General features: G+C 63.5%; 57 protein-coding genes and 1 tRNA gene (2 of these 58 cut by a window edge). 27 read left to right on the forward strand and 31 right to left on the reverse strand.

Annotated features, from left to right (window positions below):
* Positions 1–891 carry the 3' portion of a class I adenylate-forming enzyme family protein gene (locus AWH62_RS15325; protein ID WP_075191371.1) on the forward strand. 873 nt of this gene lie to the left of the window's left edge, so only the last 891 of its 1764 coding nucleotides appear in the window; its start codon lies beyond the left edge, outside the window; its stop codon occupies positions 889–891.
* A gap of 40 nt (positions 892–931) precedes the next feature.
* Entirely contained in the window at positions 932–2068 is a 1137-nt protein-coding gene (locus tag AWH62_RS15330) for a DUF3089 domain-containing protein (protein ID WP_075191372.1), read from the forward strand.
* Between the two features lie 80 nt (positions 2069–2148).
* Here the strand turns inward: AWH62_RS15330 and AWH62_RS15335 are convergent, their stop codons facing one another.
* From AWH62_RS15335 to AWH62_RS15345, 3 genes are all read right to left on the reverse strand, one after another.
* Complete coding sequence (locus tag AWH62_RS15335) at positions 2149–2925, reverse strand: thioesterase family protein (RefSeq protein WP_075191373.1); 777 nt, start codon at positions 2923–2925, stop codon at positions 2149–2151.
* Positions 2925–3749, reverse strand: a complete 825-nt coding sequence (locus AWH62_RS15340; RefSeq protein ID WP_075191475.1) for an SDR family NAD(P)-dependent oxidoreductase — start codon at positions 3747–3749, stop codon at positions 2925–2927. Before AWH62_RS15340 ends, AWH62_RS15335 begins: the two co-directional genes overlap by 1 nt.
* Positions 3750–3810: 61 nt before the next feature.
* On the reverse strand, positions 3811–4857 hold the full coding sequence (locus tag AWH62_RS15345; RefSeq protein ID WP_075191374.1) for a phosphotransferase family protein: 1047 nt from the start codon (positions 4855–4857) through the stop codon (positions 3811–3813).
* Positions 4858–5120: 263 nt separating this feature from the next.
* On the opposite strand from AWH62_RS15345, the gene AWH62_RS15350 reads away from it, so the two are divergent.
* A complete protein-coding gene (locus AWH62_RS15350; RefSeq protein WP_075191375.1) occupies positions 5121–6377 on the forward strand; it encodes a TetR/AcrR family transcriptional regulator in 1257 nt (418 codons plus the stop codon).
* 56 nt (positions 6378–6433) lie between these two features.
* Here the strand turns inward: AWH62_RS15350 and AWH62_RS15355 are convergent, their stop codons facing one another.
* Genes AWH62_RS15355 through AWH62_RS15365 form a run of 3 tightly spaced genes read right to left on the reverse strand, consistent with a single transcriptional unit; the run spans position 6434 to position 9290 of the window.
* A complete protein-coding gene (locus AWH62_RS15355) occupies positions 6434–7765 on the reverse strand; it encodes an APC family permease (protein ID WP_075191376.1) in 1332 nt (443 codons plus the stop codon).
* A gap of 30 nt (positions 7766–7795) precedes the next feature.
* Entirely contained in the window at positions 7796–8872 is a 1077-nt protein-coding gene (locus AWH62_RS15360; protein WP_083635249.1) for an SRPBCC family protein, read from the reverse strand.
* Between the two features lie 52 nt (positions 8873–8924).
* Positions 8925–9290, reverse strand: coding sequence for a VOC family protein (locus tag AWH62_RS15365; protein ID WP_075191378.1), 366 nt, complete (start codon positions 9288–9290; stop codon positions 8925–8927).
* Positions 9291–9388: 98 nt separating this feature from the next.
* On the opposite strand from AWH62_RS15365, the gene soxR reads away from it, so the two are divergent.
* The gene (gene soxR, locus AWH62_RS15370; protein WP_075191476.1) at positions 9389–9847 is read left to right on the forward strand and encodes a redox-sensitive transcriptional activator SoxR; all 459 of its coding nucleotides are present in this window, start codon (positions 9389–9391) and stop codon (positions 9845–9847) included.
* A gap of 62 nt (positions 9848–9909) precedes the next feature.
* On the opposite strand, the gene AWH62_RS15375 is transcribed toward soxR, so the two are convergent.
* A complete protein-coding gene (locus tag AWH62_RS15375; RefSeq protein WP_075191379.1) occupies positions 9910–12117 on the reverse strand; it encodes a M3 family metallopeptidase in 2208 nt (735 codons plus the stop codon).
* 99 nt (positions 12118–12216) lie between these two features.
* Entirely contained in the window at positions 12217–13365 is a 1149-nt protein-coding gene (locus AWH62_RS15380) for a peptidase family C69 (protein WP_143743097.1), read from the reverse strand.
* Between the two features lie 198 nt (positions 13366–13563).
* On the opposite strand from AWH62_RS15380, the gene AWH62_RS15385 reads away from it, so the two are divergent.
* The gene (locus AWH62_RS15385) at positions 13564–14166 is read left to right on the forward strand and encodes a DUF1134 domain-containing protein (RefSeq protein WP_075191381.1); all 603 of its coding nucleotides are present in this window, start codon (positions 13564–13566) and stop codon (positions 14164–14166) included.
* Positions 14166–14684 (forward strand): GNAT family N-acetyltransferase, encoded by a 519-nt coding sequence (locus AWH62_RS15390; RefSeq protein WP_075191382.1) that lies wholly within the window; start codon positions 14166–14168, stop codon positions 14682–14684. The genes AWH62_RS15385 and AWH62_RS15390 overlap by 1 nt, the downstream gene beginning before the upstream one ends.
* On the opposite strand, the gene AWH62_RS15395 is transcribed toward AWH62_RS15390, so the two are convergent.
* Positions 14660–15112 carry a helix-turn-helix domain-containing protein gene (locus tag AWH62_RS15395; protein WP_075191383.1) on the reverse strand — a complete coding sequence of 151 codons (453 nt, stop codon included), beginning with the start codon at positions 15110–15112 and terminating at the stop codon, positions 14660–14662. The genes AWH62_RS15390 and AWH62_RS15395 overlap by 25 nt on opposite strands.
* Positions 15113–15184: 72 nt before the next feature.
* Here AWH62_RS15395 and AWH62_RS15400 point away from each other — a divergent pair, with 72 nt between their 5' ends.
* Complete coding sequence (locus AWH62_RS15400; RefSeq protein ID WP_075191384.1) at positions 15185–15877, forward strand: cation transporter; 693 nt, start codon at positions 15185–15187, stop codon at positions 15875–15877.
* On the opposite strand, the gene AWH62_RS15405 is transcribed toward AWH62_RS15400, so the two are convergent.
* From AWH62_RS15405 to AWH62_RS15460, 12 genes are all read right to left on the reverse strand, one after another.
* Positions 15829–16452, reverse strand: a complete 624-nt coding sequence (locus AWH62_RS15405) for a hypothetical protein (RefSeq protein WP_143743098.1) — start codon at positions 16450–16452, stop codon at positions 15829–15831. The two genes, AWH62_RS15400 and AWH62_RS15405, sit on opposite strands and share 49 nt — an antisense overlap.
* A gap of 24 nt (positions 16453–16476) precedes the next feature.
* Positions 16477–17850, reverse strand: coding sequence for a peptidoglycan-binding protein (locus AWH62_RS15410; protein WP_075191386.1), 1374 nt, complete (start codon positions 17848–17850; stop codon positions 16477–16479).
* Positions 17851–18035: 185 nt separating this feature from the next.
* Entirely contained in the window at positions 18036–18650 is a 615-nt protein-coding gene (locus AWH62_RS15415; RefSeq protein WP_075191387.1) for a nucleotidyltransferase family protein, read from the reverse strand.
* A 2-nt stretch (positions 18651–18652) separates the two neighbouring features.
* Positions 18653–21052, reverse strand: a complete 2400-nt coding sequence (pheT, locus tag AWH62_RS15420) for a phenylalanine--tRNA ligase subunit beta (protein ID WP_075191388.1) — start codon at positions 21050–21052, stop codon at positions 18653–18655.
* Between the two features lie 19 nt (positions 21053–21071).
* A complete protein-coding gene (locus AWH62_RS15425; protein WP_075191389.1) occupies positions 21072–21653 on the reverse strand; it encodes a hypothetical protein in 582 nt (193 codons plus the stop codon).
* Positions 21650–22282, reverse strand: coding sequence for a hypothetical protein (locus tag AWH62_RS15430; RefSeq protein ID WP_075191390.1), 633 nt, complete (start codon positions 22280–22282; stop codon positions 21650–21652). The genes AWH62_RS15425 and AWH62_RS15430 overlap by 4 nt, the downstream gene beginning before the upstream one ends.
* 7 nt (positions 22283–22289) lie before the next feature.
* Positions 22290–23372, reverse strand: coding sequence for a phenylalanine--tRNA ligase subunit alpha (gene pheS / locus AWH62_RS15435; RefSeq protein WP_075191391.1), 1083 nt, complete (start codon positions 23370–23372; stop codon positions 22290–22292).
* A gap of 279 nt (positions 23373–23651) precedes the next feature.
* The gene (rplT, locus tag AWH62_RS15440) at positions 23652–24008 is read right to left on the reverse strand and encodes a 50S ribosomal protein L20 (protein ID WP_075191392.1); all 357 of its coding nucleotides are present in this window, start codon (positions 24006–24008) and stop codon (positions 23652–23654) included.
* Between the two features lie 30 nt (positions 24009–24038).
* A complete protein-coding gene (gene rpmI, locus AWH62_RS15445; RefSeq protein WP_075191477.1) occupies positions 24039–24239 on the reverse strand; it encodes a 50S ribosomal protein L35 in 201 nt (66 codons plus the stop codon).
* A gap of 188 nt (positions 24240–24427) precedes the next feature.
* Positions 24428–24880, reverse strand: a complete 453-nt coding sequence (locus AWH62_RS17045; RefSeq protein ID WP_075191393.1) for a MerC domain-containing protein — start codon at positions 24878–24880, stop codon at positions 24428–24430.
* Positions 24881–25028: 148 nt separating this feature from the next.
* Positions 25029–26792: a hypothetical protein gene (locus AWH62_RS17050; RefSeq protein ID WP_075191394.1), complete on the reverse strand. Its 1764-nt coding sequence runs from the start codon at positions 26790–26792 to the stop codon at positions 25029–25031.
* A 25-nt stretch (positions 26793–26817) separates the two neighbouring features.
* Complete coding sequence (locus AWH62_RS15460) at positions 26818–27294, reverse strand: hypothetical protein (RefSeq protein ID WP_075191478.1); 477 nt, start codon at positions 27292–27294, stop codon at positions 26818–26820.
* 144 nt (positions 27295–27438) lie between these two features.
* On the opposite strand from AWH62_RS15460, the gene AWH62_RS15465 reads away from it, so the two are divergent.
* Positions 27439–28812, forward strand: a complete 1374-nt coding sequence (locus AWH62_RS15465; RefSeq protein ID WP_233128351.1) for an MFS transporter — start codon at positions 27439–27441, stop codon at positions 28810–28812.
* A gap of 63 nt (positions 28813–28875) precedes the next feature.
* Here the strand turns inward: AWH62_RS15465 and infC are convergent, their stop codons facing one another.
* From infC to AWH62_RS15480, 3 genes are all read right to left on the reverse strand, one after another.
* Positions 28876–29415 carry a translation initiation factor IF-3 gene (gene infC, locus AWH62_RS15470; RefSeq protein ID WP_075191395.1) on the reverse strand — a complete coding sequence of 180 codons (540 nt, stop codon included), beginning with the start codon at positions 29413–29415 and terminating at the stop codon, positions 28876–28878.
* A gap of 153 nt (positions 29416–29568) precedes the next feature.
* The gene (locus AWH62_RS15475; RefSeq protein WP_075191396.1) at positions 29569–30552 is read right to left on the reverse strand and encodes a glycosyltransferase family 9 protein; all 984 of its coding nucleotides are present in this window, start codon (positions 30550–30552) and stop codon (positions 29569–29571) included.
* Positions 30549–31691, reverse strand: a complete 1143-nt coding sequence (locus AWH62_RS15480) for a glycosyltransferase family 4 protein (protein ID WP_075191480.1) — start codon at positions 31689–31691, stop codon at positions 30549–30551. Before AWH62_RS15480 ends, AWH62_RS15475 begins: the two co-directional genes overlap by 4 nt.
* A 224-nt stretch (positions 31692–31915) precedes the next feature.
* Here AWH62_RS15480 and AWH62_RS15485 point away from each other — a divergent pair, with 224 nt between their 5' ends.
* The gene (locus AWH62_RS15485; RefSeq protein ID WP_075191397.1) at positions 31916–32581 is read left to right on the forward strand and encodes a hypothetical protein; all 666 of its coding nucleotides are present in this window, start codon (positions 31916–31918) and stop codon (positions 32579–32581) included.
* On the opposite strand, the gene AWH62_RS15490 is transcribed toward AWH62_RS15485, so the two are convergent.
* The 5 genes from AWH62_RS15490 to AWH62_RS15510 all read right to left on the reverse strand — a co-directional run bounded on the left by AWH62_RS15490 (position 32578) and on the right by AWH62_RS15510 (position 37525).
* On the reverse strand, positions 32578–33552 hold the full coding sequence (locus AWH62_RS15490; RefSeq protein ID WP_083635253.1) for a diguanylate cyclase: 975 nt from the start codon (positions 33550–33552) through the stop codon (positions 32578–32580). The two genes, AWH62_RS15485 and AWH62_RS15490, sit on opposite strands and share 4 nt — an antisense overlap.
* Before the next feature lie 101 nt (positions 33553–33653).
* A complete protein-coding gene (queG, locus tag AWH62_RS15495) occupies positions 33654–34787 on the reverse strand; it encodes a tRNA epoxyqueuosine(34) reductase QueG (RefSeq protein ID WP_075191398.1) in 1134 nt (377 codons plus the stop codon).
* On the reverse strand, positions 34784–35845 hold the full coding sequence (locus AWH62_RS15500; protein WP_075191399.1) for a hypothetical protein: 1062 nt from the start codon (positions 35843–35845) through the stop codon (positions 34784–34786). The genes queG and AWH62_RS15500 overlap by 4 nt, the downstream gene beginning before the upstream one ends.
* Positions 35845–36522: a glutathione S-transferase family protein gene (locus tag AWH62_RS15505; protein WP_075191400.1), complete on the reverse strand. Its 678-nt coding sequence runs from the start codon at positions 36520–36522 to the stop codon at positions 35845–35847. The genes AWH62_RS15500 and AWH62_RS15505 overlap by 1 nt, the downstream gene beginning before the upstream one ends.
* Positions 36523–36553: 31 nt before the next feature.
* Complete coding sequence (locus AWH62_RS15510) at positions 36554–37525, reverse strand: cation diffusion facilitator family transporter (protein ID WP_075191401.1); 972 nt, start codon at positions 37523–37525, stop codon at positions 36554–36556.
* Between the two features lie 149 nt (positions 37526–37674).
* Here AWH62_RS15510 and AWH62_RS15515 point away from each other — a divergent pair, with 149 nt between their 5' ends.
* Positions 37675–38481 (forward strand): undecaprenyl-diphosphate phosphatase, encoded by an 807-nt coding sequence (locus tag AWH62_RS15515; protein ID WP_075191402.1) that lies wholly within the window; start codon positions 37675–37677, stop codon positions 38479–38481.
* Between the two features lie 63 nt (positions 38482–38544).
* The gene (locus tag AWH62_RS15520; protein ID WP_075191403.1) at positions 38545–39411 is read left to right on the forward strand and encodes a CPBP family intramembrane glutamic endopeptidase; all 867 of its coding nucleotides are present in this window, start codon (positions 38545–38547) and stop codon (positions 39409–39411) included.
* Positions 39412–39466: 55 nt separating this feature from the next.
* On the opposite strand, the gene AWH62_RS15525 is transcribed toward AWH62_RS15520, so the two are convergent.
* Positions 39467–40432: a complex I NDUFA9 subunit family protein gene (locus AWH62_RS15525; protein ID WP_075191404.1), complete on the reverse strand. Its 966-nt coding sequence runs from the start codon at positions 40430–40432 to the stop codon at positions 39467–39469.
* A gap of 164 nt (positions 40433–40596) precedes the next feature.
* On the opposite strand from AWH62_RS15525, the gene AWH62_RS15530 reads away from it, so the two are divergent.
* The 4 genes from AWH62_RS15530 (at position 40597) to AWH62_RS15545 (ending at position 43311) form a co-directional block, all read left to right on the forward strand.
* Positions 40597–40683: transfer RNA gene (locus AWH62_RS15530), tRNA-Leu, on the forward strand.
* A 195-nt stretch (positions 40684–40878) separates the two neighbouring features.
* Complete coding sequence (locus AWH62_RS15535; RefSeq protein WP_075191405.1) at positions 40879–41550, forward strand: hypothetical protein; 672 nt, start codon at positions 40879–40881, stop codon at positions 41548–41550.
* A gap of 10 nt (positions 41551–41560) precedes the next feature.
* Positions 41561–42739, forward strand: a complete 1179-nt coding sequence (locus AWH62_RS15540) for a M48 family metallopeptidase (RefSeq protein WP_075191406.1) — start codon at positions 41561–41563, stop codon at positions 42737–42739.
* On the forward strand, positions 42736–43311 hold the full coding sequence (locus AWH62_RS15545) for a hypothetical protein (protein ID WP_075191407.1): 576 nt from the start codon (positions 42736–42738) through the stop codon (positions 43309–43311). The genes AWH62_RS15540 and AWH62_RS15545 overlap by 4 nt, the downstream gene beginning before the upstream one ends.
* A gap of 123 nt (positions 43312–43434) precedes the next feature.
* Here AWH62_RS15545 and AWH62_RS15550 read toward each other — a convergent pair whose 3' ends face one another.
* Positions 43435–43857: a hypothetical protein gene (locus AWH62_RS15550; RefSeq protein WP_075191408.1), complete on the reverse strand. Its 423-nt coding sequence runs from the start codon at positions 43855–43857 to the stop codon at positions 43435–43437.
* Between the two features lie 313 nt (positions 43858–44170).
* On the opposite strand from AWH62_RS15550, the gene AWH62_RS15555 reads away from it, so the two are divergent.
* The 12 genes from AWH62_RS15555 to AWH62_RS15610 all read left to right on the forward strand — a co-directional run.
* Positions 44171–45691 carry an MBOAT family protein gene (locus AWH62_RS15555; protein WP_075191409.1) on the forward strand — a complete coding sequence of 507 codons (1521 nt, stop codon included), beginning with the start codon at positions 44171–44173 and terminating at the stop codon, positions 45689–45691.
* Positions 45692–45703: 12 nt separating this feature from the next.
* Complete coding sequence (locus AWH62_RS15560; protein ID WP_075191410.1) at positions 45704–46963, forward strand: hypothetical protein; 1260 nt, start codon at positions 45704–45706, stop codon at positions 46961–46963.
* A gap of 26 nt (positions 46964–46989) precedes the next feature.
* Entirely contained in the window at positions 46990–47604 is a 615-nt protein-coding gene (locus tag AWH62_RS15565; protein WP_075191411.1) for a ribonuclease D, read from the forward strand.
* 96 nt (positions 47605–47700) lie between these two features.
* On the forward strand, positions 47701–48405 hold the full coding sequence (gene lptC, locus AWH62_RS15570) for an LPS export ABC transporter periplasmic protein LptC (RefSeq protein ID WP_075191482.1): 705 nt from the start codon (positions 47701–47703) through the stop codon (positions 48403–48405).
* Entirely contained in the window at positions 48405–48944 is a 540-nt protein-coding gene (locus tag AWH62_RS15575; protein ID WP_158025648.1) for an LptA/OstA family protein, read from the forward strand. Before lptC ends, AWH62_RS15575 begins: the two co-directional genes overlap by 1 nt.
* Positions 48945–48976: 32 nt before the next feature.
* The gene (lptB, locus tag AWH62_RS15580) at positions 48977–49738 is read left to right on the forward strand and encodes an LPS export ABC transporter ATP-binding protein (RefSeq protein WP_083635255.1); all 762 of its coding nucleotides are present in this window, start codon (positions 48977–48979) and stop codon (positions 49736–49738) included.
* 37 nt (positions 49739–49775) lie between these two features.
* Entirely contained in the window at positions 49776–51290 is a 1515-nt protein-coding gene (gene rpoN / locus AWH62_RS15585) for an RNA polymerase factor sigma-54 (RefSeq protein WP_075191413.1), read from the forward strand.
* A 180-nt stretch (positions 51291–51470) separates the two neighbouring features.
* Entirely contained in the window at positions 51471–52103 is a 633-nt protein-coding gene (gene hpf / locus AWH62_RS15590) for a ribosome hibernation-promoting factor, HPF/YfiA family (protein WP_075191484.1), read from the forward strand.
* Positions 52104–52120: 17 nt separating this feature from the next.
* The gene (ptsN, locus tag AWH62_RS15595) at positions 52121–52585 is read left to right on the forward strand and encodes a PTS IIA-like nitrogen regulatory protein PtsN (RefSeq protein ID WP_075191414.1); all 465 of its coding nucleotides are present in this window, start codon (positions 52121–52123) and stop codon (positions 52583–52585) included.
* A 78-nt stretch (positions 52586–52663) separates the two neighbouring features.
* Positions 52664–53560, forward strand: coding sequence for a tetratricopeptide repeat protein (locus AWH62_RS15600; protein ID WP_143743100.1), 897 nt, complete (start codon positions 52664–52666; stop codon positions 53558–53560).
* 191 nt (positions 53561–53751) lie between these two features.
* Entirely contained in the window at positions 53752–54165 is a 414-nt protein-coding gene (locus AWH62_RS15605; RefSeq protein ID WP_075191416.1) for a hypothetical protein, read from the forward strand.
* 6 nt (positions 54166–54171) lie between these two features.
* Positions 54172–55403 carry the 5' portion of a relaxase gene (locus tag AWH62_RS15610; protein ID WP_075191417.1) on the forward strand. The gene runs 76 nt beyond the window's last position, so 1232 of the gene's 1308 nt are visible here — the first part of the coding sequence; its start codon is at positions 54172–54174; the stop codon falls past the right edge of the window.

A 55403-nucleotide genomic window follows, 5' to 3' on the forward strand; every position in this document is an offset into this window, starting at 1 on the left:
AATGCCGGGCTGATGGGCGCAGTCTTCGCCGGACACACAATGGTCTTCATGCCGAAATGGGATGTGGTGAAGGCCTTCCAGATTATTGAGCGTGAGAAGGTCAACACGACCGGCGGCGTGCCGACAATTGCCTGGCAGCTGATCGAACACCCCGATCGCGACAAGTATGACCTGTCCTCGCTTGAGGCGATCACCTATGGAGGCGCGCCCTCGGCACCGGAACTGGTGCGAAAGATCAAGGGTGTCTTCGGCGCCCTGCCCGGCAATGGCTGGGGCATGACCGAGACCTCGGCGACGGTGACCAGCCACTCCTCGGAGGACTATCTCAACCGTCCCGACAGCTGCGGGCCGCCGGTGGCGGTGTCGGACATCCGCGTCATGGCACCTGATGGCAGCCGCGAATTACCGGTCGGCGAGGTTGGAGAGCTGTGGGCGCGCGGGCCGCAGATCGTGGCCGGATACTGGAATAATCCAGAGGCGACGGCGGAGACCTTCATTGATGGCTGGATCCGGACCGGCGACCTGGCCCGGATCGACGAGGAAGGCTTCTGCTTCATTGTCGACCGCGCCAAGGACATGATCATCCGCGGCGGCGAAAACATCTATTCGAGCGAGGTCGAGAATGCCCTCTACGAACACCCGGCCGTGACCGATGCCGCGCTGGTCGGCATCCCCCACCGCACGCTCGGCGAGGAGCCGGCCGCCGTGGTCCACCTCGCGCCGGGCCTCAGCGCCAGCGAAGACGAGCTCAAATCCTGGGTGCGCGAGCGCCTCGCCATTTTCAAGACGCCGGTGCGCATCCTGTTTTCCGGGAAGACCCTGCCGCGCAATGCCAATGGCAAGATCGTCAAGAGTGAATTGAAACCCCTGTTCGAGACCGAACAGGCCTGAACCGAACCGGACAACCGGTCATTTCGAGGGGAGAGACGCGATGCTGATCGCAACACTGATGATGGCAGGCACGACCCTGCTGGCCCAACCGCCGGCTTACGCACCGCCGGATTATGACGCCGCCGAAAACTGGCTGTGCCGACCCGGCCGGGAGGACGCCTGCACGATCGATCTCGACACCACGATCGTCGAGGCGGACGGATCGATGCATGTCGAGCCATTTGTCGCGGCCGAAGATCCGGGGGTCGACTGTTTCTATGTCTATCCAACGGTCTCCAACGATTTGACGCCAAATTCCGACATGGTCGCCAATGACGAGGAAAACCGCGTGATCGCGGCCCAGTTCGCCCGCTTCGGCGAGGTCTGCCGGACCTTTGCGCCGATGTACCGGCAGGTCACGCTGACCGCCCTGCGCTCGATGATGGCCGGCCAGCCGGTTGCCGCCGATGGCGTCACCGCCTATCTCGACGTCCAGACTGCCTTCGCCCACTATATGGAGCACGACAATAACGGTCGCCCCTATGTGCTGATCGGTCACTCCCAGGGCGCGCGCATGTTGGAACAACTGGTCGCCCGTGTCGTCGATGGCGAGGCAATCCAGAACAACATGCTGTCGGCCATGCTGATCGGCTACAATATCGCCGTGCCCCCGGGCCAGCCGGTCGGCGGCTCATTCCAGGCCGTTCCGCCCTGTCGCGCGGACGAGGAAACCGGCTGTTTCATCGGCTATGTTTCCTTCCGCAGCGACGCCCCGCCGCCGGAGGCCTCGCGCTTTGGCAAACTGCCGGATCCAGCGGTCGAGGTGGCCTGCACCAATCCCGGCGATCTGGCCGGCAATTCCGACGCCCCTCTGGTAGCCTACCTGGCCACGAATGGTGTCTTCACCTCATCTGTGGAAGCCGGACCCTGGGTCGAGGGTGGCGCACCGATCTCGACGGATTTCGTACGCGTTCCCGGCATGATCACAGGGCAATGCCAGAACAATGAACATGGCAGCTATTATGCCATCACCGTGCATGGCGACCCGTCCGATCCACGCACCGACGACATTGTCGGCGACGTTGTGGCCAATGGCGTCATCCTGGCTGATTGGGGCCTGCACCTGCTCGATGTCGGTATCGCGCAAGGCGATCTGATCGACCTGGTCAGCAGCCAGGCGGCCGCACACGGTCGATAGGACAAACCATACCGCCCCGGGGCCGGGGCGACGGACGGGAACAGGGCGGACCAGGCGGTTCGCCCTGTTTTCATCGCAGGTCAGACGAAGATTGCGACGCTCTGCATGCCGGTGATGACCGGCTCGCGGTCGGCATTCCAGAGCAGCATGAGCTGGCTGGACGAGCCATGGCGGGCAAGGTCGGCGGTGGAACGACTGAGCCACCAGCCATCCGTGGTCACCGGTTCGGCGGTCAAGAGATTGATCTGCCAGGTCATCGAGCTGATCGGACCCGGCTTTTCGAACAGGGCCATGGCGGCCGGCGGCAAGGCGTCACCGATCGCCATCAGCTCGACCATCGGATGCAGGCCGTCACGCTCCCTCAGACGTACCCAGCGCATGAAGTCCGGCGTGTGGCGCTCATCGATCGCCAGGCCATGGCGGTATTCCAGATGACCGGTGAAGAATTTCGGATCCGGATTGGCCATGGCCGGGGCGGCGTCAGCAAAGTCGGGAACTTCCGGCCGCGCATCTTCAGCATAGTCGATACTCGACTCCAGACCGATCATGAAGACGAAGAGCGCCTTCAGCCCCAGCTTGCCGTCACCATAGACATTGGCCTCGATGAAGGCTGCCGTCCGGCCGCGGCGCAGAAGTTCGGTCTTCACCACAACTTCACCGGCCAACGGCCCGACAAAGGCGATCTGCGCCGAGCGCAGCGGCGGCAGATCCGGTTGCGACCGCAGCGCGGCGTCAAGCGCGATCGCCGCCGTCAGCCCGCCATAGGCGGTCCGGCCCTGCATCCAGGTGTCCGGTAACTGCGCGGTGAGCGTGTTGTCGGAGACTTGGGCGGCATCGAGGATTTGCGGCAGCGACATCAGTCATCCTTGAATTTGTCGAGGGCGGCGCGGGCGGCGAGCTGGGTCGACGGCGCCACCGGGTGGGAGGTCGACAATCCGCCATCAACCGCGATCGCCTGTCCATTGACATAGCTGGATGCCGGCGATGCGAGAAAGAGGGCCATTGCCGCAATCTCGTCGGGCTGACCACCTCGCTGGAGCGGGTTGAGCTGACCGATCCGGTCGCCTTTGCCAGCCGCGCGGGCATGGTCGAAAAGGGGCTGCGTCATCCCGGTCTCGGTCAAGCCGGGGCAAACCCCATTGACCCGGATTCCGGTACCGACCAAGCTTTGGCAGGCGTGCTGGACCAGATTGATTACACCCGCCTTCGAGGCTGAATAGGCCACCGGCCCGGCGCCATAGCGCAGCCCGGCGACCGAGGCGGTGCAGATGATCGAGCCGCCACCCGATTTCATCAAGGCCGGGGCGGCGTGCTTGATGGCCAGGAAGGGTCCGATCAGGTTGACGCGCAACACCTCGGCAAAGGTGTCGGCCGTGGTGTCGAGAAAGTCGGGAAGACCGCCCGTGATGCCGGCATTGGCATAGACCACGTCCAGACGACCGAATGTCTCCACCGCCATTGCAACGGCACCGATCACATCAGGCTCGGACCCGGCATCCATTTCCAGCGCTTTCGCTTCACCGCCGGCGGCCTCAATGGCGGCAACCGTGGCCGCCACATCCGGCGAGCGGTCACAGGCCAGGATTTTGGCGCCGGCCTCGGCAAACAAGAGGGCCGAAGCACGACCGATACCGGATGCGGCCCCGGTGATAATGGCGACCTTGCCCGCCAGGCTGAACATGGACATGTGACTTTCCCCGATCGTGTGTCGTTACGGATTTGACGCCGGCAGCAGGCCCGGCTCAGGCACCAGCACGGCGGGCGAAATCCCAGGCACTGACTGCCAACGGCACCAGGCGCGCGACGGTCGCCTCGGCCTTGTCGCTGGAGGCATTGCCGTCGATGATCCGCTTCTTGATGCCCTGGACGATGCCGACCAAGCGGAACAGGTTATAGGCGAAATACCAGTCCATCGCCGGCACGCTGTCGCGCCCGGTGAGATCGCAATAAAGCGCCACGGTCTCATCCAGGGTCGGAATGCCGGAGGCCTGGAAATCGATCCCGTCGAGCCCGGCCCCGCCTGCCTCCGCCGGCATCGCCCACTGCATGGCGTAGTAGGTGAAGTCAGCCAGCGGATCGCCGAGCGTTGAAAGTTCCCAGTCGAGGACCGCCTTGATGCGGGTTCCCTCCGGTTCGAACAGGGCATTATCGATGCGGTAGTCGCCATGGATGATCGAGGTGCGGGTCTGTTCCGGCACGGTGCGCGGCAGATAGTCGATCAGCCCTTCCACCTCGGGGATGTCGTCGGTCTGAGAGGCCCGGTACTGCTTGGTCCAGCGACCGACTTGGCGTTCGAAATAATTGCCCGGCCGACCATAATCGCCCAAACCCGCCGCCACCGGGTCGATATTGTGAAGATCGGCCAGCGCGGTGGTCAGCCCGCGATACATCTCCCCGCGGGCCTGCGGTGTTTCATTGGGCAGCGAGCCATCGGCAAGCGAGCGCCCATCGACCAATTCCATCACATAGAAGATCGACCCGATCACCGTGTCGTCCTCACACAGGGCAACCGGCCGGGCAACCGGGAAGCCGGTCGGGTGAAGGGCGGCGATCAGGCGATGCTCGCGATCAACCGCGTGCGCCGATGGCAGGGTCGGACCGAACGGTTTCCGGCGCAACACATAGGACCGGTCGCCCGCATCAAGACGATAGGTCGGGTTGGACTGGCCGCCGGGAAACTTGGCGAGCCGAACCGGCCCCGCGAAGCCGTCGATCCGGCCAGCCAGCCAAGTCTCAAGGCGTTGCAAATCCATCTCGTCGCGCGGCGGCGTCGCTGTCGCTGCAGTCATGGTCTGTCCCGATTGTGATAATCCGTGCGCGCGATCTCGCGCTGCAGCAAAGTTAGACCATACCGTTTCCTCGGTAAATGGTTAGAATGCGGCGACGCAAGTTGGCAGATGACGCATGAAGTCGTTTTTTCATAACCACTTCATAAAGCTCACCCGGACTGGAGAAATCCATACCGATTTTGCTATCGTGCCAGAAGGGAGATCAAGGCAGCGCGCGCGCCCGATCGCGTGACGATATCAACAAACTCTGCTAAGCGAATGATATGAATGCGACTCCGAAAACCATCGACTCGGCGAAGACCCGCCGCTTCCACCAGAAGCGCGAGCTGATCCTCGACGCCGCCGCCACGCTGATCAACCGGCATGGCGTGCGCGGCATGACATTTGTTGACGTCGCCCAGCTGGTTCAACTCAACACAACCAGCATCACCTATTATTTCAAACGCAAGGAATTGCTGGCGGCCGCCGTGCTCGAACGCGCGCTTGAACGCATCGAAGCCCTGGTCGCGGAAGCCGCCGCCGAGCCGACGCCGCAAGCGCGGGTCGAGCGGTATGTCCGTCTCAATTTCGACCTGCAGGCCCGCATCAATGCCGAGATCGAGCGGCCGATTGCGGTGATCTCCGACATCCGCGCCCTCAACGAGCCCTTCGGCAGCGAATTGACCGCGCGCTATGTGCAGGTCTTCCGCAAGCTGCGGACGTTTTTCGACGCGCCCAGGACTCCGGAAGAGAAAATCCTCGGGACGATCCGCGCCCATGTCCTGGTCCAGAACATGTTCTGGCTGCCAGCCTGGCTGTCGCAGTATTCCACCGGCGATTATGACCGCGTCATCCACCGCATGGTCGAGATCTTCGAGCATGGCATCGCTCGTGACGGTGCCAAGTGGGCGCCCGAACTCCTGCCAATCGATGAGTCGGAGCTGAAGGTCGGGATCGAGGGCATGCCGGGCAATTTCGCCCGCGCCGCCACCTTCCTGATCAATGAGCGCGGCTATCGCGGCGCCTCGGTCGAACAGATTGCCTCGGAACTCAATGTCACCAAGGGCAGTTTCTACCACCATCTGGAAGCCAAGGACGAGCTGGTGCTGGAATGCTTCCGCCGCTCCTATGGCCGCGTGTCGCTGGTCCAGCGCGCCGCCACCAAGGCTGGCGGAAATCAGTGGCAGCAATTGTCCTCCTCCATCGCGACACTGCTCAATGTGCAGCTGTTCAGTGAATTCCCGCTGCTGCGAACGACTGCCTTGCAGGCCCTGCCGAATGATTTGCGCAATGATGTGCTCGACCGTTCCAACCGGATGGCGCGCCGCTTCGCCGGCATGATGATCGACGGCATCACCGAAGGCTCGGTCCGGCCGGTCGACCCGCTGGTCGCCAGCCAGGCGATCATGGGCGCCCTCAACTCGGCCTATGACCTGCGCGACTGGGTCCGGGGTGTCGATCCCGATACCGCCTTCGCCTATTACGCCTCGACGCTGGCCTATGGTCTGTTTTCGGCGCCGCCCAAGCCGTTCACGGGCTGACGGCAACGGGCCTCATCGTCCCCAATGCCGCCCGGCGGCTGCCCTGGCCCGTCAAGTCAGGGGACGCCTGCCTCGCGCCCTGGCTTGCCCAGCCAGTAGGCCGGCAAGCCGGCCAGGATCAGAACACCACCCCAGGCGAGCACTTCGAGACCGGAACCCAGGACGGCGAAGGCCGCATAGGCGCCAGCGGCGAGGGCGATGATGGCCCAGCCTCTGGCGGATCGCCAGGAATGGCGCAGCTCGGCCACCGCGCTGACCAGCAGCGGCAGCAGGAGACAGACCGTGCTCATCATCGCCAGGAAGGTGAAGGCGCCGACCAGGCCGCGCGAGTAATTGGCGACCAGCAGGACCGAGCCCAACCCCAGCGACAGGAGGAGGGAGAGTTGTGGCGCGCCGCCCTTGTTGCGTCGACCCAGGGCAGCGGGTGCCAGCCGGTCCAGCGCCAGAGCCATCGGCATCTGGCCGGACAGGAAAATGATGCCGTTGAGCGCCCCGGCCGTGGACACCATCGCCCCGATGGCAATCAGCCCCGGCCCCCAACTGCCCAGGACACGGGCCGCATCGGAGAAGGGCGAGGTGGAGCTGGCCAGGTCGGCAGCCGGCACAACCAGCATGACCGCAGCGGTCGCGGCGATGTAGATGAGGGCGACCGTGATTGTGCCGACCACCGTGGCGCGCGGAACGGTGCGGGCGGCATCGCGGACATCACCGGCCGGCACGGTTCCCGCTTCGAGGCCGGCAAAGGCCCACATGGTCAAGAGCGCGGTCGCGGCCAGCACCGGGAAGAAACCGCCACCGGACGGATTGATCTCGGGCAGGTTGGCGACATCGCCGGTGAAGAAACCGACGCCGATCACCACGAAGATCGGCACCAGTTTCAGGATCGTCGTCAATAATTGCACGATGCTGGCATCGCGGATGCCGTGCAGCGAGATCAGGCCCAACCCCCAGATCAGCGCCAGCCCGCAGCCCATCTGGGCCATCGGCGAGGCGCTCAGGCCCGGAATGAAAACAGTCAGATAACCGACAAAGGCAATCGCGACGGCGGGGATGGAGATCCAGTAGGAGGCCCAATAGCCCCAGGCGACAAGAAAGCCGGTGAGGTCGCCGAAAGCGTCATGGGCAAAGGCGATCGGACCACCGGTCCTTGTCGTGCGATGGGCGAGCCGGCCCAGCACCAGCGCCAACAGGATCGAGCCGCCAGCCGTCACCAGCCAGCCGGAAAACCCCATCAAGCCGTAGGGTGCGAGGACGGCGGGCAGCATGAAAATGCCGGATCCGATCATGATCCCCACCACCAGGGACCAACAGCCCCAAAAGCCGATCGTCTTGTGCGCCGGCTTGGCGAGCGATGCAGCGTCCTGCGCTGTCGTCTTGTGGTCTGTCATGGTCGTCTGTCCCCCCGGACGCAGAACCCGTCAGCCACAAGCGGCGTAGGCATCCCGTAGCAGATTGTGCCAATGCCAGACGCCGGCCTCCTGGTCGGGCGAGAGCCGACCGGGCTGGTAGGCGCCGGAGGCGAGGCCTTTCTGGACGTGTTCGCAGATCATGCGATCCTCGTCCTGGACGCTGTCGGAAAAAGCATCATCGGCCTCGGCCCGGCCGGCTTCGCCGTCGGCATAATAGAAATCAAACTCGACCCGGCAGGCATCCGGCCCGTTGGCCACCACGCGATTGGTTTGCATGCGGCCCGGCAGGATGTTGAGCATGGTATTGGGATAAATGAAGAAATAGAGCGCCTCACCGGCCGCATAGGCCTCGGTCTCGGCGTCGACCGGCGAGCGTTGCAGGGACCAGAAGCGCGCCAGCTCGGTCTTGTAGTCGGGATAGGAAACGACCTGGGTCAGGTCGGGATGGACGAAGGGCAGGTGATAGCCTTCGAGATAATTGTCGACATAGACCTTCCAGTTGCAGGCCACGTCATAAATCCGGCTGTGATGGTGGTTGAGCCCGTCCAGCGCGCCGGTCGGCACAATATCGTCGATCCCGGCCATGATGTCGGCAAAACCCGGCCCGAGGCGCGTGCGGGCGAAAACCAGTCCGTTCCAGACTTCAGTCTCGATGCGCTCCAGCGCGATGTCCCGATGATCAAACCCGTCGGCGGCCTGCATCTCCGGCGCCGTGCGCAGGTGTCCATCGAGGTCATAGGCCCAGCCGTGATAGGCGCAGCGCAGACGCTTGGCGCCCTTGCCATCGCACAGGGCGAGCGGTCCGGCGCGGTGACGGCAGATGTTCAAAAACCCGTTGAGCCGGCCCTCGCCATTGCGCACCAGCAGGATCGGCACGCCGCCGATCTCGCGCACGATATGATCCCCGGGTTCGGACAGCGCACTGGCCGGCGCCACGACCTGCCAGCCGCGCGACAGGATTTCGCGCTGATCAAGGGCCAGCGCTTCCGCCCCGACATAGCGCGTCGGGTCGAGCGCCCGGGCCGCGGCCAAGGGGCGTTTCGGATCCGTTCTGTCAGTGGAAGGCGGGGCGTAAAGATCGTCCATGCCGGGACGCTAACGGCAACGGCCCCGCCTGCCAATGAAATCCGTCGCCGGATCAGGCGTAGCTGATCACTTCGAACTCGATCCCGTCCGGATCGTCAAAATAGAAACGCCGGCCCGGTTCATAGTCGGCATGGGAGTGGGTGTGGATGCCACTGGCCTTGATCCGCGCCTCGGCGGCGTCGAGATCATCGACCAGAACGCCAATATGGTTGAGCCGCCCGGTCGGCATATCGGTCGGCTCGGGATAGGCGTAGACGGCGACATAACTGGCCTCGCCGCCAACATGGTAGGCGGTACCACCATTCTTGGCCGGGCCATGCCAGCGCACCTGCCAGCCAAACCATTCGGTCAGGCGGCGGGCGGTGGCTTGAGGGTCGGTGACCGTCACATTGACGTGTTCGAGCATCGCATTTGTCATGGAAATCTCCTGTACCGCGACCGGCTTGGCCGCTTGAACAGGCTGTGAGATAGTTCCTCAACCTAAGTTGAGGTCAAGCTTTGGATCCGGAACAATTCATATCCCCCACGGCCGCAGACCCCCTGTCCATCGGGCAGCTGGCCGAACGCACTGGTGTCGCCGTGTCGGCAATCCGTTTTTATGAGGACAAGGGGCTGGTCCAGCCGACCCGCAATACGGGCGGACAACGCCGTTTCAAGCGCGCCGATGTCCGGCGCATTTCCTTCATCCTGATCGCCCAGAAACTGGGGCTGTCCATTCGCGAGATCGGCGATGCGCTGACCTCCCTGCCCGACCGGCGCACGCCAACCCAATCCGATTGGGCGCGAATCAGTGCCAGCCTCAAGGATCGCCTCGACCAGCAGATTGATGCGCTGACGCAAATGCGTGGACGGCTGGACAGTTGTATCGGCTGCGGCTGCCTCTCCCTGAAAGCCTGCCAGCTCTACAATCCCCGCGACCGTCTCGCCGGCCTGGGCGCCGGCCCGCATTTCGGGGTGACCGACCCGCCAGACTGATCACCCATGAAAAAGGCCGGCGGATTGCCCCGCCGGCCCTGTTCATCAGGATGACCTGTCGCCTATTCGGTGACCGGGAAACCGCGGTCCCGCATCAGCGCCGAGACGTCGGCATCGCGGCCGCGGAAAAGGCGGTAAGCCTCTGCCGGGTCCATCGAATTGCGCGGCGCGAAGAGATATTCAACCAGGCGGGCCGAAACCTCCGGGTCATAGAAACCACCCGGTGCTTCCTGGAAGGCTTCGGCAGCGTCGGCGGTGAGGACATCCGCCCACATGTATCCGTAATAGCCGGCCGAATAGCCCTCGCCCGAGAAGATATGCCCGAAATGCGGCGAACGGTGACGCATCACAATCTCATCCGGCATGCCGAGACGCGCCAGGGTCTCCCGCTCAAACGTGTCCGGATCGCTCATCTCGGCCGGGTCGGTGGTGTGATAGACCATGTCCATCAGGGCCGAGGCGAGATACTCGCCGGTCGAGAAACCCTGGTTGAAATTGGCGGCCGCACGGATGCGCTCGATCAGGGCTTGCGGCATCGGCTCGCCGGTTTCGACATGGGTCAGGTAATTGTTGACTACCGGATCGGTGAGCACCCAGCGCTCGAGCAATTGCGACTGGAATTCGGTGTAGTCGCGCACACCGCCATTCAGGGTCGGATAATCGACATTCGACGACAGGTAATGAAGCGCATGACCGAATTCGTGGAAGAAGGTCGTCGCATCGTCGAAGGAGACGAGCACCGGCTCGCCCGGGGCGCCCTCAACAAAGTTCGAGTTATTGGTGGCCAGCACATTGGTCTCGCCATCAATCGTGGTGTGCGAACGGAAGGAATTGGCCCAGGCGCCGGACCGCTTGCCCTGACGGGCGAAGGGATCGAGATACCACAGGCCGACATTGGCGCCGGTATCGCGATTGGTCACTTCCCACACGCGCACGGATGGGTGCCAGACCGACACCTCGCCCTCCGGCAGTTCACGGAAGGCAAAGCCAAACAGTTCGCCAGCGACGTAGAACATGCCTTCGCGCAGATTATCGAGCTGCAGGTATTGCTTCACCTCTTCACTGTCGAGGTCGTAGCGGGCCGAGCGGACCTGCTCGGCATAATAGCGATAGTCCCAGGGCTGGATGGCGATGTCGTCGCCATTGGCATCGGCAAGCGCCTGCATGTCGGCGACTTCTTCCTCGATGCGCGCGACGGCGGCTGTCCAGACGCCTTCCATCAACTCCATGGCCCGCTCGGGCGTGCCGGCCATGCGGTTCTCCAGACGCCAGGAGGCGTAATTGTCATAGCCCAAAAGGCCGACACGCTCGTCGCGCAGCTGCAGGATCTCGGTGATGATGGCGTTATTGTCGAACTCGCCGCCATTGTCGCCACGCGAATAATAATTGGTCCACACCTGCTCGCGCAGATCGCGTTCGTCGGAAAGGGTCAGGAAAGGATCCATCGAGGAGCGGGTGTTGGTGATGGCGTATTCGCCCTCACGCCCGCGCGTGGCAGCGGCGGCAGCTGACGCGGCCACGAAGTCGGCCGGAAGGCCGGAAAGCTGATCCGCCGTCAGATAGGTGACGTAATCACCCTCATCATTGAGCACGTTATTGGCAAAATCAGTGTGCAGCTCGGCCAGACGGGCATTGATCGCGGCATAACGTTCGGCGGCTTCGCCTTCCAGCGTTGCGCCATTGCGGGCGAACCCGTCATAGGTCAGCACCACGACGCGCTGTTGCTCCGGCGTCAACGTCTGCATCTCGGCGCCATCATGGACCGCACGGACCCGGGCAAAAAGCGCTTCATTCTGGGTGATCTGCGAGCTGAAGGCCGACAGTTCGGAGGACATTTCACGCTGGATATCGCGGAATTCCGGCGACGACATGTTCGACGACCAGATGCCCCAATAGGAGAAGACCCGGCCCAGCGGCGCACCGGCCCGCTCGAGTTCGAGGATCGTATTTTCGAAATTCGCCGGCTCGGGATTGGCGACGATGGCATCGATCTCGGCCAGGTTAAGCGCCATGCCTTCACGCAGCGCGTCGCGCAGATCGTCGAGGCTGGCATTGTCGAAGTCCGGCGTGCCGCCATAGGGGCCGGTCCATTCCGCCAGAAGCGGGTTGTCGAAACTCGCGACTTCAGCGGCTTCGGTCTCGTTCGCCTCGGTCATTGCCGCCGCGGTCATCGCGCTGGTCTCATCCGTCTCGACGGTCTCGTCAGCGGGCGTGCAGGCGGCGGCAAAAAGTGCGGCCGTGCTCGCGGTGATCATCATTAGTTTGCGCATGTGAAATGCTCCCCGAAAAATTATTGCCGCACACTAACGGTCCGCGGGCCGTTGCAAAAATGAAGATTTCACCATCTGCACCCTGAAACGATCCGCCCATCAGTCGGCAGCAACAGTTGGCGCATCGGGCTCGCGCCCCCCGACCGCAAGATCATGCTCGTCCCAAGCCGCGACCAAGGTGTCGGCAATATCGGCCCGGCCGGCTTCGAGGGCGGTCAGGATATGAGCCTCGGCGGCGGCGATCCGGTTGCGCATTTGCTCGCGGGCCGCCGGATCACGCGCCAGAGCGTCGTGCCGCGCCGCGCCCTGGGCCCACAGGGCGGGGTCGAGCGGACTGGCGGACGCGTCGAAAGTGATCGGCCGGAAGAGCGAGATGCATGGCGTCTTGGTTCCGGTGATCGCGATCGCCGGTGGCGCATCGGGCGCAAGGCGAGCAAGCATCGCGTTGACAGCATGATCCTGACGAAGAAACCCACCATGATGCTGACAAAGATCCCGCTTGGACCCCGGGGTGAAACCATCACCGCGATCATGATGCCGCAGAATTGCAGCAAGCCCCTGAAAGCCGGGCGTTTCCAACCCCTCGAGCCGGGTCAGTGCAGCCGCCCGGCGCGCGGTTGCCCGCCCGAAATGCCGCCGCAGCCAGGCTTCATCATCGGCACCAAAACCGTCAGTGGGTGCACCCTCTGATGCCATGGTCACCGGGCCTTCCAGTGAATAGGCATTCGAGATCGCGGCATGATTTCTGACCCGGTCCAAGCGCCACTCGCGGCCGCATGTCTCCAGAACCAGTATCTCGGCGGCGTCGGCGATCAGGAAATTGCTGTCATGACGATGACCCCGGCCGCGCCAGCCGGCAGGCCCGCCTTGCCCATGTGTTTCAAGCAGGTGGATGATGATCGCGGCGGCCTCATGCGCCGAACTGCTGCGTTCCAACCCGAGCCGGACCAGATCCATCCCGAGAAGCGCCGCCCCCTTTTTCATCACCCGCCGCGAGTGCACAGCCTTGTTGCTGACCACGACGCCGTCCGCATTGACGCCCATTTCCGCGCCCCATACGCCATCCGGGCGGGACAGGATGACCGCTTGGCGGTCTGCAACTTGGTCGATCCCGATATGGGTACAGGCGAGGCGCTCGGTGCTGTCACCGGTCACCGCCTCATGCCGCTCTACATGCTGGATCTCGCCGGGATGGCGCACCGAATTGCTGGCAAACCAGACCGCACCGGCGCCGCGTATGGCGAGCATCTCACCCATCCGCCAGCCTCGCGGCCATCACACCATGTTCCTGTTTCGCCATGCCGTATGCCTGCCCTTGCTTCACCCGCGACGCTTCATCATGTCACGGTCGTCCGGCGACGTTAACGAAGCCATAACCCTTTCGCCGCTCTGTCGCCGTATTCGCCTGTCAGAAGCAACAGGTCCTAATTGCCAGTGGAGTTTTCCATGCGTGCCCTCATGACTGTCATCGCTGCGCTTGCCCTCGGCGTACCCGCGCCGGTCATGGCGCAGGACCGCCAGACCACCGATTACGGCCAGCCGAGCGAGTATTCCGAACCGGTTGACGCCTATTCCCAGGACGAGATCGTCGATGCGGTGTCCGACTTTTTCGGCGTCACCGCCGAGGCGGCTGCCAGTGCCCTGGAACGCGTGTTTTCCGATCTTGGACGACCGGTCGGCTATATCGCGGGCGAGGAAGTCGCCGGCGCTGCGGGCATCGGCCTGCGCTATGGCGAAGGTTATCTGACCCTGCGCGGCCTCTCCGAGCGGCAGAAAGTCTATTGGCGCGGCCCGTCAATCGGTTTTGACGCCGGCGGCAATGCCAGCCGGGTCTTCGTGCTGGTCTATAATCTCGACGATGTGGATCGTCTCTATCAACGCTTCCCGGGTGTTGAGGGCACGGCCTATTTCGTTGCCGGTCTCGGCGTAAACTACCAGCGCGCCGACGACATTACCCTGGCCCCGATCCGCTCGGGTGTCGGCCTGCGGGCGGGTGCGAATATCGGCTACCTCGCCTATTCCCGCCGCCGCGCCTGGCTGCCGTTCTGATGCAGATTCGGACCTTTTCACCCGATGATGAAACCGGCGTCGACACCCTGCTGAAAGCCGCTTTCCCGGGTCCGGGCGAAGCGCGCCTCGTCACGGCTTTGCGGGCTGCCGACGCCGACACGCTTGAACTGGTGGCGGAAGATCACGGCCAAGTCGTGGGCTGCGTCATGTTCTCACCGGTCACGGCGCGCTGCGATGATGGCAGCGAGCGGCACGGCGTCGGCCTTGGCCCGGTTGCGGTCATCCCGGAGCATCAGGCTCGCGGCATCGGCGTGGCGCTGATCGAGGCCGGCATCAGTTATCTGACCACGTTGGGCGTGCCCTGGTGTGTCGTGTTGGGTGAACCGGATTACTACCAGCGCTTCGGTTTCACGGCGGCGGCCAGTTGGAACTGGTCCTGGGCCGGTGATCCGGACGGGCAGTTCGCGGCGGCCTTCCAGGTCCGCGCACTGAACGGTCCACCGCCGCGGTCAGGTGTCGCCAGCCTGCATTATCACCCGGCCTTCCTCGGCGTCTGACCATCGGGTGAGTGCTCGACATCGCACAGGCCGTGATCGGACAGGGTCTGAATGACCCGGCAATCATCCATCACCCCGTGTGAGCATTGGGCAATCATGCCCTCCAGCGCCTGCTTGACGGCGACCAGACCGGCCAACCGCCGCTCGACATCGGCCAATTGCTGACGCGCGATCCGGTCCGCCGCCTCACAGGACCGCTCGGGCTGACGTGACAGGTCCTGCAGGGCCCGCAGATCATCCAGCCCGAAGCCGAGATCGCGGCCATGGCGGATGAAGCGCAATTGTTCCAGATGGGCGCCGTCATAGCGCCGCTGACCTCCCGGCGACCGCCCGGGCTCGTCCAGCATGCCAATCGATTCATAGTACCGGATGGTGGGAATTTTCACGCCGGTCTTGCGCGAAAGCGTGCCTATGGAAAAATCTGACATCGCCCCTTGAACCTCCAATCACTAGAGGGATTAGGGTTGAACCTAGTTGAGAAGATAGGACGAGGACAAGCCATGTCGGCGGGGTGTGGACACGCAGAGGCATTCGATGGCAGTTCGCCGGGCTTCCGGCGCGCGCTGTGGGCGGTGATCGCCATCAATGCGATCATGTTCGTGGTTGAGATGCTGGCCGGCGCGGCCGCCCAATCGCAGGCACTCAAGGCCGACGCCCTCGATTTCGCCGCCGATGCGGCGACCTATGGCCTGTCACTCTATGTGATCGGGAAACCCGCCGCGTGGCGGGCCAATGCGGCGCTGATCAAGGCGGCCAGCCTGCTGCTGATCGGCGTCTCCATTCTCGGCCTGGCCATCTGGCGGACCGTGTTCACGGTGCAGCCCGAAGCCGGCTTGATGGGATCGATCGCCGTGCTGGCACTGATTGCCAACCTCGCCAGCGTGCTGATCCTGATGCGCTGGCGCGATGGCGACGCCAATGTCCGCTCGGTCTGGCTGTGCTCGCGCAATGACGCGATCGGCAATCTCGCCGTTCTCGCCTCAGCCGGCCTCGTGGCCTGGACGGCCACGCCCTGGCCCGACCTTGCCGTGGCCGCGATCATGGCCGGCCTGTTTACCAGCTCGGCCATCCAGATCATGCGCCAAGCCATCGCCGAGCGTGCCGGCCGTGACGCCCATCAACACGGGGAGGCCGGCTGCGGAAATCAATGTCCGTCGGTCGAGAAAACAGACCCGATCGTCTCGTCCGAATGACGGCGGCGCGGTGCGTGGTCGCGATGGTGACGACCGTCACGCCCATGTGTACGCGGCGGGGCGCAATCGGAGCAACCTGAGGCAATGCGCTCGCGAACCGCGGCCAGGCTTTCCGACAGGTCGTGGAAGCGATCCTGGCCATCATGCCAGAGCGCTGCCGTGTCCTGACAGGCGGCCTCATCGAAACGGTTCTCTTCCAGGCAACGGTTATAGGTGCGGCAGGATGAGGTCGCGAAACGGTAGGAAGCGTCGAGATCGGTCTCGAAGGCGGCGATGATTTCCTGCGTCCGGCTGTCGGCGACATTGGCGCTGGTGTGGGCATCGGCCCGGATCTCCTCGCGATAGGCGTGGACCTCTTCCAGCATGGCCAAGCGTTGTTCCGCGAGCGTGTCGACCAAGCACATCGCGATCGCCGGGCCGACCGTGTCGACCATTACCGGCGGGCGATGGTGAACGACCGGGGGCTGGGTCGGGCCAGCGGGCGGAAGGTTGGCCCGGCCATGGCCTGAACAGGCGCCGAGCGCGGTCGCCGAGACCAGCATCACCATCAGCGTCTTCATCGGGGTCTTGGTCATCATCATCCTCCCAAATCCGTCCACCTATTCGGCGGCGGGTTGGCCTCCGTCCATCGCTGCCTGGTAGCAGCCGGGCTGTTGCAGTTCACTGCCGTTGGCGCGGCGCATCTCGTCAACACGGCGCTGCCAGGCGAGATAGAAACGGTCATCATTGGCGACGGCGTCATTGATCAGCGCTTCGGAGATCCGCGACCAGCGCACCGCCGGTTCTCCGGACACGCCGACCACGCTGCGCAGGCGTCGCGCCCGGTCATGACCAAGATCGGCCGCGCGGCGCAGATAGCTGTCTGCCCGTTCAGGGCTTTCGACAATGCCGCACAGGCGATAACTGCCCTGGACAGTGCCGGTGCCATAAATCACCGCGAGATTGAAATTGGCGCCGGCATGGCCGCGCTCGGCTGCGGTCTCCAGCCATTCCAGCGAGGTGTCGATATTCTGTTCCAGGCCGAGCCCGGTCGCAAACATGATGCCGAGCAGGTTCTGGGCATGAGCATCACGCGCCGTGAGGGCGGCATGGCAGACCAGTGTCACGGTTTCCGCCGGGGTCAGGACGCCGGTCAGATCGAAACCGAGATCACCCTGGAAGTCCCGCACCGATCGACGCGTCATCGGCCCATAACTGCCGTCGATCTCGCCATTGTAATAGCCGAGCGCCGCGAGTGCGCGCTGGCGCAGGACGAGCTCGATGATGTCGCCATCATCTTCGGTCTGGTCGAAACCATAGGCGATACGGGCCAGGCTCTGCGGTGTGGCGGGGCAGGAGCGTTCCAGCACAGCGGCCTGCAGGCGCTGATGCGCCACCAGGGAGGCTTGCGCACCGCCAACAGAGGAGCCAATCAGCAGCGCCTCATCCCAGGCGGCACGGGCCTCGTCGATCCGGTCGACGGCCTGATAGGCATCGCCGACGCGCAACCAGCAGCGGGCAATGGCCGCATCATCAACGCCGTAATGATCGGGCGAACAGATGCGTTCGCCCGGGTCGCGCGTGAAGACCGGTGGGCGGGAAATCGGACGGCCCTGAACCGAGGACCCCGGTCCGGCAATGCCAGTGGAGAGGCTCAACCCGCTGCCGGAGCCTGTCGTCGCCCCGTTCGAGCCGGACGAGGTGCCGCGGACATCGGGTGGCGGATCTGGATAGAGCGTGTCGCTGCCGGGATAGCTGGTCCCCGGCGACCCATGCGTGATCACACTGCCAGGCGGTGCACTCCCCGACTGGGTCTGGGGGCGCCGCGACTGGCCGAAGGGCCACCAACCGGCCTCGTCATCAGCGCAGTATTGGCCAGAGCAATAACCGGCGTCATAGGCCCGGGCGTGGGTAAAACCGAGCACCACGACCAACCCGATCAGAACGAGAATGGTTGCGGCAGCCTGGGCCAGCAGGGCGGTCACTCGCTCCATGTCGGGAACACACTCCTCCGGGCCGGGCCCGACGCTGCCATTAGCTTTCTGTTAACCACCCTAACGGTTGTACCGAAACTCCGCCATACGCCTCACGCGCGATAGCGCAAAAAAATTCCGGCCGCCGGGACGAGAGTCGCCGCCATTTTCTCGTATAAATAGAATTATATAGACCAAAATTCTCGTCAGACGGGAATCTTGACGAATTCGAGTTCCGGCCAGATGCGGGCCTGTCCGGCAACCTTGCGGTTCCAGCCTTCCGGATGCGCCACCCCCGCCATCGGACGGATTGTGCGGCTGAACACGGCGTCCAGTCCGAACGGTGCCAACACCTCCGGTTGGCCCTGCTGATCAAGCCGAATGGCGACGGAGTGCGTCTTGGAGGCAAAATGGCGCAGCGCGTCAGTCGTGTCGCGCAGCGGCGTGCGCTGCGTGCCGTATTGCGCATTGAACCAGATATGGACGCGGGCCTGATTGCAGACCTCGACCGGCACCGGCAAATCGGCGAAGCGGGCTTCGGCGGGTCCCACAATCGCGGCTTCCGCCTCGGCGCTCAGATCGCTGGCGTCGAAATAGGCGAGATCATAATCATTGATCCCGTGACCGGGCGCCCGACCGGTCAACGCATTCCACACGGCCTTGTAGACAGCCCCCGCCATCAACGCCCAATCCGGCAGTCCGAGCCCATGCGCCCGCACCAAGACCTCGCGCGCCAACGGATCGGTCATGACCGCCGCGATCACATAATCGGCCCGCTCCGCCTCGGGCGGTACCGCCCAGTCGCTTGCGGCGGGCACCATGATCAGCTGCGCAGGCTGGCGCCGGTGGCCTTTTCGACCTTGGCAATGATGCCGGCACCGATGGCCTCGATCTCTTTTTCGGTCAATGTCTTGTCGCGCGGCTGCAGCGTGACCTCGATGGCCAGTGAGACCTGCCCCTCCGGCACGCCCTTGCCGTCATAGACGTCGAAGATGGAGACGTCGGAAATCATCTGCTTGTCGGCGCCCTTGGCGGCGCGGACCAGCGTGTCGGCGGCCACGGACTTGTCGACCAGGAAGGCAAAATCTCGGGTGACAGGCGTCAGGTCGGCCCGCTCCAGCGGCGTGCGGGCCTTGAGGCCGGACGCCTTCTTGGGCTGCGGGATCGCGTCGAGCACGATTTCAAACGCCAGGACACGACCATCAATATCGAGCGTCTTGAGCACGGCAGGATGGACCTCGCCGAACTCGGCCATCACATTCTTGGGACCCAGGCGCAGCACACCGGATCGACCCGGATGCCACCAATCACGCGCCTCGGCGACGACCTGAAGATTGTCGACGGGGGCGCCGGCCGCAGCCAGCGCCGCAAGGGCATCGGCCTTGGCGTCGAAAATGTCGGGCTGGCGCGTGCCGGCCCAATGTCGACCAGCCTCGACGCGACGCACGCCGGTCGCGACCAGTTTCTGGCCCTTGTCGCTGTCGTCGAGATAGATCGGTCCGACCTCGAACAGGCGCGCATCGTCCTGGCCCCGGTCCGCATTGGCCTGCAGCGCGGTGAGCAGGTGGATCAGTGCCGTCGGACGCATCACGTCCAGTTCCGACGAAATCGGGTTCTCCAGTTCCAGCCCCTCACCATGACCGCCAAACAGCTTGGCCTGTTCGGTGTTGCAGAAGGACCAGGTCACGGATTCGCTATAGCCCCGGCCGGCAAGCGCGCGACGGGCATGACGGGCGCGCAGCTGCATCACCGTGGCCGGCGCCTCGCGGCGTACCGGCGGGCGCGGCAGGGAGACGGCGTCGAGCTTGTCGAAGCCGTGGATGCGGGCGACTTCTTCAACGAGATCAGCCTTCTGGGTACAATCCATGCGCCAGCTCGGAACGCCGACAGTCAGGACATCGCCCTCACCTGCCGGGGCAAAGCCCAGGGTTTCCAGGATGCGGATGATCTCGGCGCGCGACAGGTCGAGCCCGGTCAGGCGCTTGACCTCCGCGATCGGGAATTCAATGTCGGCCGGTGCTGCCGGCGTTTCACCGGCGACAATCACCTCGGAGGCTTCGCCGCCACAGTATTTCAGCACCAGCTCGGTCGCCTGCTCGATGCCAGCCTGTGGCGAGGCGGGATCCACACCGCGCTCGAAGCGGTATTTGGCATCGCTATCGATCCCCGTCGCCTTGGCCGTGGCGCGAACCTGCAGCGGCTCGAACCAGGCGCTTTCAACGAAGACATCGGTCGTCGAAGCCGAGACACCGGAATAGGTACCGCCCATGACACCGCCAAAGCCATGGCAACGGGCGTCGTCGGCAATCACGCACTGGTCCTCGGTGGGCACATGTTCCTTGTTGTCGAGCGCCTCGAACCGATCCACCTCGCCGCGACCGCGACGAGCCCGGATCGGGCCTTCCAGCTTGGCCAGGTCATAGACATGCAGCGGACGGCAGCGATCAACCGAGATCATGTTGGTGATGTCGGCGAGGAAACTGATCGGACGCAGGCCGATCGCCTTGATCGCCTTTTTCAGCCAGTCCGGGCTCTCGCCATTCTTGACGCCGCGGATCACCCGACCGGCATAGACCGGGCAGGCTTCCGGCCAGTCCAGCTCGACCTGGACCGGGCAAGGGAAGTTGCCGGGGATGGCGTCGATATCATGGGTCTTCAGCGTGCCGATACCGGTGGCGGCGAGATCACGGGCAATGCCGCGCACGCCGAGCCAGTCGGGGCGGTTGGGCGTCACCTCGAAATCGATGACCGGGTCGGCCATGCCGAGCGCGACCACTGCCGGCGTCCCGACCTCGAAAGGCTCGGGCAGGTCGATGATGCCATCATGATCCTCGCCGAGCTCGAGTTCCTTGGCCGAGCACATCATGCCATGGCTCTCGACGCCACGGATCTTGCGCGGCTTCTTGTCGAGCGCGAAGTCGAGACCGGGAATATACGTCCCCAGCGGCGCATAGACGGCATACATGCCGGTGCGCGCATTCGGAGCGCCGCAGACGATCTGCTTGGTGCCGTCGATGGTCTCGACCGTGCACACTTTCAGCTTGTCGGCGTCGGGATGCTTTTCCGCATGGGTGACATGGCAGACCGTGAAGGCCGCGAACTTCTCCAGCGGATTGTCGATATCCTCAATCTCGAGACCGGCCATGGTCATCGCCTCGGCGATCTGGTCGAGCGTGGCCTCGGTCTCGAGGTGGTATTTCAGCCAGGAAAGCGGGAATTTCATCGTCGGCTCCTGCCGTCACTTACAAGTTGGAATCCGGATCGACCGCGGGACAGGCGTCGATCGGCTCGGGATGATTGGTCCGGCCATCACGAAGGGCCGTCCAGCACCGCCCATAGACGGAGCAGTAACAGGCCTCGACCGTGACAGCGAAGAAGTCGGCCTGATACTCACCTATGAGCGGCCAGCGCTCCTCGCTCACTGGCCAGGTGATCTGCGCCAAGATGACGGTTTCACCCGGCGCGAGGATCGCGCCCTGGCTGCCGCCGGTCCACATGTCAGGGCGTGGCAGACCTTCCGGCCGACGCGTCCCCATCTCTTCCCAGTGGCGCAGTGGCTGACCGGCAAAGACCGCGTCGATCCGGTTTATCAGGGCCGGACCAATGCCGTCATTGGTCATGCCGACGAGAAAGATGTGCTGGCCATCCTCGGTCGACATCTGGGTCTCAACCTGCACCGCCGGCCAGACATCGGCATGCTGCTGCGCCCGCATCACCCGCGACTGGTCCCAGGCCACGAACAGCGCAATGGCCGAAATCAGGATCGCTGCCAGCGAGGTGATGGCGGTGTGATTGGATTTGAGCCAGGCGATGATCGATTTCATGGGACTGGCACCTCCGCCCCGGTGGCGATGCGTGAAGCCTGCCCGCCGTTCGGTCCGCCGGTCACACCGATGCGCTCAAACGGATCAACATCGACCGCAGGACAGCTGCGCACAGGGGACCGACCCGCATTGCCGGACGAGGAGGTCCAGCATCGATTGAAGACTGAGCAGTAACAGGCCTCGACAGACCAGTGTTGCCATTCTGCGAGAAGCGCACCCAGCTCATCCTCGCTGAGCGAACCACGCTCCCACATGAACATGACCGGTTCGACTTCGCCGCCCGGCGCCAACGCCCGGCCATTTACGCTCGACCAGGATCGATCGAACCCAATCGGCAAGAGCGCAATCAGCGCGTCGAAGTTATCGGACACCACACCACGACGTCTCAGGCTGACACTTTCGATCATCGCCGGACCGACGCCATTATTGACGACACGCAGACCAACACTGCGCAGGTCGGGGGTGGAGCTCACAAAGCCGTCAAGCTGCAGCACCGGCACCACCGCCCCATGCTGCTGCGCCCGCATAACCCGGCCCTGATCCCAGGCGACGAACAGCGCTGCGATACCCACAAGCATCGCGCCAACGCCTGTCAGCGTCTGGTGGTTATTTGTGAGCCAGCGCCACATGATCGGTTCAGCTCAAACCCGTCGCCAGATTGGCCTGCAGCAGCGGGCTGAACCCGTAATGCGCCATCCAGCGAACGTCGGAATTGAAGAAGTCGCGCAGGTCCGGGGCGCCGTATTTCAGCATGGCGAGACGGTCGACACCCATGCCGAAGGCGAAGCCCTGATATTCGTCCGGGTCGAGGCCGCAATTACGGATCACATTCGGGTGGACCATGCCGCAGCCGAGGATTTCCATCCATTTGTCGCCGGAGCCGACCTTCACGGCATCACCGACCCGCTCATAGCGCACATCCATCTCCGCCGACGGCTCGGTGAAGGGGAAGTGGTGCGGGCGGAATTGCGCTTCCACCTGGTCGGTCTCGAAGAAGGCGGCGATGAAATCCATCAGCGTGCCCTTGAGGTGACCCATATGGGTTTCCTTGTCGATCACCAGGCCCTCGACCTGATGGAACATGGGCGTGTGGGTCTGGTCCCAGTCACAACGATAGACCCGACCCGGCGCGATGATGCGGATCGGCGTCTTGCCTTCCAGCATGGTGCGGATCTGCACCGGTGAGGTGTGCGTACGTAGAACCTTGCGCAGGCCGTCCGCGTCCGGCTTCATGAAGAAGGTGTCCTGGGTGTCGCGGGCCGGATGACCTTCGGGGAAGTTCAGGGCGGTGAAATTGTGGAAGTCGGTTTCCACATCCGGCCCTTCAGCGACGGCAAACCCCATATCGGCGAAGATCACCGCCAGCTCTTCCATCACCTGGGTGATCGGATGCAGCGAGCCTTGCGGCTCGGGCCGCACCGGCAGGGTGACATCAACCGTCTCCGACGCCAGCGCCGCATTCAGGGCCGCCGCTTCCAGATCCGCCTTGCGCGCCTCGATGGCGTCATTGAGCCGGGTCTTGAGACCATTGAGCGCCGGGCCCATCACCTGACGCTCTTCCGGGCTCATCTTGCCCAGCTCGCGCATCATCAGCGACACCGAACCCTTCTTGCCGAGCGCCGCAACGCGCACCGCGTCCAGCCCGGCCTCATCGGTCGCGCCATCAATCTGGCTGCGGACCCCGGCCTCAAGCGTGTCGAGATTGGAAGTGTCGGTCATGTCGTGTCGTCCCATACGGTCGGGATTGGATTTAGCGGCTGGGGTTTTGTGTGTCGACTGCCGGGCGCGGCTGGAAGCAAGAATGCCCCCTCATCCCCCCTTCGGGGACCTTCTCCCACGAGGGGAGAAGGCGTGTGAGTGCGCCGCTAACAAGAACGCCCTCTCCCCTCGCGGGAGAGGGTGGCCCGAAGGGTCGGGTGAGGGAGTTTCTGCCGCAAACAAAAAGGGCCCGCCAACGATGCGCTGGCGGGCCTTTTCGACATTCGATGTTCCGGGGGCTTAGCCCAGAGCCGCGCGCGCCTGGTCGACCAGGGCCTTGAAGGCATCCGGCTCGTGCATGGCGATGTCGGCGAGGACCTTGCGGTCGACTTCGATGCCGGCCTTGGTCAGGCCGTTCATGAAGACCGAATAATTCATGTCATACTGGCGAGCGCCGGCATTGATGCGCTGGATCCACAATGAGCGGAAATTGCGCTTCTTGGCGCGACGGTCGCGATAGGCGTACTGGCCGGCCTTTTCCACGGCCTGGACGGCAACGCGGAACGTATTCTTGCGGCGGCCGTAATAGCCCTTGGCTTTCTTGATGACTGACTTGTGGCGTTTAGCGGTCGCCGGTCCGGATGTAACTCGAGACATATCTAAGTGCTCCTACTCGGTGCCAGCGGCTTAAAGGCCGTTCGGGATGTATTTCTTGACGATCTTGGCGTCCTGGGGTGACAGGGTCACCTGGCCGCGCTTGTTGCGGATCTGCTTGGGCGTCCGCTTGATCATCCCGTGGCGCTTGCCGGTCTGGCCCGCCTTGATTTTACCCGTGGCGGTGAGCTTGAAGCGCTTTTTCGCGCCGCTCTTCGTCTTCATCTTCGACATTTTCATCTCCTTTGCAGGACGCGGCGCGCGCATCCGATGGATGGTTCAGCCAGCGGGCATGTCGATTTGGCCCGGTTGGCTGGTGTTGGAAGCGGGGGTTTATACGCACAATCCGCCTGATTGCAAGCGGTGATGCGAGTCGGCGAGCGCTGCGGCGTCAGGACTGTCGGTCGTCAAACCGCGTGGCGTCACACGGCGTGGTCGTCACACAGGCCGCAATCGCGCTCATGCACATGGCCGGCTTTCGCCCGGGAGCGCCAATTCGCGAAATGGGCGCCGGCGAGGATGGTCACCCCGGTCAGGGTCAGGGCGGTTTCGGCCAATGGCGAGAACAGGTGCGAGGCCCCCGTTGCCATGACCGCAAGCCCGACCAGGCCCACCAGGAAAATCGGCCAGCCGGCCCGTGTTGTCCTGACGCTCCAGCCCAGCCCGATCAGCGAGACCGGCGCGGCCAGCGCCAACAGCGCCAAGTGCCAATCATGGCTGAGGCCGAACAGGGCGCCTGCTTCCGGCACCAGCATCGGTGTCGCGGCGGCGGCGGCGGGCAGCAGCAGGCAGTGTGCGATACAAAGGACCGAGAGGCCGACGCCGGTGGCGTCGAACTTGCCCTGATTGGTGGAGATATGACGATGAAGGGGCATGGTCGATCCGGCTGCAATGTGTCGATGATATAGTATAACATCCAGACTTTGCAAACCGTCTAACTGCGCCACCAGAAATTTTCCCGGCACCACGAGAAAGGGCGACCCCTTTGGGGCCGCCCTTCCGATCCCCGCGCGCTGCGCGGCTTTAGTCTTCGTGGAAACCGAGTTCGGAAATCGCCAACACGGCGTCAGCCGCCGGACCCGACGAGTAGGTGCCGACCCAGATGTCGTAGACACCGGCTTGCGGCTCGATGAAGCGGACACCCGGATTGAAATTTCCGGCGCCGTCATCATTGCAATACCACTCGCCGTCCGGCCCGTTGATCACCAGCGTGGTGTCGCGGTCGGAGACGGCCGAAATGTAGAGATCCAGGCCACCCGGCTCGAAGGTCAGCTCGACATCCGGGGCCAGGGTCACGAAACCCCGGCAGGAACGGTCCGCCGCCGACTCGGCTTCAACATCACCGCCAGCCATCAGTTCGACCAGATATGGGTCGGGCACGAAACCGCCGGACAGTTCGACATCGGCATAATTGGCCGGCAGCGAATAATCGAGCGGGGTCTCGGGCAGGAAGCCACCGCCAAAACCGAGTTCGGAAATGTGCAGGGTCGCGGGACCGGCATCATATTCGCCATAGGTTCCGACCCAGATGTCGTAGCGACCGGACATCGGCTCATCGAACACGAGACCCGGATTGAGCTCACCGGCACTGTCATCGTCACAATGCCAGCTGCCATCGGGCGCATTGACGATCAACGTCGCGTCACTGTCCGACGTCGCCGAAAGGTAGAGATCGAAATCGCCGGCCTGGTAGTTCAGGTCGAAGTCCGGAGCGCTGTCGGCCCAGCCACGGCAAGACTCGCCGACAGCCTCGTAGACATCGGTATCGCCGCCAGCCATGACATCGACATTATACGGATCCGGGACAAATCCGGCATCAAGCGAAACCGATCCGGACTGCGACGGCAGCGAATAGTCGAGCACGGCTGGCTCATCGACCATGCCGAGAAAGCCGAGTTCGGACACATAAACCGTCGCCGGCACGCGCTGGTTGGACGAGTAGCGGGCCGTCCAGACGGCGTAGCGGCCGGGCAGCGGGTCGCGGATCTGGACACCCGGGTTCAGGTTCTCCGCGCTGTCATCATCACAATGCCAAGCCCCGTCAGGCGCTTGTACCGCCAGCGTGGTGTCGGAGTCCGACTGCATCGAAACATAGAGGTCAAAGGTGTCGCTGCCGGCATAGTCGACCCAGAGGTCCGGCGCCTGATCAGCCTGCCCCCAGCACATGCCGTCGGCGAAGCGGTCCAGCTCGACCGGGCCGCCCGCTTCAACATTCAGCGTGCGCGGATCATTGGCAAAACCTTCCGACAGGCTCAGCGTGCCATACTCCGGCGGCAGGTCGGCCGACGGTGCCTGCGAGTAGGGATTATCGTCCTCAAAGCCAAGTTCGGAGATATGCAGCATGGCCGGCTCATAGCCGCCACCCGAGCCAAAAGTGCCAACCCAGATATTGTAGACACCACTCTGCGGCGCTTCGAACAGCATGCCCGCATTGAGACCGCTGCCGGCACCGTCATCATCACAATGCCAGCTACCATCCGGCGCATTGACCAGCAGGACCGTATCCACATCCGATGCGGCAGACAGATACAGGTCGAAACTGCCGGCATCGTAGTTGAGATTGTAGGATGGCTGGTAGCTGACAAAGCCCGGGCACCATTCCGAGGCTTCGCTGGCCGGCATCGCGCCACCGGCACGCAGCCCGACCGAGAGCGGGTCCGGCACGAAGCCGGCATTCACATCACTCGAGCCGTAAGCCGGCGCGGCGTTCGGGTCCTGGATCGCGTGGGCAGGTGCGATCGCAAGCATGGCCGCCATCGCGGCTCCGGTCATCAGTTTCAACTTCATGTCTCTCTCCCCCAGGATTGAAGTGTCACTCGCTGTAAAGTTCCGAAATCGACAGGCGTGCTGTCGCCGAGCCGGGACCGAGCAGGCGTCCGACCCAAATGTCGTAATTGCCGGATTGCGGCTCGCCGAAACGGATCGACGGGTTGAGTCCGCTGCCGCTGTCATCATCGCAATACCAAGCACCATCAGGCGCATTGACGACCAGTGTCATGTCCTCGTGCGAACTGGCCGACAGGATGAGCGGGAAGGATCCGGCGTTATAATAGACCGCGACATCCGGCATGCTGCCGCTGATATAACCGTGGCAATCCGGCGATATCTCCGCCGTCGCATCGAGGCGGGCCTCGAAGGCCAGCTCGACAGACTGCGGGTCCGGTGTGAACCCGGCCGACAGATAAACCCCCTCGCCCGGACCGTCCGCAACGGCCAGCGCCATACCCGGGCCAACCGATGCGGTCAGCGCCAGAGCTGGCAAAAGGGCGAAAATCCAGGGGCCGTTCATCATGTCTCCTGTCCGGTGGACGTCACGACGCAGATCCGATTGCGTATCAATTGATCATGCTTTCTCATTGATTTCATCAGAAATCCCCGGCGCTGAACATCATCTGAACGGGTGAGTCGCCATTTCGGCACACACGCGGCGGTAATGCGGCACAGTTCGGGCCCGATCTTCCAGCCTGTTGAAATTTCCCGCAAAACCGGGTTAATCGGCGATCACGCCATGCCGCAAGGCAATGATCGGATTTGCCTCGTGCTGACACCCTCGCTCTCGATCTTCGCCAACCAGGCCTATCGTCACTACTGGATCATGCGACAATTGCTGTCGGCCGCACGACAGATGCAGGCCGTCGCGATCGGCTGGCAGGTCTATGATGTCGCCCGCCAGACCCGCTCGGTCGAGGAATCGGCCTTGCTGCTGGGATTCGTCGGCCTGGCCATGTTCGCGCCGGTCTTTTTCCTGTCCCTGCTCGGCGGACAGGCGGCAGATCGGCTCGACCGCAAACTCATCCTCGTAACCACCAATCTCATCCGGGTGGCCTGCGCCATCGCGCTGGCGATAAGCCCCTTCTTTACCGGACCGATAACGCTGGTGATCGTATTTGGCGCCGCCACCTTCCTTGGCGTCACCCATGCCTTCTCACCGGCCGCGTCCAGCGCCCTGATGGCGCGGATCGTGCCACGCGCCGATATGCGCCAGGCCATCGCCTGGAACTCCCTTGGCTTCCAGGCAGCAGCAATCGGCGGCCCGGCGATCGGCGGTCTGCTTTATATTTTCGGCCCGACCACGGTCTATCTGGTCAGCGCGGCCATGTTGCTGCTGGCGACCGGCTTCATCGCCACCGCCCGGACGCCGCGCCACGAAAAACTGCAAGGCCAGCGCGGCCTGTCGATGGTGATCGAAGGTCTGCGCTATGTCCGCGACAACAAGGTCGTGCTCGGCGCGATTTCACTGGACCTGGTGGTGGTACTGTTCGGCGGCGTGACCGCGCTCCTCCCGGTTTTTGCGCGCGACGTGCTGCACACGGACACGGTGGGGCTGGGTCTTTTGCGGACTGCACCGGCCATTGGTGCCGCCATGATCGCGCTATTGCTGGCGACCCGACCGCTGACCCGGCGCATCGGCGCCTGGATGCTGGGCGCCATCGCCGTCTATGGCGTCGCCATGATCGGCTTCGCCCTGTCTGACGTCCTGATCCTGTCCATGATCGCCCTGGCGGTGACCGGGGCGGCCGACATGATCTCGGTCTTCATCCGGCAATCGATCATACAGCTGGCCACGCCACTGGGCATGCGCGGACGGGTTTCGGCGGTTGAATTCATCTTCATTTCGGCCTCGAACGAGCTCGGCGAATTCGAGTCCGGGGTTGCCGCCCGCTTCCTCGGTCCGATCGGCGCCGTCCTGCTGGGCGGTGGCATGGCGCTGGTCACAGCCGCCGCCTGGTTCCGCCTCTTCCCGCAACTGGCACGGACGGATGAGCTGGAACATGTCGAGGAAGAGCCCGCCAAACCTGCCAGCTGACCGCCAACAAAAAACGGCGCCCCCGATGGGACGCCGTTTTCATTGATCGCAAGGCGGCACGCGCTAGCGCGGCGCCATCACCATGACCATGAGACGACCTTCAAGCTTGGGCTCGAACTCGACCTTGGCCACGTCGCCGAAGTCTTCCTTGACCCGGTTCATGATGTCCATGCCGCGATCCTGGTGAGCCATTTCCCGGCCCCGGAATCGCAGGGTCACCTTGACCTTGTCGCCGGCCTCGAAGAAGCGGTGCATGGCCTTGGTCTTGACCTCATAGTCATGCACATCGATGTTCGGACGCATCTTGATCTCTTTGATCTCGACGATCTTCTGCTTCTTCTTGGCCTCGGCCTTCTTCTTCTGTTCCTGGTATTTCAGCTTGCCATAATCGACGATCTTGCAAACAGGCGGATCGGCATTGGGCGACACTTCAACGAGGTCGAGTCCGACTTCCTCAGCGGCTTCAATAGCGGCTTCAGTCGGCATAATGCCTTGTTTTTCTCCAGATTCGTCGATCAGGAGCACCCGCGGTACGCGGATATCCCGGTTAATGCGCGGGCCCTCTTTCTTGGGCGGTTGCGCAGCGTGCGGTCTACGGGCTATGGCATCTTCTCCCTTGTTGCCCCAAAGCTGAACCTAACTAATCCTCCCGGGAGGGCGCTGGATCAAGCCCTAAACAGGCAAAATGCACCTCAGGTCCGCCGGGAGGCGGGCACTATGGTGAAATGATCACAATTGGCAAGTCTGCAAAGCGGCTCACGCTGCCGCCGGCGCATCAGCGAATCCACCGGCAAAGCGCATCGCGGCAATCGCCTCTTCCGGCGTCACCTGGGCCAGCGTGGTGGCGTGCATGAGAATGACCGGAGACGGGCCGCGCGGGGCCAGCGGCGCCGGATCATCGACATTGCCATAGAGCGCCAGCGCCGGGGCGCCGGACGCTGTCAGCAAATGGATCAGCGGCGTATCCTCGGAGAACACAAAGCGCGTCCGCCGGGCAAGGCCCGCCAATTGCGGCAGTTTCGCCTTACCGGTCAGATCCCGCGCACCCGGCGTCACCTGCGAGACATGGCGACCGACATCGCGTGTGTCCGGCCCGCCGATCAGTGCCGGCGTAATACCGGACTGCAAAAGCTCATGCGCCAGAGCGGCCCATTTTTCTTTCGGCCAGCGCAGGGCCGGTTTGACACTGTCCCCGGCCGGGGCCAGCAGGGCGAAGGGACCATTGAGCCCGAAATATTCCGGATCGAGCATGCGCGACTGCTTGGCGAGGAAATCGACCCAGCTCGCATCGGGCGCCGGGGCGCCGCCGAGCGGGAAGCGGGTTGGCTCAAAGCCCAGCACACCGTTGAGCACACCGGCCGCGGCATCGACCGGGTGCACGCCTGCGTCAGCCACAGGAGCAACCTCGTGCCACTTGGTCTTCGCGAAACGGAAATTGCCCTTGATCTTGCGCGAGTCCGCCGAGCCGACGAGATCAAAAACGCGCGCGGGCTTGGCCAGCTTCAACCGTTTGTCGCGCAGGCCCGCCATCGGACGCGTATCCGGGCAGGCGTCGGTCTCGATCGCATTGAACCAGGGGCAATGTTTGAGCAGGCTCTCGAAATCGGGCGTCGTGAGCAGGATGATCCGGTCCCGGCGATAGGTGTCGCGAATGGTTTTCGCGGCGGCCAGCATGCGCACGGTCGCGGTCAGGTCACCCCAATGAAGGATATAGGTTATGTCGCGCTGCGGCTCGGTCATGGGCGTGAGTTTAGGACCTCATGATAAACCCGCAAAGTCGAAGCTTGCAGGCTGCGGGTAGAAAAATGCGTTGTGACATGATCGCGCGCCGCAGCGACCATGATTGCGCGGTCATCGGGCGCGAGTGCAAGCGCGTCGGCGATGGCTTTCGCGAGCGCCGCCGGATCGCCGGGTGGAACACGCCAGCCGGTCTTGCCGTGCTCAACAACTTCGCGCGCACCGCCATGATCGGCGGCAATGACAAGCCGCCCCATGGCGCCGGCCTCTGCCGCCGTCCGGCCAAAGGCTTCCGGTTCGACCGACGGGGTCAGGACGAGATCACTCAGGGCGAAGGCTGCCGGCATGTCGGTACAATGTCCGACCCGATGAACCCGTTCCGGCACACCCAGTTCAAGTGCCAGGGCATCAAGCTCCGCGACATAGGCGTCTCGCCCCTGGGCATCACCGGCGAGCAATAAGTGCGGTGACGGCCCGTCCGGCGGCAAGGCAGCGAGTGCCCGGATGGCTTCACGCTGGCCCTTCCAGCCGGTGAGCCGGCCAGGCAGAAGAAGGCACGGTGCATCTCCCAACCCGTCAAGACCCCAGCGCGTACGCAAGGTGTCAATGCGGGATTGCGAAATCGCGGCCGGATCGAAGCGCGCCAGATCGACGCCGCGCGGAATGACGACCAGCCGGTCCTCTCCGACACCGTGTTCGGCGCGGACATGGTCGGCAATGAAGTTCGAGTTGGCGATCACCCGCTCACCCGCAGCCATGACCGCGTTATAACGACGTTTCAGGGCGGATCGCGCATTGTAGGTGCCATGATAGGTGGTCACGAAATGCGCCGCGGTCCGGTCACAGGCCCATTTGGCACTCCAGGCCGGCGCCCGCGAGCGGGCATGGACAATATCGACCCCCTCGCTTCGGATCAGCCGGATCAGGGCGTGCATGTTCGACCACAGGACAAACGGGTTCTTGCTGGCGACCGGCAGGCGCACGAGTTCGCCCCCCAGCGCCGCCAGCTCCTCTTCCAGACGACCGCCCTGACTGGCCACGACGGCCCGTCCGCCGGCCTCGATGACCGCCTCGGCAACTTCCAGCGTGGTCCGCTCGGCGCCGCCGGCGTCTAGTTCCGGGATAACCTGGAGAAGGATCATGAAAAGCCGGACATCCTCGAGCATGCGGCATGGCGCGCGCGCTGGCCTGCCTTCTTCTTCCATAGCTCGCGCCGGAAAACAAACCCGCTTTTAGATGCCAAGGGGGCTATCGTCACACCATCATCCTGCCGTATCTGGACACGGCGAGGCCGGTCCGGGGGGTGGGTCTCGCCGCTGTATCCGCCGGCCTGATCCCTGCCGGCCCGTACCGATGGAGCTACCCGATGCGGTTTACCCTCACTGCCTGCGTCCTGGCGCTGGCCACCACCCCGCCCCTTCATGCCCAGAACGACGCGGCCTATCGCGAGCGGGTCCGGTTCGACACCTGTCTCGGCCAGGTTCAGATCGACGCGACCGACGCGCTTGAACGGGCCCAGGCCTGGCGCATCGAGGGCGGTGGCTGGCCGGCAGAAGTGTGTGAGGCGCGGGCCCTGATTGCCCTTGGCGAAGGCGAGATCGGCGCCGACATCCTGGTCAATCTCGCCGATGGCACGGCTATCGGCATGGTCGATGCCGAACGCACCGAACTTCTGACCTTGGCCGGGGATACGCGCTTCATGGCCGGCCAGCTGGACGACGCGGCCGCCGCTTATGACGCGGCGCTCGCCCTGCAACCCGACGACATTCCAGCCCGTCTCGCGCGCGCCGGGCTGCACGCCGGCCGCAATGATTGGGCCGCCCTCAGCACCGACGCGGAAAGACTGATCGAGATCGCGCCTTGGCTGGCGGCAGGATGGCGCTATCGCGGACAGGTCCGGCTTGCCACCGGGCAACTCGACCTCGCCTGGCAGGACATGCAGCGGGCCCGTGAGCAGGAACCCGACGACATCCCGACACTTCTCCTGCGCGGCGCCATTCTGGAAGCGCGCCGACAGGCAGCGGCTGACTAAAGCCCGACAGCCTGCAAGGCGGGCGGCTCATCATCATTGGCACCGTCAAGGACGACCCGGTTTCTGCCGCTTTCCTTGGCGCGATAGAGCGCCGTGTCGGCGGCCTGCAACAAGGCGTCCGGCGCCGAAATCAGATCACCGCACGCCAGGCTCGCCACGCCGAGGCTGGCGGTGACGGGGATAGCCGCTCCGGCATCGCTGACAATGTCCATTGCTTCGAGGGCGGCGCGAATGCGCTCGCCGGCCAGCGCTGCCGAATGCAGGCCGGCACCCGGCAGGATCACGCAGAATTCTTCGCCGCCGATGCGCCCCAGCATGTCCCCGGTGCGCAGGCAGCCCTGCGTTGCCGCGACCGCTTCGATCAGCACCTTGTCGCCCGCAGCATGCCCATGGGTGTCGTTGATCGCCTTGAAAAAATCCAGATCAATCATGATCACCGAGAGCGGCAAATCATCATTGCTGGCGCGCTGCACCTGCAGGTCGAGATACTGCATGAAGGCGCGCCGGTTGGCGGCACCGGTCAGCGCATCGGTCTCGGCCAGGCGGCGGAATTGCTTCTGCATGCGCACCAGACGACTGGCTGCCCGCAGGCGTGCGCGAAGTTCGGTCATGTTGACCGGCTTGCGAATGAAATCGTCAGCGCCGGCATCGAGCGATTCTTCCAGCCGCCGGTCCTCGCCGGAGGCCGTCACCACAATCGTGTAGACGGACTCGGTTTCGCTGTTCGACTTCAGCGACCAGCAGGCCTCAAGACCGGAAACGACCCCGACCTCGATACCGGTCAGAAAGATGTCGACGGGCACGAGCTGCAATAGCCTCAACGCCTCTTCAGCGCTGCCGGCCGTCTGGACGCTGTAGCCGGCCTGGCGCACGGCTTCGGACAGGATGCGCAGCTGGACCGAGCTGTTCTCACAGATCAGCACCGAGATCGTGTCGGACGCCATGTCGGATTGAAAATCAGTCGACGTCATCGGTGACGCCCCTTGTATCGTAGAGCCATGACTGGCGCCCCCCCGACGCGTTGTCACAAAATTCCAAGCCGTCAATCTGTCCGCAAAAGGATAATATCCCCTCAATACGAAACCGTTTGATCGCCGGACCGCGACACGGCCCGCCATTCAGCACGAACAGCTTCGTCGCCTTCGGCCTCGGCATCGCGTTCGGCCCGGGTCCGCGCGCGGCCCGGATCGAGCTGTGCCAACGCCCATACAGCCATGCCGCGGACGAGGGCCGACGCGTCTTCAAGCCCCGCCTCGACCGTGGTCAGCAAGGCCGGATCACCCGAATTGCCGACCGCAATCATTACATTGCGAACAAAACGGTCCCGACCGATCCGCTTGACCGGCGACGCTGTGAAGACCTGCCGGAAAGCCGCATCATCAAGTGCCGCCAGTTCAGCGAGGAGCGGGCCTTTCAGCTCCGGCCGTGGATGAAAGGCCGTTTCCACACTGGTCTGCGCGAACTTGTTCCACGGGCATACCGCCAGACAGTCATCACAGCCATAAATCCGGTTGCCCATCGGCTTGCGGAATTCCTCCGCAATGACGCCCTTGTGCTCGATGGTAAGGTAGGAAATGCAGCGCCGTGCATCGATCCGGTAGGGCGAAGGAAAGGCCCTTGTCGGGCAGATATCGAGACAGGCCCGGCACGAGCCGCATGTGTCGCGCTCGGCCTCATCCGGCTCCAGCTCGGCCTCGGTCAGCATCACCCCCAGAAACAGCCAGGACCCGAACTCACGACTGACCAGATTGGTGTGTTTACCCTGCCAGCCGACACCCGCTTTTTCCGCCAGCGGCTTTTCCATCAATGGCGCGGTATCGACGAAGACCTTGACCTGCTTGCCGGTTTTCTCGGCAAAGGCGCGCGCCAGATGTTTCAGACGCTTCTTCAGCAGATCATGATAATCGGCGTTTTGCGCATAGACGCTAACCACGCCTTCCGAGCGCCGCTCCAGCAAAGGCAGCGGATCCTGCTCCGGCCCGTAATTCAGACCGACCACCACGGCAGATTTTGCGTCCGCCCACATGGCGGTGGGATGCTGACGCCGCTCGAGCGTCTCTTCCATCCAGGCCATCGAACCGTGATGCCCGTCGGCGACATATTCCGCGAGACGCTCACCGGCAGACCAGGCCTCGTCGGCCCGGCAGATGCGGGCGGTGGAGAAGCCGAGCTCTAGGGCGAGGGATTTGAGGTCTTGGCCGTTCAATGATTTTCCATAGCCTGTGCGACCTCGCTGGCCATTCGGTCTTGCCTGACAAGCAACTCGTTACGGCGCAGCGTTAGCGCGTTGAGGCGTTGCGCCGTTTGACCAATGATTTGCAGCCTGTGTTGTTCCGACTCAGCATCAGGATACACGTCAAGAAAGTCGTCGATCACACCGGCACTTTCGAGCAGCAGGTCTGCTGTTTCCTCGTAGGCCAAAAAAAACTCAGATAGCATGGTAAAGGATGCAAACCATTCCGTGCGCTCATCGTCGGGCATATCGACAAGCGACTGCTCCAATATATTGAGTTGCTCGTAGACAATGCGCCGGATACCGCTTTGCTGCGCCATTATCAGATCGCGATACTGCTCAACGATCTGCGCCTGAAACAACGTGGTTTCGAGTCCCTCGCCGACGATCCAACTCCGCACCATTACCGCCAGGTCTCTGTTCATTCTCAACACTTGCTCACTCGCAAGATTTGCAAGACTCCCTGGATTTGTTGGGTCGTTTGAGCGCATCGTTTCTTTCTGCAGGATGTTGGCCTCAAGCAGCGCTATCTCGGCATCAACGCTCAAAACCCGCAATGTGAAGTTGGCAGATTCCAAACTGTCACGGGTGCTCCGCAACTCGGCGATGCCTCGCGCCAGAATGTCGTCAGCCTGCCGATGAATCAGGTCCACGGAACGCCGGGACGCTTCGAGGCGATGGCTTTGTGACTCGTCTCCAGCGACGACCGGCGCTTCGGATAGCCCCGCATTCGCCTCCGACATTCGTTCTTGGGCACGAATCAATCTTTCGATCGCCTCGTCAAAAGCCTGGCGAAGCCGTTCCGGGTCTTCTTGCGTTTCCAGCAGCGGCCGCAACTCCTGAACGACTGCCACCAATCGGGCCGGCGCGACTACCATCTGCCCCAACACCGAGTTTCGATCATTCACCCACTCGATGACACGCTGGGTATCTTCAAATGGGACCGCGGCATTGTCCGCGCTCTGGGCAAGACTTGGTGCCGCCGGAAGCCAACCAAACAGCAAGACAATCAGAACGAACAATCGCATCATCAAAAATCCAGATCCGCATAATGCGCCGCCGCCGGCACGCCCGGCAGCTTGTCGGTCAGGAGGCCGCGGAAGGCCGGACGGCATTTGACGCGGGAATACCATTGCTTGACCGGCTCGAACTCATCCCACGGCACATCGCCGAGATAGTCGGCACAGGAAAGATGAGCCGCCGCGGCGATGTCGGCCAGCGTGTAGCGCGGACCGGCGAGGCCGTCGCGGGCTTCCAGGAGCCAGGCGAGATGGTCGAGATGCCAGCGCAGATGCTCGCGCCCGGCCCGCAGGGCGGCCGGGTCGGGCGCGCCGAGACCCTGGGCCCGCTTCTCCAGTTTTTCGTGCAGGAGATAGGCGTTGACCTCGCCATCATATTTGCGGTCGAACCAGTCGACGAGGCGGCGCGCTTCGGCGCGCTCGGCCGGACCGCCCGGCAAAAGGCAGGGGCTGGGCGTTGTTTCTTCGAGATATTCCAGGATGGCGCGGCTCTCGACGATGACCCGGCGACCGCCGCCGCTCTCATCGACCAGGACCGGCGTGGTGCCGGCGGGATTGAGCGACAAAAGGTCATCCGGACGCTCCCACGGCACTTCCAGCTGCAGGTCATGGCGCAGGGATTTCTCCTCGAGCGCGAGGCGAACCTGTCGGGAAAACGGGTCGAGGGGCCAGAAGTGGAGCGTTCGCATGGTATCAGGCTAACCCGCTTCAACCGGAAGTCTAAGCGTCCTTGGACGTGGTTTCTGTATTGAAGAATTCACCACCATGCGGTTCCGCCTCGCCGTGCGGGTCGGCGTGGATGATGATGTCGGCTGCCGGATAGGCGGCCAGCAAGCGACGCTCGCACTCGATCAGGATGGTATGCGCCTCGCGCAGGGACAGGCCCGGATCCAGTGCCATGTGAAACTGGATATGGACCAGCGGACCAGCGGCACGGGTGCGGAGCTGGTGAATGTCAATGATACGTAGATCATCGCGCGCCAACGCCGCGATATGGTCACGCGCCTCGTCGGGAAGTTCGCGGTCCATCAGCTGATCGGCGGCCGACCGGGCCACGCCCCAGGCGGTCCAGAACAGCCAGCCTGAAACAGCCAGCGCGGCCAGCCCGTCGAGCCAGAACCAACCGCCCAGCGTGGCACCGAGAATGCCGATAATGACAACGCCATTGGCGCCCAAATCCGAGAAATAATGCGCCCGGTCCCCCTCGACGGCGACCGATCCGGTCTCCCTGACGGCCCGCGTCTGGATTACGAGCAGACCGACGGTCAGCACGATCGACAGCACCATCACACCCAGTGCCCAACCACCGGCCCGGATTTCGACCGGGTTGAACAAATGCTCGACGCCTTCGCGCAACAGCAGTACCGCCGACATCGCCACGAAAATCGCCTGCAAGATGCCGGCAAAGGCCTCCGCCTTGCCATGGCCGAACCGGTGTTCGGCATCGGCCGGCTCGGCGGCGTAGCGCACTGATAGATAGACGGCGAGCGAGGCGGTCAGGTCGAGCAGGCTGTCGGCCATCGAGGCCAGCAGCGCCACCGAGCCCGACATCCACCACACCCCGGCCTTGGTGAGGGTCAGGATCAGCGCCACCACGACAGACGCCGCCGTCGCCTGGCCAGTATGGCTGAGCGCGTCCTTCGGGCTGAGACGTCCGGGTCCGCCGGGACCGGCGGCGAAGTCGTGAGGCATGACGATATCCTTTGCAGCGGTTTTGGTCCGCTACGCCGCCGGCGTCAATCAGGCCGCAGCGCCCCGCCTGCAGCCAGACGAACGGAGCACTGGCCAAGCGCGCTGCTTTGCCCGACTATCGGCCTGCCCGATTGCCGCAGGACCCTGCCATGAGCCTGATCTATCTCGTTATTCTCGCGCTCGTTCAGGGCATCACCGAATTCCTGCCGATCTCGTCCTCGGCCCATCTCATCCTTGCCCCGCAACTGACCGGCCAAAACGACCAGGGTCCGCTGATCGACGTCATGGCCCATGCGGGATCGCTGCTGGCCGTGCTGGCCTATTTCCGCCGTGACATCGGCGCCGTCGCCGTGGGCAAGCTGGCCTTGCTGCAAGGGCGCCTCACGCCGGGCGGCCGGATCGCGCTGCTGGTCGGCGCCTCGATGCCGCCAATCTTCATCATCGCCGGCGCCCTGGTCGCCTTTGACCTCGTCGATGCGCTGCGCTCGCCGACCGTGATCGCGGTCTCGACCCTGGTGTTCGCCCTGCCGCTCTGGCTCGCCGACCGTTATGGCCCGAAAGTCCACACAGTCGAGACGATGAATTTCAAGCAGGCGACCCTGATCGGCCTGGCCCAGCTCTTCGCCCTGATCCCCGGCGCCTCGCGCTCGGGTGTGACCATGACAGCCGGCCGCGCTTTGGGACTGACCCGCAGCGAAAGCGCCCGTTTTTCCATGCTGATGGCGATCCCGGTGATCGGCGCGTTCGGCGTCATCTCGATGATCGAACTGGCCCGCGCCGGTACCGATGGCGGTGGCGCCAGCCTGACAGACGGTCTGATCGTGGCCGGCCTGTCCTTCGTGACAGCCTGGGCGGCGATTGCAGTTCTGATGAAGCTGGTCGACCGGATCGGCTTTTTGCCCTTCGTCCTCTATCGCATCGCCTTGGGTCTCGCCCTGCTGGCCTTCGCTATTTAGAGTGACGCCATAATGTCTCGGGGCCATGCTCAAAGCCCTGAGACGAATGGAGGGGACTCGGCCATGCGTGCCATCACCGTATTCCTGTTGCTTGCCTTTGCGTCGAGCTGGAGTGTCGCCGGGTATATTCACGCAACGGGTGGCCTTGGCGCCCAGGGCCCGCTCGGCAGCGCCGGCCTGCTCGCGCTCATGATGATGGGGCCCGGCGTCGCCGCTCTGGTGACCAGCCTCCTGTTTGACAAGGGCCGTCGCCTCGCGGCGCTGGGCCTGCGGGGCTTCCGGGTCGCGCAAGTCCTGCGCTGGACCCTGTTGGCCTGGCTGGTCCCGGTGACCATTTGCGCCCTGTCGGTCATCGTGACTCTTGCCCTGTCCGGACAGCCTGCTGGTGATCCGGCGGCCTTCCTGGTCGCCCAGGTCGAGGCGAGCGGACAGACCGTGCCGATGGAACCGGCAACCCTGCTGACGCTGCAATTCGCGATCGGTCTGCCGGTTGGCATCGCCTTCAACACGGTCTTCCTGATGATCAGCGAGGAGATCGGCTGGCGTGGCTGGCTGCAGCCGCGACTGGCCGGCCTCGGCTTCTGGCCGATGTGCCTGGTGATTGGTGCCATCTGGGGCATCTGGCACGGCCCGATTATCCTGATGGGCTATAATTATCCCGGCCTGGGATGGACCGGTGTCGCGGTCATGACGGTCTTCACAATCCTGTGGACACCCTATCACGCCTTGGCGCGCGAGCGCGGCGGGCTGATAGCCGCCGCCGGTATGCACGGGTCGCTCAATGCCGTCGCCGGCGCGTCACTGATCTTTCTGTCAGCCCCGCAATGGCCGTGGAACGGGCCACTCGGGCTCGGCGGCATGCTGGTCCTCGCCGCCGGACTGCCGCTGCTTGCCTGGTTTCGCCACAGCACCGCGACCAAATCGGCATGAAAACGGGCCGCGCTGACACGCGGCCCGTCAAAAACTCACCAGGACTGAAACCCGCTCAGGCTTCGCGTTCGTGGAATTGCCCATAACGACGATAGCGGACCAGATAGCTCGGCACGATCGCTTCGACGGTTTCACCCACAATACCCAGATCAGACAGGCCCTTGGCGCCATCCGACACAACATTGTCGGACTTCAGCTGCACCAGCTGGTCATTGGTGATCAGGGTCGGCATCAGCGGCAGGGCGCCGACCAGTTCGGAAATCGTCGCGATCACCTTGCCGATTGTCCAGGGCAAGGGCAGCAGCAGGCGCGGCCGGTCGATCTCGGCCAGGATGAAGCGCATCAGCTCTTCAAATGTATAGATGCCGGGACCACCCAGCTCATAGGTTTCGCCGCGCGCATCGCTGCGCTCGAACGCCGCCAGGACAGCCTTGCCGACATCACCGGCGAAGACCGGCTGAAACCGGGTCTTGCCGCCACCGAACAGCGGCAGGGCCGGCACGAAGCGGGCCATCGCGCCGAAGCGGTTGAAGAAACCATCCTCAGTGCCGAACACGATCGAGGGCCGCAGGATGGTGGCCTGCGGCAGGGCCGCCAGCACCGAAGCCTCGCCTTCGGCCTTGGTGCGGGCATAGCGCGAGGTACTGTCGTCCGAGGCGCCAATGGCCGAGACCTGGACCATGCGCTCAATGCCCATCGCCGCCGCCGTGTCGGCGATCGTCTTGGCGCCCAGCGCATGCAGGCGGGTAAAGGTCTGACGACCGCCCTCATTGAGAACACCGACAAGATTGACCACGCCAGCGGCACCATCCAGCGCCCGCTCGACCGAGGCCGGAACGCGCAAATTGGCCTGCACCAGCTGGACCTGACCGACCACGCCCATGACCCGCAGGTCCTGCGCCAGATGCGGTCGGCGCGAGGCGACGCGCACCCGGTAGCCGGCCTTGGCCAGCGCCCGAACCACATGACGCCCGACAAAGCCGGACCCGCCGAACACGGTGATGATCTCGTCTCGCAGCATGGAATGCCCTCGTGCAAATAGGCTTTGTCCGGGATAGACCAAAAAACCGCGCGCCTGTCCATGCGGCAATGCGCACGGTACTGAAGTGTCGAACACAGCGCGGCGTGCAATCAGCCCGTTGACAGCGCCCCGCCCCGGCTTTAGTTACCGCGCCTCGCACACCTGCCCAGGTGGCGGAATTGGTAGACGCGCTGGCTTCAGGTGCCAGTTCCCGCAAGGGAGTGGAAGTTCGAGTCTTCTCCTGGGCACCATTGCTTTCCTTTCAAGGAATAAGCCCGTCGCGCCGACGGGTAGGTTGTCCGGAACTCTTCGGTATGATTTCGCAGTGCATTGCCGGATCCGGCGCGCCTACTGGTGCAAAAATCCACAACCTTACGTGAGGCCGGGCTTGACGGACACGGGCGCCGCCTTTCAGGATGAACCGGAAATATTCTGGGGGACTATCCATGAAACATGTTGCGTTGGCCGCCACCTTGGCGGTCGGGGGACTTATTGCGCCGTTTTCTGCTCATGCCGATGACGCCTCTGCCGACGGCCATGCGCCGGCGCAGTACCTGATCATGGAACCCAATGCCGAGATCATCTTCATCACCACTGGTGGTGCCGAAGTGCGTGCCGACTGGACCGAGGCGGCGACCAATAATCTGCGCGGCCATTTCAGCGACCAGATCTCCTCGGCCGGCTATACGGTGACAGGCTTTGAGAGCGATGCGCTGCACGCTGACGAGATCCAGCAACTGCTCTACCTGTTCGAACTGGTCTCGGCCTCGGCCGATCTGAACATGCCGCACAAGGGCGGCCGGGGCAGCAATCACGACATTACGCTGGGCGAGACCGCATCCTTGCTGCGCGAGCATTACAATGCCGACCGCGCGATTTTCGTCGATCACTACTCGCAGATCGAAAGCGGCGGCGTGTTCATGACCCAGGTCCTGGTCGGGACGGCGACCGGTTTCACCCCGCCATCGCAGAATGTCCGGGCCACGATCGGCACGATCATCGATCTGGAGACTGGCGATATCGTTGAGCGCGCACAGGCCACGCTGGGCGATGCGCGCGACGAAGGCGAGTCGGCCGGCATCGTCACGCGCGTTCTGAACAATCTGCCGCTCGAATAGGACGGCTCCGATGCTGAACTCCCTGACCCGGCTCGGCCTTGCGGCCGGCCTCGCAGTGAGCCTTGCTGCCTGCGCCTCGACCGACCACGGGGTTCGCAGCGCCGGCGATCGTCCGATGGACCTGTCATCGACGGAAGCCAGCCTGTGGTACCAGACCGATGAAGCCGAATCCCGACTGCAGGCCTCGGGACAACTCAATTCCGACCCGGCGCTCAACGCGTGGGTGAATGCGCGCATCTGTGAGGTGGCCGGCACATTCTGCGACGACCTGCGCCTTTACATACTGGAATCGCCCACTTTCAATGCCTCAATGGCGCCAAACGGCATGGCGATCGTGAATACCGGCTTGTTGTTGCGCGCGGAAACCACCGATGAATTGGCCTTCGTGCTGGGACATGAATTCGTACATTTCGAGGAAAACCATTTCCTCGAACGTCATGCCGCCATGCGCAACGCCAATGTCACCTCCACGGTGCTGGGCAGCGTCATCGGTGTGGCAGGCGGCGGCGGACTGTCATCATTCGGCTCGCTTCTCGCCTATGGCGGCGCCCTGTCCTTCTCGCGATCCCAGGAAACCGAGGCCGACACCAAGGGGCTGATCCATGCCACCGAGGCCGGCTACTCCGCCGATGCCGGCGCGGCAATCTGGAGCAATCTTCTGGATGAACTGACCGCGTCCGACCATGACGAGGTGACCCGCCGGGGCAATGATGGCGGGGCTTTCGGCACGCATCCCGATATTGATGTACGCATTGCATCACTCACCGCCCAGGCTGCGGACCTGCCCGTCCATGACGGCGATCGCGCCGCTTATCGCCGGATCATCCGCCCCTTCCTTCAGGACTGGCTGGACATGCATATCGTACGGCGAGACCACGGCGCCACCTTGGCGCTGGTTGATCGCCTGGCCGGGCAGGGCGAGGATCTCGGTGTCTTGCAATATGCGCGCGGCCGCATTTATGCGATGCGGGCCGATGACGCGCTCGCCCTGGCCGAGTTTGAAGCGGCGACCCGCCACGCCGACGCACCGGCGGATGCCTGGCGCGCTATCGGCGAGATGCGCCGGGCACAAGGCGACAACCCGGCTGCTGCAGCAGCCTTCCAGGCCTATCTCGACCATTCACCCCAGGCACGCGACCGGTATCTGATCGAACGCCTGATCACTGACTTGACGGGGACACAACCATGAAACGCCTTCTGATCTGCGGCCTTGTCGCCGCCAGCCTTTCCGCCTGCGCCGTTGTGCCGGTTGCCGCACCGGCCGGACCGTTCGAGACCGAGGGTGACTTTTCGGTGATGCTGCAGAACGACTGGTCGCGCTGGCCGTCGCAAATCAATCCGGCGACCAATGGCGAGTTCCTGACGCAGGACGGCGTGCTGCTCAACCGGGTCCACCTGGTTTCCATTCCTGACTCCGAAGGCCTCGTGCGCGCCCGCCGCAATGTTGAAATGCCGCTCTACACCGCCGGGTCGAGCGAGTTCGAAATCGTCGAATTCATCACATCGAGCCTGGAAATGATCGGCTATAGCGATGTCGAGGCCGATCTGATCCGGCCGGCAGAGTTTGACGGCGTCGACGGGCTGCGCTTCGGCCTGACCGGCATCTGGCAGAATGGCATGCGGGTGAAGGGCGAGGCCGCCACCATCGCGCATGATGACCGGCTCGACCTGGTGCTCTTCATGGCGCCGGAGCTGCATTACTATGATGCGGTCGCGCCGGAAGTCGAAGCGATCATGAACTCGATTGACTTGCCGGACTAGGATTGCGCCGCCCGGTCCGGTCACCACCGGATCAGACATCCACACGAAAACGCCCGGCTGCGGGGGAGGCAGCCGGGCGTCTTTTTACCTGTCGTGCTTCGTACAGGTTATGGCATGTGGCGCTTACGAGCCGGTCGCGACCGGCGTTGAGCGGCGCTGGACATTGAAGCTGCCGCTGTCGCCAGGCTGGAGATAGGCGCGGCAGAAGCCGGCCTCGGTGACCGTGAACGGGCATTCCAGCTGGGTATGTTCGACATGCAGCGTGAGGCGCAACTCGCCGCGGTCCGGCACCGAATAGGTGCACAGGCCACCGACGACGTCGCCAACGGAGAAGCGGCCATTGTCGAGGAGGCCGCGGCCCCGCTCGCGGGTTGCGACACTGTCGCCGTCACCCTGCGTCAACTGACACGATACTTCCCAGGCGCGTTCGCCCATCATTTCGAGAAGAAAAGCTTCCCCACTGTCGGGGGATTGGGCCGGGGCCGGTGCCATGAAGGCGAAGGACGCGGCGAGGGAAGCGGCGATCATTTTGCTTTGGTTTTTCATGTGGTCTCCCTCCTGCGAGAAACTCGATAGGATTGTGTATGACACTAATGTTACAGATCATGCCGCGAATGTAAAGTCCGTATACGGATCGTTCGAAAGTTTTCGTAATGGACCGCATGGCATGAAAATTAAGGCTATTGCATCACCTTCGTCGACATTTTGGTGCAGAATTTTTTCCATTTACACCCCGTTAAGACATCCAAATGCCACAAAAGGAGGCACCCCCTGTGGATAACGCTGCCGCGTGCAGGCCTGCCTTGCCGCCTGGACGGGGGAGGGCTAGCGTCGCTGCGACTTCCGGTGCGGCGCGGCAATGATCTTCAATTCCTTCGAATTCCTGTTCCTTTTCCTGCCCGGCGTGCTGCTCACCTATTATCTGGCGCGGCGTTACATCTCGCACTGGACGGCGCTGTCACTGCTCGCCGCCGCGAGCTTCTTCTTCTATGCGTGGTGGGATTTGTCGCGGGCACCCTGGCACGAGCTCGACGGCTGGACGCTTGAGAGCCTGATCCGCTCGCTCTGGTTCATCCGCCACGTCCTCCTGCTGCTCGGCTCGGTGATCATCAACCACATCGTGGCGCGACTGATGCGTCGCTGGGGCAACCAGCCCCTGCTGGCCATCGGCATCATCTTCAACCTCTCCCTGCTCGGCTTTTTCAAATATGCCGACTTCCTGGCCGGCAATATCAATGCGCTGACCGGGCTGGATATTCCCGAGCTGGGCCTGGGCCTGCCGCTGGCGATATCCTTCTTCTCCTTCCAGCAGATTTCCTACCTGGTCGATGTGGCACGCCGGAAGACCGATCCGGGCCGCTTCTTCGCGCACGCCCTGTTTGTCTCCTTCTTCCCGCACATCGTTGCCGGCCCGCTGATCCAGCACCACCAGATCGCCTCGCAATTCAACGACACCACGCGCAAGGACGATCTCTGGGACAATCTCGGCGTCGGCCTGTCGCTGTTCGCGATCGGCCTGGCCAAGAAGGTGCTGATCGCGGAAAGCATCGAACCCTACGCCTCCTCCCTGTTTGCGATGGCCGAACGCGGCGACACGCCCGGCCTAGTCGCGGCCTGGCTCGGCGCCATTGCCTATGCGCTGCAGATCTTCTTCGATTTCTCGGGCTATTCCGATATGGCACTGGGCCTGGCCCGTTGCCTCGGATTCCGCCTGCCGGTCAATTTCAACGGGCCGTACAAATCCGCCTCGGTGGTGGAGTTCTGGCGCCGCTGGCACATCACGCTGAGCCATTTCCTGCGCGACCATCTCTACATCCCGCTGGGTGGCAACCGGCATGGCGAGACGCGGCGCTCGATCAATCTGATGGCGACCATGCTGCTCGGCGGCCTCTGGCACGGCGCCGCCTGGACCTTTGTGATCTGGGGCGGGCTGCATGGCCTTGGCCTGACGGTGAATCATTACTGGAACAAGTGGGGCCCGAAAGGCTGGTTTGACGGCCATCGCCGCATCATCGCGATCGGCCTGACCTTTGCCTTCACCACCATTGCCTGGGTTTTCTTCCGGGCCGAGAGCTGGTCCGGTGCCGGCCGCATACTGGCTGGCATGTTCGGGTTTTCGGGTCTTGGCCTCGAAGGTGTCCCGACCGAGCTGGTCGCTTGGGTCCTGTTCGGCCTGGTTTTGGTCTGGTCGCTGCCCGACACGCCGGAACTGTTTGCCGATGTGCTCGACGAACAGACCCTCAAGGACGCCCAGATCAAGCCCCGACCCGGCCTGCGCTGGCGCTTCACCCGGCTGGCCGCCATCGGCGCCGCCTTCCTGCTCTTCCTGTCCGTGCTGAACGCCTGGAAGACGTCCGAATTCATCTATTACACCTTCTAGGACCGCGCCGAGATGCACCGCTATGCCGCAACATTGCTGATTGCCCTCTTTGCATCCCTGGCCGGGTTTGCGGGCTTCAATGCGCTGATTGATCCGTTCGGCATCATGGGATCGCCGGACCTTCCCGGCCTGACCGTTCGCGATACGCGCCTCTATGAGGATGGCGGCCGGGTCCATGTCGGCGACCAGCTGGCCCGCGGCGGCGAACGCGCGATCATCCTGGGATCATCGCGCACGGTCGATGGTTTCCCGCGTGATCCGGCCGACTTGCCGGACGGCTTCATCAATGCCGGCATGCGGGGCACCAATATTTTTGAACTGTCGCAAGCGGCCGCGCTGGCAGCCGGCAGCGAGACCTTGCAGTGCGTCGTGATCGGGCTTGATCTCGACGAGTTCGGCACCCATTCCAAGGCCAAGGCGACCTATTGGCTGTCGGCACTGCGCGACGGCAATGCCGATTTCGCCCGCGCCCGGGTCGCCCTGTCGCCCAGCACGTTCGGCGCCTCGATCCAGCTGATCGCCGACAATCTGACCGGATCGCAGCCGCGCGTGCCCTGGGCCGATACCTATCCGGCCGGCGCCCAGCGGACGCGCTATGAAAGCGGTGCCCGGGGCATTTATCGCTTCTATCTCGGCTATCGCTTCGATCCGGAACGGCTGGCCCTGTTCGAGACCGTGCTCGACCGGCTGACGGCGGAAGGGGTGCAGGTCATCGGCTTCATCCATCCGCTGCATGCCTGGCGCGAGGAAGCCCTGTTCCGGGCCGGGCGCGGCGATGACTACCTCGCCTTCCGCACCGCGCTCGCCGACACATTCGCCCGCCATGCCGACCGCGAACCCGTCGACGCCTGCCTGCCGGGCGATGGCGCACAAGTCTGGGACTTCTCAGGTTTCAGACCCTTTGCAGCCGTCGCGGCACCGGGTGCCGACGCGACCGAGGCCCATCCGACCTTCTACGAGCCATCACACTACCTGCCGAATGTCGGTGCCGACATGTTGGCGGTGATGGCTGGCGACCGGCCGCACGATGCCCGCACCACCGGTGACCGCCTGAGCCCGGAGACGATGGGTGCCACGTCAGCTGCCATCGAGGCGCGGCGTGCCGCCTGGCTCGCCACTGAGGATGGGCGCGCGGTAACCGCCATGCTGGACGCGGTTGCCGCCGGCAATCCGTCGGCCGAGCTGGAAACACCGCAATTCCTCAACGGCGATGATGAAATCAGCGTCGCCGACAAGCTGGCGCGCATTGCACCGCGCGCCGCGCGGCGCTAGACGCAGGGCCAAACAAGGATGACGCCATGACTGTGCACTACCACAAGGGTGACCTGCCCGCCGATCTCGACCTCGGCCCGATCGTCGCCGTCGACACCGAAACCCTCGGCCTGTCCCTGACCCGCGACATGTTGTGCGTGGTCCAGCTATCGGCCGGCGATGGCGATGCCCATGTCGTGCAGATGGACCGACCGACCTATGATTGCCCCAATCTCAAGCGGGTTCTGGCCGACCCGGCGGTCGAGAAAATCCTGCATTTTGCCCGGTTCGACGTCGCCATGGTCGAGAAATATCTCGGCGTCACGATGGCGCCGATTTTCTGCACCAAGATCGCCTCGAAACTGGCCCGCACCTATACTGATCGCCACGGCCTGAAAGATGTCACCCGCGAATTGGTCGGCGCCGACATGAACAAGCAGCAGCAATCCTCGGACTGGGGCGCCGCCGAATTGTCGCCGGCACAGCTGGAATACGCCGCCTCGGATGTGCTGCACCTGCACAAGCTGCGCGACGTATTGACGATGATGCTCGAGCGGGAAGGACGGATGGATCTGGCCAAGGCCTGTTTCGATTTCCTGCCGACGCGGGCCCGTCTCGACCTCGCCGGCTGGCCGGAAATCGACATTTTTGCTCATTCCTGACCGCGGCCGCCTTGAAAAGGCCAGCAAAGACTGGTCTTTCTGGCGCGAGGGTCGTGTGCGACGACCCAATCGGATGTATTTGACCCGGTGACCAGCTTGACCGCCCCTTCCGGCTTCCAGCCGCAGCAATCCAACGCCTATGCGCGATGGGAGCCGCGTCGTGCCTTGGCGTTGAGCGTTGCCCGGCGTCGAACCGCCTTCGTTCGTGGCCTGCGGCTCTTCTTCACGGCAGGCGCCCTGACGATAACCGGCCTGCTGGTGGTTCAGTTGGTCCTCGGGTCGAGTGGCGCGGCTGTCGGCGAGACCGAGTCGGTCAGCACGGATGTACGCATGACCAATCCGCGTTTCACAGGCCGGGACGAAAACCTCACCCCCTATGCGGTGACGGCTGACGTCGCGATACGGCGCCGTGATGCCGCCGATGGCGTCACCGAGCTCGAGCGTCCCCGGCTCGATTATAACTTTCTCGAAGCCGGCACCGATGTGTCGCAAGTGCTGGCCGAATCCGGCCGCTACGATCTGCCCAATCGCATTCTCGATCTCTACTCAGACGTCAATTTCCGGACCCGCGCCGGCTACAGATTCCAGTCCAACCACGCCCGCATCTTCCTGCGAGATGAACGCGTGACCGGTGAGGAAGCGGTGGAAGGAACCGGCCCGATGGGTACAATCCGGGCCGACAGCTATGAAATCTCCGATGGTGGCAATCACATCATCTTTTCCGGTAATGTCCGGGCACGGCTGGTACAGGACCGAACCGCGCCCGACACGACAGCGCCGCCCGAGGAAGGAAATCAATGATGCGCCTGCTTGCTATCGCCCTGACCGGGCTTATGAGCGCTGCACTCACGGGCAATGCCGCCCTGGCCCAGATCGGCAACTCCTCGCTTCCGCTGGACATCGAAGCGGACACATTCGAGGTCTTTGACGCCGAGCGCCACATCGTCTGGCTGGGCAATGTCCACGTCGTGCAGGGCGAATCGAGCCTGCAGGCTGACCGGATGGACGTGTACTATAATGGCGAAAGCGAGGGCGAAGGCGGTGGCTGGGGCGATATCGACCGTATCGTCGCCACCGACAATGTTTTCTACATCACACCGGCCCAGCGCGCGCGCGGTGACCGCGGCGTCTATCAGATGGCCGAGGAGATCATCACCCTGACCGGCGAGGTCGTCATCACCCAAGGCGATAATGTGATCACCACCAATCGTTTCGTGAACAATCTGGCGACCGGCAATTCCAATTTCGGCGAAGCCGGCACCGGCGAGCGCGTGCGCATGGTCCTGCAACCGGCCCGCACCACCGACGAGGCCGAATCGTCTGACACACCCGAAGGCTGATTTCCGGCTGCCGGCACAAGGACACGTTTTTCATGGCGCTTACCGAACCCATGCCTGCGGCCGAAACCGAACCGGCTGGCGGGCTCGTCGTCGAACAGATCGGCAAGGCCTATCGCAAACGGCCCGTCGTCAAAGGCGTCTCGGTATCCCTGCAGCGCGGGGAAGTGGCCGGCCTGCTCGGCCCCAACGGCGCCGGGAAGACGACCTGTTTTTACATGATCACCGGCCTGGTCGAAGCCGATTACGGACGCATCCTGCTGGATGGCGAGGACATCACGCGCCTGCCCATGTATCAGCGCGCCCGGCTCGGCATCGGCTATCTGCCGCAGGAAAAATCGATTTTTCACGGCATGACCGTGGAACAGAACATTCTGGCTGTCGCCGAAGTGGTCGAGAAAGACCGCGATGCCCGCCATGCCCTGGTCGATCAATTGCTGGAAGAGCTGCGCATATCGCACCTGCGCAAGGCCCCGGCACCGTCACTGTCAGGCGGCGAACGCAGACGCATGGAAATCGCCCGCGCCCTGGCGACCCGCCCCTCCTTCATGCTGCTGGATGAGCCCTTTGCCGGCATTGATCCGCTGGCCATCACCGATATCCGCGACCTGATCCGTTTTTTGAAAGAGCGGGGAATCGGGATTCTTATTACCGACCACAATGTCCGCGAAACCCTTGAAATCACGGACAGAGCCACGATCATTCACGAGGGTGAAGTGCTGTTTGAAGGCTCGCCGGCCCAGATCCGCGCCGACCCAGACGTGCGCCGCGTTTATCTCGGAGAAAGCTTTGGCTGATTAACCTCTGCATGAAACGTACCAAACAGAGGTTCACATGGCCGGATTGATGCAGAAGCTGGACATGCGCCAGGGACAATCCCTGGTGATGACGCCCCAGCTCCAACAAGCCATCAAGCTGTTGCAGCTCTCGAATATCGAGCTTGCCGAGTTCGTTGAAGGCGAACTGGAACGCAATCCGTTGCTCGAACGCGATGATCGCGACACATCCACCGAATCATTGCGCGAAGAAGGTCAGGGCGAGCCGCGTGAGCTGGAACTCGCGGCACCATCGGCCGACGCCAATGATTCGATGGATGCCGATACCGACATGATGCACGGCGATGATTCGAAGTCGGACCTGTCCGGCGTTGAAGGTGTCGAGAGCGGCGCAGCCATGGGCGCCGGTGCCGGTTCGAACTATACCGCCGGAAGCGGTCGCGGCCCGGCCAGCGAAGATTATGACGCGATCGCCAATTCCTCGCGTGACATCTCCCTCGCCGATCACCTGCACAATCAGCTCTCGGTCGCCGCCCGCGATCCGATCGACCGCCTGATCGGCGCCCACCTGATCGATCTCGCCGATGATGACGGATACATGCGCTCCGATCTCGATGAGATCGCGGCCCAGCTCGGCGTCGACCGGGCACGCGTGGAAGCGGTGCTCGTCCTGACCCAGACTTTCGATCCTGCCGGCGTGATGGCGCGCGACCTGCCGGAATGCCTGGCGCTGCAGCTCAAGGACAAGAACCGGCTCGACCCGGCCATGGCCACCCTGCTCGACAATCTGGAACGCTTGGCCAAGCACGACTATGCCGCGCTGAAATCACTGTGCGGTGTCGATAATGAGGATCTCGACGAGATGATCGCCGAGATCCGCGCCCTGACCCCGAAGCCGGGTCATGCCTTCGGGGTCGATTCGACCCGCGCCGTGGAACCCGATGTCTTCATCCGCCAGTCGCCGGATGGCAGCTGGCAGGTCGAGTTGAACTCGGAAACCCTGCCGCGCGTGCTGGTCAACAACAGCTATTTCAACGAGATCACCGCCGTCGCCAAGTCGGAAACCGACAAGACCTTCATCACCGAGTGCTCGCAGAATGCGTCCTGGCTGGTCAAAAGCCTCGATCAGCGCGCCCGGACCATTCTGAAGGTCGCCAGCGAGATCGTGCGCCAGCAGGACATGTTCCTGGCCCATGGCGTCGCCTATCTGCGCCCGCTCAACCTGAAAACCGTGGCCGACGCGATCGGCATGCATGAGTCGACCGTCAGCCGGGTCACCTCGAACAAGTATGTCGCAACCCCGCGCGGCATGTTTGAACTGAAATATTTTTTCACCTCCGCAATCCCGTCGGCCGGAGGCGGGGAAGCCCACTCTGCCGAGGCTGTCCGCCATCGGATCAAGACGATGATCGGCCAGGAATCGGCCGATGACGTGCTGTCCGATGACAGCCTCGTCGAACAATTGCGTGATGAAGGGATTGAAATCGCACGCCGGACTGTGGCCAAATACCGGGAGGCGCTCAACATCCCGTCCTCGGTCCAGCGTCGTCGTATGCTCAAACGTGCTGGCTAGGGATCGCTTGTCCGGGCGCCCCGGTGGAAATCTCCACCGAGATTGCGGCCCGCTGGCATCCGGAGAACAGTCATTGACTCCCCCCGCGGCCCGCGACTAGGTTCCGCCCGCTTTCCGAGGAGAGGCGGAACTGCACGTCAACGCCTCACGTGCCGGTGTATGGCCGGCGGGAAGGAGCGCATGCATATTCAGGTGGTCAGCAAGGGTATCGACGTCAGTGGCGCGCTGCGAGAACAGATTCTCGGCCGCGTCGAAGACGGAGTTGCCAAATACTTCAACCGTCCCGGTGAAGCTTATGTATCGATTTCGCGCGAGGGCACAGGCTTTCGCGTCGAGTGTTCGGTGCATCTGCCCTCGGGGGTGATGCTGCAGGCCCACGGCGAAGCCGATGACGCCTACAAGGCAGCGGAAAACACGATGGAGCGCCTGGAGAAGCGCCTCCGCCGCTACAAGCGGAAACTGAAGAACCACCACAATGACAACAAGGCCGAGCTTCCGGCCGAAAGTCTCCCCATCGTCGTCCTCAAGGGCATGCGCGACAGCCATGTTGAAGATGAGGACGATTATGAGGAGGACGACACAAGTGGCGCGCCGCTCAATGGTGCGCCGGAGCCGATCGTCATCGCGGAACAGGTCGGAGAAGTCCGCACCCTGACCGTGGGCATGGCGTCGCTGGAACTGGATGCGGCGGATTCGTCCTTCCTGATGTTCCGCAACGCCGCCAATGGTGGTCTCAACATCGTCTACCGGCGACCGGACGGCCATATCGGATGGCTGAACCCGGCGCGGGAAGATCGCTCAGAGCCGGCCTAGGAGCGAGTAGTCGAACAATGGCGTTAGCAGATTTGATCCCGAATGCGGGCGTGAGCATTGATTTGGGTGCGTCCAGCCGGAAACAGGCCCTCCAGGCCATGTCCGAACTGGCTGCCGGTCTGACGGGACAAGCGTCCCGGACGATTTTCGATGCCGTGCTCCAGCGCGAACGCCTCGGCTCGACCGGAGTCGGACAGGGCGTCGCCATTCCCCATGCCCGCTTGAGCGGTGTGGACGAAGTGGTCGGCGTCTTCGCCCGGCTCCGAACGCCGGTCGACTTCGAATCCATCGATGGTCGACCCGCGGATCTCATCTTCATGCTGCTGGCGCCTGAAAACGCCGGCGCGGAACATCTCAAGGCTCTGGCCCGGGTTTCCCGCCTGCTGCGCCGTGAGGATGTCCGCCAACGTCTGCGTGCCGCGCCCAATACCGACGCCGTTCACGCTGTCCTGGCGGGAGAACCGGCCAGCGACGCGGCCTGAACCGCCTGAACAGGGTACTCATCACCGGTTCAGCAAGATTGTGGTGACCTGACGCTTGAGATTGTCAGGAGACCCGACATGCTGCGCATATGTCTGCTGGGTGCATGCCTATTGGCCGGCTGGCTGGCGCTGGGAAGCGCCCCTGCCATGGCCCAGACCCCACCCCCCAGCCTGCGGGAAATGGCCGAGAGCGGCGACCCGGAGGCGGCCTATGCCTACGGCTATGAACTCAGCTTTCCCGAAGAGGGCGAACCCGACACGGTAACGGGTCGGTACTGGCTGGTGCAGGCGGCGGATGCCGGCCTGGCTCCCGCCAATCACATGCTCGGCGTGATCTATCGCGACGGATTCGGCGTCGACCCGGATATCGACCGCGCCCGCGCCTTCTTCGAGCTCGCTTGGCAGGCCGCGGATCCGTCCGCCGGTCACGATCTCGCCGAGTTGATGCTGTATGATTATGACGGCGAGCGCGACGCAGCCATCGCCATCCTGGAAACCCTGTTGTCCGACGTCGAACTCGGTCCGCTCGCCAGCCTGACACTGGCAGAAACCCTGATGTTTGACGGTGATGGCGAGGTCGACGCGGCGCGAGCCGTCACCCTGGCCCGCGACGCATTGGACCGGCAACCCGACCTGATGCGGGCCCACTATATTCTCGGAATCGGTGCCGCCGAAGGTTTGGCCGGTCCGCGTGACCCGGACGCCGCCCGGCGGGCCTGGGAGGCCGGGGCAGAGGCCGGCGATACGCTGGCGCTGATGGCACTTGCAGACAGCTGGCTGGACCCGGGCTGGGGTGAGACCGACCCGATCGAGGCGAGGGTCCTCTACGAGCTCGCGGCCGAGCTGGGCGATGATGACGCGGCACAGCAAGCCGCGGTGCTCGCCGACGAGCAGGCCAACACATCCGACGACGACGTGGCGGCCCGGCGCGCCGCCTGGCAGCTGCGGCTGGGTTGGAATGATATGCCCGACTGACCGAACAACGAAATTCCGAATCCTGTCCGTTGTTTCAAGAAAAAACCCCGCCGGAACCGGCGGGGTTTGATCTTGGTGGAGCTGGACGAACCAACTTCGAACCAGCTTTTCCAAACTCTAGCCGATTGGAACGACCAGCTCAAATACGCTGAGGACTTCATCCACAACGCCAATTCTGGAGGGCCGCAGCCATGACGCAGCCCCTCCGCAAGACATTTCATACATCGGCCAAGCCCAAGCCGCCGAAATACCCGTCGCCCTTCTCGCTCCGTTTCAGTGAGGAAGAGCGGGCCATCCTTCGCGCTCGCGCAGGCAAGCGCTCGATAGGTGAGTATATCAGGGGCGTGTTGTTCGGCTCCGGTGTCTCCGCCCGCAAGGTGAAGCGCCGCAACCCCTCCGAGGCGAATAAGGAACACGCCGCCCAGCTTGCCGGTCTCGGCCAGTCGCGGCTGGCTTCCAATATGAACCAGATCGCCAAGGCCGCCCATATGGGCGCTCTGCCGGTCACGCCCGATCTCGTCGAGGAGCTGTGGAAGGCCTGCGAGGATATCCGCACCATGCGGCGCGCTTTGGTCGGATCGCTCGGTCTCAAGGCGCAGGAGTGATGCGCCATGATCCTTGTCGGTAATCAGCGCGGCGGCGCACGCGATCTCGCACAACACCTCCTCAAGGAGGAAAACGATCATGTCGAGGTGCATGAACTTCGCGGCTTCGCCTCGGAGACACTTCATGGCGCGCTGAACGAGGCGCATGCGGTCAGCCAAGGCACACTCTGCAAGCAATTCCTGTTCTCGCTGAGCCTCAACCCGCCGCAAAATCAGCGGGTCAGCACCGAGGCGTTCGAACGCGCCATCGATCAGGCCGAGATCAAACTCGGCCTGGACGGTCAGCCCCGCGCGGTCGTTTTCCACGAAAAGGAAGGTCGGCGGCATGCCCATGCGGTGTGGAGCCGCATCAAGGCCGACGAGATGAAGGCGGTGCAGCTTTCCCATTCCCGCAACAAGCTGATGGAGGTCTCGCGCGAACTCTATCTCAAACACGGCTGGCGCATGCCGGACGGCATGACGGATCGCTCAAAGCGCGATCCGCGCCGCCTCTCGCACGAGGAATGGCAACAGGCCAAACGTCAGGACAAGGATCCGCGCGCCATCAAGATCGCGATCCAGGATGCGTGGGCAAGTTCGGATTCGGCGGCCGCCTTCTCCCATGCGCTGGAAGAGCGCGGCTTCAAACTGGCGCGAGGAGACCGGCGCGGCTTCGTGGCGATTGATGAGCGCGGCGAGCCCTATGCCGTTGCCAAGTGGGCGGGCATCAAGACCAAAGCCATCCGCGAACGGCTCGGGAGCGGGACCACGCTGCCCGACCTGAATGAAGCCAGAGAGCGCTATGCCCGCGACATGCAGGCCACGATGGATAGCCACCGCAGAAAGCTTCTGGAAGAAGCAAGAGCCCGCAAGGAGGCCGCACAACGCGCCCGCGCGGCGCTGGTGGCCCGTCAACGCGAGGAGCGGGAGCGTCTCACATCCGCGCTGGAAGCGCGCCAGCAAGCAGAAGCCAAGTCCCGGCAATCGCGCTTCCGCCCCGGCCTCGGCGGCGTCTGGGACCACCTCAGAGGCGAGTACGCACGCATTCAGACCCAGAACGAGGCGGAAGCCTACGCCGCCTACACGCGCGATAGAAAACAGAAGGACGACGCGATTCTCCGGCAAATCGAAGAGCGCCAGCGTCTGCACCAGGATCGCAATCGCGAACGTCTGGAACAACTACGCCAGAGGCAGGAAGTCCGAACGGATGCGAGGGCATTCGCGGAGCGCGCCGAGCAGGCGCGGAATGATCGGCTGGC

The organism is Maricaulis sp. W15 (assembly GCF_001924955.1).
GTDB classification, from domain to species: domain Bacteria; phylum Pseudomonadota; class Alphaproteobacteria; order Caulobacterales; family Maricaulaceae; genus Maricaulis; species Maricaulis maris.

Excerpts from the sequence above, each read along its gene's own strand:
- AWH62_RS15330 (WP_075191372.1), top strand. The coding sequence starts at position 932 with ATGCTGATCGCAACACTGATGATGGCAGGCACGACCCTGCTGGCCCAA.
- AWH62_RS15335 (WP_075191373.1), bottom strand. The coding sequence starts at position 2,925 with ATGTCGCTGCCGCAAATCCTCGATGCCGCCCAAGTCTCCGACAACACG.
- AWH62_RS15340 (WP_075191475.1), bottom strand. The coding sequence starts at position 3,749 with ATGTTCAGCCTGGCGGGCAAGGTCGCCATTATCACCGGGGCCGCATCC.
- AWH62_RS15345 (WP_075191374.1), bottom strand. The coding sequence starts at position 4,857 with ATGACTGCAGCGACAGCGACGCCGCCGCGCGACGAGATGGATTTGCAA.
- AWH62_RS15350 (WP_075191375.1), top strand. The coding sequence starts at position 5,121 with ATGAATGCGACTCCGAAAACCATCGACTCGGCGAAGACCCGCCGCTTC.
- AWH62_RS15355 (WP_075191376.1), bottom strand. The coding sequence starts at position 7,765 with ATGACAGACCACAAGACGACAGCGCAGGACGCTGCATCGCTCGCCAAG.
- AWH62_RS15360 (WP_083635249.1), bottom strand. The coding sequence starts at position 8,872 with ATGGACGATCTTTACGCCCCGCCTTCCACTGACAGAACGGATCCGAAA.
- AWH62_RS15365 (WP_075191378.1), bottom strand. The coding sequence starts at position 9,290 with ATGACAAATGCGATGCTCGAACACGTCAATGTGACGGTCACCGACCCT.
- AWH62_RS15375 (WP_075191379.1), bottom strand. The coding sequence starts at position 12,117 with ATGCGCAAACTAATGATGATCACCGCGAGCACGGCCGCACTTTTTGCC.
- AWH62_RS15380 (WP_143743097.1), bottom strand. The coding sequence starts at position 13,365 with ATGCTCGCCATACGCGGCGCCGGTGCGGTCTGGTTTGCCAGCAATTCG.
- AWH62_RS15385 (WP_075191381.1), top strand. The coding sequence starts at position 13,564 with ATGCGTGCCCTCATGACTGTCATCGCTGCGCTTGCCCTCGGCGTACCC.
- AWH62_RS15390 (WP_075191382.1), top strand. The coding sequence starts at position 14,166 with ATGCAGATTCGGACCTTTTCACCCGATGATGAAACCGGCGTCGACACC.
- AWH62_RS15395 (WP_075191383.1), bottom strand. The coding sequence starts at position 15,112 with ATGTCAGATTTTTCCATAGGCACGCTTTCGCGCAAGACCGGCGTGAAA.
- AWH62_RS15400 (WP_075191384.1), top strand. The coding sequence starts at position 15,185 with ATGTCGGCGGGGTGTGGACACGCAGAGGCATTCGATGGCAGTTCGCCG.
- AWH62_RS15405 (WP_143743098.1), bottom strand. The coding sequence starts at position 16,452 with ATGACCAAGACCCCGATGAAGACGCTGATGGTGATGCTGGTCTCGGCG.
- AWH62_RS15410 (WP_075191386.1), bottom strand. The coding sequence starts at position 17,850 with ATGGAGCGAGTGACCGCCCTGCTGGCCCAGGCTGCCGCAACCATTCTC.
- AWH62_RS15415 (WP_075191387.1), bottom strand. The coding sequence starts at position 18,650 with ATGGTGCCCGCCGCAAGCGACTGGGCGGTACCGCCCGAGGCGGAGCGG.
- pheT (WP_075191388.1), bottom strand. The coding sequence starts at position 21,052 with ATGAAATTCCCGCTTTCCTGGCTGAAATACCACCTCGAGACCGAGGCC.
- AWH62_RS15425 (WP_075191389.1), bottom strand. The coding sequence starts at position 21,653 with ATGAAATCGATCATCGCCTGGCTCAAATCCAATCACACCGCCATCACC.
- AWH62_RS15430 (WP_075191390.1), bottom strand. The coding sequence starts at position 22,282 with ATGTGGCGCTGGCTCACAAATAACCACCAGACGCTGACAGGCGTTGGC.
- pheS (WP_075191391.1), bottom strand. The coding sequence starts at position 23,372 with ATGACCGACACTTCCAATCTCGACACGCTTGAGGCCGGGGTCCGCAGC.
- rplT (WP_075191392.1), bottom strand. The coding sequence starts at position 24,008 with ATGTCTCGAGTTACATCCGGACCGGCGACCGCTAAACGCCACAAGTCA.
- rpmI (WP_075191477.1), bottom strand. The coding sequence starts at position 24,239 with ATGTCGAAGATGAAGACGAAGAGCGGCGCGAAAAAGCGCTTCAAGCTC.
- AWH62_RS17045 (WP_075191393.1), bottom strand. The coding sequence starts at position 24,880 with ATGCCCCTTCATCGTCATATCTCCACCAATCAGGGCAAGTTCGACGCC.
- AWH62_RS17050 (WP_075191394.1), bottom strand. The coding sequence starts at position 26,792 with ATGAAGTTGAAACTGATGACCGGAGCCGCGATGGCGGCCATGCTTGCG.
- AWH62_RS15460 (WP_075191478.1), bottom strand. The coding sequence starts at position 27,294 with ATGAACGGCCCCTGGATTTTCGCCCTTTTGCCAGCTCTGGCGCTGACC.
- AWH62_RS15465 (WP_233128351.1), top strand. The coding sequence starts at position 27,439 with ATGCGGCACAGTTCGGGCCCGATCTTCCAGCCTGTTGAAATTTCCCGC.
- AWH62_RS15475 (WP_075191396.1), bottom strand. The coding sequence starts at position 30,552 with ATGACCGAGCCGCAGCGCGACATAACCTATATCCTTCATTGGGGTGAC.
- AWH62_RS15480 (WP_075191480.1), bottom strand. The coding sequence starts at position 31,691 with ATGATCCTTCTCCAGGTTATCCCGGAACTAGACGCCGGCGGCGCCGAG.
- AWH62_RS15485 (WP_075191397.1), top strand. The coding sequence starts at position 31,916 with ATGCGGTTTACCCTCACTGCCTGCGTCCTGGCGCTGGCCACCACCCCG.
- AWH62_RS15490 (WP_083635253.1), bottom strand. The coding sequence starts at position 33,552 with ATGACGTCGACTGATTTTCAATCCGACATGGCGTCCGACACGATCTCG.
- AWH62_RS15500 (WP_075191399.1), bottom strand. The coding sequence starts at position 35,845 with ATGATGCGATTGTTCGTTCTGATTGTCTTGCTGTTTGGTTGGCTTCCG.
- AWH62_RS15505 (WP_075191400.1), bottom strand. The coding sequence starts at position 36,522 with ATGCGAACGCTCCACTTCTGGCCCCTCGACCCGTTTTCCCGACAGGTT.
- AWH62_RS15510 (WP_075191401.1), bottom strand. The coding sequence starts at position 37,525 with ATGCCTCACGACTTCGCCGCCGGTCCCGGCGGACCCGGACGTCTCAGC.
- AWH62_RS15515 (WP_075191402.1), top strand. The coding sequence starts at position 37,675 with ATGAGCCTGATCTATCTCGTTATTCTCGCGCTCGTTCAGGGCATCACC.
- AWH62_RS15520 (WP_075191403.1), top strand. The coding sequence starts at position 38,545 with ATGCGTGCCATCACCGTATTCCTGTTGCTTGCCTTTGCGTCGAGCTGG.
- AWH62_RS15525 (WP_075191404.1), bottom strand. The coding sequence starts at position 40,432 with ATGCTGCGAGACGAGATCATCACCGTGTTCGGCGGGTCCGGCTTTGTC.
- AWH62_RS15535 (WP_075191405.1), top strand. The coding sequence starts at position 40,879 with ATGAAACATGTTGCGTTGGCCGCCACCTTGGCGGTCGGGGGACTTATT.
- AWH62_RS15540 (WP_075191406.1), top strand. The coding sequence starts at position 41,561 with ATGCTGAACTCCCTGACCCGGCTCGGCCTTGCGGCCGGCCTCGCAGTG.
- AWH62_RS15545 (WP_075191407.1), top strand. The coding sequence starts at position 42,736 with ATGAAACGCCTTCTGATCTGCGGCCTTGTCGCCGCCAGCCTTTCCGCC.
- AWH62_RS15550 (WP_075191408.1), bottom strand. The coding sequence starts at position 43,857 with ATGAAAAACCAAAGCAAAATGATCGCCGCTTCCCTCGCCGCGTCCTTC.
- AWH62_RS15555 (WP_075191409.1), top strand. The coding sequence starts at position 44,171 with ATGATCTTCAATTCCTTCGAATTCCTGTTCCTTTTCCTGCCCGGCGTG.
- AWH62_RS15560 (WP_075191410.1), top strand. The coding sequence starts at position 45,704 with ATGCACCGCTATGCCGCAACATTGCTGATTGCCCTCTTTGCATCCCTG.
- AWH62_RS15565 (WP_075191411.1), top strand. The coding sequence starts at position 46,990 with ATGACTGTGCACTACCACAAGGGTGACCTGCCCGCCGATCTCGACCTC.
- AWH62_RS15575 (WP_158025648.1), top strand. The coding sequence starts at position 48,405 with ATGCGCCTGCTTGCTATCGCCCTGACCGGGCTTATGAGCGCTGCACTC.
- lptB (WP_083635255.1), top strand. The coding sequence starts at position 48,977 with ATGGCGCTTACCGAACCCATGCCTGCGGCCGAAACCGAACCGGCTGGC.
- rpoN (WP_075191413.1), top strand. The coding sequence starts at position 49,776 with ATGGCCGGATTGATGCAGAAGCTGGACATGCGCCAGGGACAATCCCTG.
- hpf (WP_075191484.1), top strand. The coding sequence starts at position 51,471 with ATGCATATTCAGGTGGTCAGCAAGGGTATCGACGTCAGTGGCGCGCTG.
- ptsN (WP_075191414.1), top strand. The coding sequence starts at position 52,121 with ATGGCGTTAGCAGATTTGATCCCGAATGCGGGCGTGAGCATTGATTTG.
- AWH62_RS15600 (WP_143743100.1), top strand. The coding sequence starts at position 52,664 with ATGCTGCGCATATGTCTGCTGGGTGCATGCCTATTGGCCGGCTGGCTG.
- AWH62_RS15605 (WP_075191416.1), top strand. The coding sequence starts at position 53,752 with ATGACGCAGCCCCTCCGCAAGACATTTCATACATCGGCCAAGCCCAAG.